Annotated in this window: 50 protein-coding genes and 1 tRNA gene (1 of these 51 running past the window's edge); 37 read left to right on the top strand and 14 right to left on the bottom strand. The window is 43.5% G+C overall.

The genetic code is table 11. From position 1 onward, the window contains the following. Positions 1-484, bottom strand: the 5' portion of a protein-coding gene (locus ACLOAU_RS25265; RefSeq protein WP_427864692.1) for a DUF4197 domain-containing protein. It extends 239 nt beyond the left edge of the window; 484 of the gene's 723 nt are visible here — the first part of the coding sequence; it begins with the start codon at positions 482-484; its stop codon lies beyond the left edge, outside the window. Between the two features lie 30 nt (positions 485-514). After that, positions 515-1,066 carry a YqgE/AlgH family protein gene (locus tag ACLOAU_RS25260; protein ID WP_427864691.1) on the bottom strand — a complete coding sequence of 184 codons (552 nt, stop codon included), beginning with the start codon at positions 1,064-1,066 and terminating at the stop codon, positions 515-517. Positions 1,067-1,189: 123 nt separating this feature from the next. Between ACLOAU_RS25260 and ACLOAU_RS25255 the strand changes: the two genes are divergently transcribed. Then, positions 1,190-2,539 carry a sensor histidine kinase gene (locus ACLOAU_RS25255; protein ID WP_427864690.1) on the top strand — a complete coding sequence of 450 codons (1,350 nt, stop codon included), beginning with the start codon at positions 1,190-1,192 and terminating at the stop codon, positions 2,537-2,539. Here the strand turns inward: ACLOAU_RS25255 and dcd are convergent. Next, positions 2,536-3,117, bottom strand: a complete 582-nt coding sequence (gene dcd / locus ACLOAU_RS25250) for a dCTP deaminase (protein ID WP_427864689.1) — start codon at positions 3,115-3,117, stop codon at positions 2,536-2,538. The two genes, ACLOAU_RS25255 and dcd, sit on opposite strands and share 4 nt — an antisense overlap. A gap of 38 nt (positions 3,118-3,155) precedes the next feature. On the opposite strand from dcd, the gene ACLOAU_RS25245 reads away from it, so the two are divergent. Beyond that, complete coding sequence (locus ACLOAU_RS25245; protein ID WP_427864688.1) at positions 3,156-3,767, top strand: 4'-phosphopantetheinyl transferase family protein; 612 nt, start codon at positions 3,156-3,158, stop codon at positions 3,765-3,767. An 18-nt stretch (positions 3,768-3,785) separates the two neighbouring features. On the opposite strand, the gene ACLOAU_RS25240 is transcribed toward ACLOAU_RS25245, so the two are convergent. The 7 genes from ACLOAU_RS25240 to cobA form a co-directional block, all read right to left on the bottom strand. Continuing rightward, positions 3,786-5,006: a DUF2130 domain-containing protein gene (locus ACLOAU_RS25240; RefSeq protein ID WP_427864687.1), complete on the bottom strand. Its 1,221-nt coding sequence runs from the start codon at positions 5,004-5,006 to the stop codon at positions 3,786-3,788. A gap of 36 nt (positions 5,007-5,042) precedes the next feature. Next, a complete protein-coding gene (locus tag ACLOAU_RS25235) occupies positions 5,043-5,573 on the bottom strand; it encodes a hypothetical protein (RefSeq protein WP_427864686.1) in 531 nt (176 codons plus the stop codon). A gap of 102 nt (positions 5,574-5,675) precedes the next feature. After that, positions 5,676-5,978: a hypothetical protein gene (locus ACLOAU_RS25230; RefSeq protein ID WP_427864685.1), complete on the bottom strand. Its 303-nt coding sequence runs from the start codon at positions 5,976-5,978 to the stop codon at positions 5,676-5,678. Between the two features lie 292 nt (positions 5,979-6,270). After that, on the bottom strand, positions 6,271-6,690 hold the full coding sequence (locus ACLOAU_RS25225; RefSeq protein ID WP_427864684.1) for an SH3 domain-containing protein: 420 nt from the start codon (positions 6,688-6,690) through the stop codon (positions 6,271-6,273). 99 nt (positions 6,691-6,789) lie between these two features. Next, positions 6,790-7,281, bottom strand: coding sequence for a BON domain-containing protein (locus tag ACLOAU_RS25220; protein WP_427864683.1), 492 nt, complete (start codon positions 7,279-7,281; stop codon positions 6,790-6,792). Between the two features lie 107 nt (positions 7,282-7,388). Continuing rightward, entirely contained in the window at positions 7,389-8,018 is a 630-nt protein-coding gene (locus ACLOAU_RS25215) for a Crp/Fnr family transcriptional regulator (RefSeq protein ID WP_427864682.1), read from the bottom strand. Positions 8,019-8,096: 78 nt separating this feature from the next. After that, complete coding sequence (gene cobA, locus ACLOAU_RS25210; protein WP_427864681.1) at positions 8,097-8,861, bottom strand: uroporphyrinogen-III C-methyltransferase; 765 nt, start codon at positions 8,859-8,861, stop codon at positions 8,097-8,099. A gap of 196 nt (positions 8,862-9,057) precedes the next feature. Between cobA and nirB the strand changes: the two genes are divergently transcribed. Genes nirB through ACLOAU_RS25180 form a run of 6 tightly spaced genes read left to right on the top strand, consistent with a single transcriptional unit; the run spans position 9,058 to position 18,921 of the window. Beyond that, positions 9,058-11,553, top strand: a complete 2,496-nt coding sequence (gene nirB / locus ACLOAU_RS25205; protein ID WP_427864680.1) for a nitrite reductase large subunit NirB — start codon at positions 9,058-9,060, stop codon at positions 11,551-11,553. A gap of 58 nt (positions 11,554-11,611) precedes the next feature. Next, the gene (gene nirD / locus ACLOAU_RS25200; RefSeq protein WP_427864679.1) at positions 11,612-12,010 is read left to right on the top strand and encodes a nitrite reductase small subunit NirD; all 399 of its coding nucleotides are present in this window, start codon (positions 11,612-11,614) and stop codon (positions 12,008-12,010) included. A gap of 11 nt (positions 12,011-12,021) precedes the next feature. Continuing rightward, a complete protein-coding gene (locus tag ACLOAU_RS25195; protein ID WP_427864678.1) occupies positions 12,022-12,429 on the top strand; it encodes a hypothetical protein in 408 nt (135 codons plus the stop codon). A gap of 49 nt (positions 12,430-12,478) precedes the next feature. Continuing rightward, positions 12,479-13,777: a NarK family nitrate/nitrite MFS transporter gene (locus ACLOAU_RS25190; RefSeq protein ID WP_427864677.1), complete on the top strand. Its 1,299-nt coding sequence runs from the start codon at positions 12,479-12,481 to the stop codon at positions 13,775-13,777. A 57-nt stretch (positions 13,778-13,834) separates the two neighbouring features. Next, positions 13,835-17,425 carry a molybdopterin-dependent oxidoreductase gene (locus ACLOAU_RS25185; protein WP_427864676.1) on the top strand — a complete coding sequence of 1,197 codons (3,591 nt, stop codon included), beginning with the start codon at positions 13,835-13,837 and terminating at the stop codon, positions 17,423-17,425. Next, complete coding sequence (locus tag ACLOAU_RS25180) at positions 17,425-18,921, top strand: rubredoxin (protein ID WP_427864675.1); 1,497 nt, start codon at positions 17,425-17,427, stop codon at positions 18,919-18,921. The genes ACLOAU_RS25185 and ACLOAU_RS25180 overlap by 1 nt, the downstream gene beginning before the upstream one ends. A 35-nt stretch (positions 18,922-18,956) precedes the next feature. On the opposite strand, the gene mobA is transcribed toward ACLOAU_RS25180, so the two are convergent. Continuing rightward, positions 18,957-19,538 (bottom strand): molybdenum cofactor guanylyltransferase, encoded by a 582-nt coding sequence (gene mobA, locus ACLOAU_RS25175; protein ID WP_427864674.1) that lies wholly within the window; start codon positions 19,536-19,538, stop codon positions 18,957-18,959. A gap of 83 nt (positions 19,539-19,621) precedes the next feature. Here mobA and ACLOAU_RS25170 point away from each other — a divergent pair, with 83 nt between their 5' ends. The 9 genes from ACLOAU_RS25170 to moaCB all read left to right on the top strand — a co-directional run bounded on the left by ACLOAU_RS25170 (position 19,622) and on the right by moaCB (position 26,875). Beyond that, entirely contained in the window at positions 19,622-20,440 is an 819-nt protein-coding gene (locus ACLOAU_RS25170) for an MOSC domain-containing protein (RefSeq protein ID WP_427864673.1), read from the top strand. 2 nt (positions 20,441-20,442) lie between these two features. Then, entirely contained in the window at positions 20,443-21,423 is a 981-nt protein-coding gene (moaA, locus tag ACLOAU_RS25165; RefSeq protein ID WP_427864672.1) for a GTP 3',8-cyclase MoaA, read from the top strand. A gap of 32 nt (positions 21,424-21,455) precedes the next feature. Continuing rightward, positions 21,456-22,634, top strand: coding sequence for a molybdopterin molybdotransferase MoeA (locus tag ACLOAU_RS25160; protein WP_427864671.1), 1,179 nt, complete (start codon positions 21,456-21,458; stop codon positions 22,632-22,634). Positions 22,635-22,642: 8 nt separating this feature from the next. Further along, the gene (locus ACLOAU_RS25155; RefSeq protein ID WP_427864670.1) at positions 22,643-23,374 is read left to right on the top strand and encodes a sulfite exporter TauE/SafE family protein; all 732 of its coding nucleotides are present in this window, start codon (positions 22,643-22,645) and stop codon (positions 23,372-23,374) included. Positions 23,375-23,521: 147 nt separating this feature from the next. After that, positions 23,522-23,908, top strand: a complete 387-nt coding sequence (locus ACLOAU_RS25150) for a molybdopterin-binding protein (protein ID WP_427864669.1) — start codon at positions 23,522-23,524, stop codon at positions 23,906-23,908. Positions 23,909-23,916: 8 nt separating this feature from the next. After that, positions 23,917-24,147: a MoaD/ThiS family protein gene (locus ACLOAU_RS25145; RefSeq protein WP_427864668.1), complete on the top strand. Its 231-nt coding sequence runs from the start codon at positions 23,917-23,919 to the stop codon at positions 24,145-24,147. Positions 24,148-24,149: 2 nt separating this feature from the next. After that, a complete protein-coding gene (locus tag ACLOAU_RS25140; protein ID WP_427864667.1) occupies positions 24,150-25,271 on the top strand; it encodes a ThiF family adenylyltransferase in 1,122 nt (373 codons plus the stop codon). Further along, a complete protein-coding gene (locus ACLOAU_RS25135) occupies positions 25,268-25,711 on the top strand; it encodes a molybdenum cofactor biosynthesis protein MoaE (protein WP_427864666.1) in 444 nt (147 codons plus the stop codon). Before ACLOAU_RS25140 ends, ACLOAU_RS25135 begins: the two co-directional genes overlap by 4 nt. Before the next feature lie 246 nt (positions 25,712-25,957). Further along, positions 25,958-26,875, top strand: a complete 918-nt coding sequence (gene moaCB / locus ACLOAU_RS25130; RefSeq protein WP_427864665.1) for a bifunctional molybdenum cofactor biosynthesis protein MoaC/MoaB — start codon at positions 25,958-25,960, stop codon at positions 26,873-26,875. 2 nt (positions 26,876-26,877) lie between these two features. On the opposite strand, the gene ACLOAU_RS25125 is transcribed toward moaCB, so the two are convergent. After that, positions 26,878-28,851 (bottom strand): ABC-F family ATP-binding cassette domain-containing protein, encoded by a 1,974-nt coding sequence (locus ACLOAU_RS25125; RefSeq protein ID WP_427864664.1) that lies wholly within the window; start codon positions 28,849-28,851, stop codon positions 26,878-26,880. Between the two features lie 173 nt (positions 28,852-29,024). Between ACLOAU_RS25125 and ACLOAU_RS25120 the strand changes: the two genes are divergently transcribed. The 20 genes from ACLOAU_RS25120 (at position 29,025) to ACLOAU_RS25025 (ending at position 53,577) form a co-directional block, all read left to right on the top strand. Beyond that, a complete protein-coding gene (locus ACLOAU_RS25120; RefSeq protein ID WP_427864663.1) occupies positions 29,025-29,648 on the top strand; it encodes a DUF3347 domain-containing protein in 624 nt (207 codons plus the stop codon). A gap of 9 nt (positions 29,649-29,657) precedes the next feature. After that, positions 29,658-29,730 (top strand) — tRNA-Lys (locus ACLOAU_RS25115). 311 nt (positions 29,731-30,041) lie between these two features. Then, positions 30,042-30,557 carry a GNAT family N-acetyltransferase gene (locus ACLOAU_RS25110; RefSeq protein WP_427864662.1) on the top strand — a complete coding sequence of 172 codons (516 nt, stop codon included), beginning with the start codon at positions 30,042-30,044 and terminating at the stop codon, positions 30,555-30,557. Between the two features lie 194 nt (positions 30,558-30,751). Then, positions 30,752-31,429: an aspartyl/asparaginyl beta-hydroxylase domain-containing protein gene (locus ACLOAU_RS25105; protein ID WP_427864661.1), complete on the top strand. Its 678-nt coding sequence runs from the start codon at positions 30,752-30,754 to the stop codon at positions 31,427-31,429. Between the two features lie 297 nt (positions 31,430-31,726). Continuing rightward, positions 31,727-32,851 carry an acyltransferase family protein gene (locus tag ACLOAU_RS25100; protein WP_427864660.1) on the top strand — a complete coding sequence of 375 codons (1,125 nt, stop codon included), beginning with the start codon at positions 31,727-31,729 and terminating at the stop codon, positions 32,849-32,851. An 81-nt stretch (positions 32,852-32,932) separates the two neighbouring features. After that, positions 32,933-34,288: a sigma-54-dependent transcriptional regulator gene (locus ACLOAU_RS25095; RefSeq protein ID WP_427864659.1), complete on the top strand. Its 1,356-nt coding sequence runs from the start codon at positions 32,933-32,935 to the stop codon at positions 34,286-34,288. A gap of 158 nt (positions 34,289-34,446) precedes the next feature. Beyond that, positions 34,447-34,806, top strand: a complete 360-nt coding sequence (locus ACLOAU_RS25090) for a DUF7674 family protein (RefSeq protein WP_427864658.1) — start codon at positions 34,447-34,449, stop codon at positions 34,804-34,806. 32 nt (positions 34,807-34,838) lie between these two features. Further along, positions 34,839-35,432: a GNAT family N-acetyltransferase gene (locus ACLOAU_RS25085; RefSeq protein ID WP_427864657.1), complete on the top strand. Its 594-nt coding sequence runs from the start codon at positions 34,839-34,841 to the stop codon at positions 35,430-35,432. A 353-nt stretch (positions 35,433-35,785) separates the two neighbouring features. Further along, positions 35,786-35,863 carry a potassium-transporting ATPase subunit F gene (locus ACLOAU_RS25080; RefSeq protein ID WP_427864902.1) on the top strand — a complete coding sequence of 26 codons (78 nt, stop codon included), beginning with the start codon at positions 35,786-35,788 and terminating at the stop codon, positions 35,861-35,863. Between the two features lie 57 nt (positions 35,864-35,920). Then, positions 35,921-37,621 (top strand): potassium-transporting ATPase subunit KdpA, encoded by a 1,701-nt coding sequence (kdpA, locus tag ACLOAU_RS25075; RefSeq protein ID WP_427864656.1) that lies wholly within the window; start codon positions 35,921-35,923, stop codon positions 37,619-37,621. Between the two features lie 9 nt (positions 37,622-37,630). Further along, positions 37,631-39,670 (top strand): potassium-transporting ATPase subunit KdpB, encoded by a 2,040-nt coding sequence (kdpB, locus tag ACLOAU_RS25070; protein WP_427864655.1) that lies wholly within the window; start codon positions 37,631-37,633, stop codon positions 39,668-39,670. Between the two features lie 20 nt (positions 39,671-39,690). Next, entirely contained in the window at positions 39,691-40,251 is a 561-nt protein-coding gene (locus ACLOAU_RS25065; RefSeq protein WP_427864654.1) for a K(+)-transporting ATPase subunit C, read from the top strand. A gap of 21 nt (positions 40,252-40,272) precedes the next feature. Then, on the top strand, positions 40,273-41,349 hold the full coding sequence (locus tag ACLOAU_RS25060) for a porin (protein WP_427864653.1): 1,077 nt from the start codon (positions 40,273-40,275) through the stop codon (positions 41,347-41,349). Continuing rightward, the gene (locus tag ACLOAU_RS25055; RefSeq protein WP_427864652.1) at positions 41,349-42,473 is read left to right on the top strand and encodes a sensor protein KdpD; all 1,125 of its coding nucleotides are present in this window, start codon (positions 41,349-41,351) and stop codon (positions 42,471-42,473) included. Before ACLOAU_RS25060 ends, ACLOAU_RS25055 begins: the two co-directional genes overlap by 1 nt. A gap of 50 nt (positions 42,474-42,523) precedes the next feature. Further along, positions 42,524-44,266 carry a sensor histidine kinase gene (locus tag ACLOAU_RS25050; protein WP_427864651.1) on the top strand — a complete coding sequence of 581 codons (1,743 nt, stop codon included), beginning with the start codon at positions 42,524-42,526 and terminating at the stop codon, positions 44,264-44,266. Between the two features lie 669 nt (positions 44,267-44,935). Next, positions 44,936-47,992, top strand: coding sequence for a SusC/RagA family TonB-linked outer membrane protein (locus ACLOAU_RS25045; RefSeq protein ID WP_427864650.1), 3,057 nt, complete (start codon positions 44,936-44,938; stop codon positions 47,990-47,992). Between the two features lie 53 nt (positions 47,993-48,045). Beyond that, positions 48,046-49,521 carry a RagB/SusD family nutrient uptake outer membrane protein gene (locus ACLOAU_RS25040; RefSeq protein ID WP_427864649.1) on the top strand — a complete coding sequence of 492 codons (1,476 nt, stop codon included), beginning with the start codon at positions 48,046-48,048 and terminating at the stop codon, positions 49,519-49,521. A gap of 19 nt (positions 49,522-49,540) precedes the next feature. Next, positions 49,541-50,269, top strand: coding sequence for a rhodanese-like domain-containing protein (locus ACLOAU_RS25035; protein WP_427864648.1), 729 nt, complete (start codon positions 49,541-49,543; stop codon positions 50,267-50,269). Positions 50,270-50,286: 17 nt separating this feature from the next. Further along, a complete protein-coding gene (locus ACLOAU_RS25030; protein ID WP_427864647.1) occupies positions 50,287-51,915 on the top strand; it encodes an arylsulfatase in 1,629 nt (542 codons plus the stop codon). A 30-nt stretch (positions 51,916-51,945) separates the two neighbouring features. Continuing rightward, positions 51,946-53,577 (top strand): arylsulfatase, encoded by a 1,632-nt coding sequence (locus tag ACLOAU_RS25025; protein WP_427864646.1) that lies wholly within the window; start codon positions 51,946-51,948, stop codon positions 53,575-53,577. 157 nt (positions 53,578-53,734) lie between these two features. Here the strand turns inward: ACLOAU_RS25025 and ACLOAU_RS25020 are convergent, their stop codons facing one another. Both ACLOAU_RS25020 and ACLOAU_RS25015 read right to left on the bottom strand, forming a co-directional pair. Then, positions 53,735-54,880 carry a PepSY-associated TM helix domain-containing protein gene (locus tag ACLOAU_RS25020; RefSeq protein ID WP_427864645.1) on the bottom strand — a complete coding sequence of 382 codons (1,146 nt, stop codon included), beginning with the start codon at positions 54,878-54,880 and terminating at the stop codon, positions 53,735-53,737. A 134-nt stretch (positions 54,881-55,014) separates the two neighbouring features. Continuing rightward, on the bottom strand, positions 55,015-57,444 hold the full coding sequence (locus ACLOAU_RS25015) for a TonB-dependent siderophore receptor (RefSeq protein ID WP_427864644.1): 2,430 nt from the start codon (positions 57,442-57,444) through the stop codon (positions 55,015-55,017). Positions 57,445-57,671 lie beyond the last annotated feature (227 nt).

Raw genomic sequence — 57,671 nt, 5'->3', positions numbered from 1 at the left:
CTCCGGTGGTACGGATCGTACTGTCTACGATCGGGCGAAAGGCGGTCATCAGTTGTGGACTCATGGCGCTTTTGAAATATTGGGTAGCTGCGTTTTTGTTTCCGCTTAATAAAATACCTGCAGCGTCTCCTATACTCATGTTCTTTACAGAGTTTAAAAATATCGGCTTGGCTTTTTGTACCGCCAGTGACATGGCATTGGTATACTTTGCCGTAACATTATTCACTACCTGCGTAAGTCCCAGGTCGCGCAAAGTTTTTTCAATTTTTGCTGCCTCGCCCGGGAAAGCAAAACGAACCAATGCATTGCCCTGGTTGGGATTGGCAAATGCCTCAAAGCCGCTAAACAGGCCCTGGGTTAACGCTTCTTTTAAACCCTGTGCTATTTCGAAATTGGAAAGTGTTCCGGCTACATTTTTCAAAGTGTCACAGCCGGAAAAGAAAAAGGTGCTGCTTAGTGCAAAAACAAATAATAGTTTTCTCATGTTTAATCTGTTGTAATTATTCCCGCGAAATTAATTCATTCTCGGGTCCAGAGGGGCATTAATTATCAACTCATATTCTCCGCCCAGGTCTTTAAGCACATCTCTCCACAACTCTTTTTCATTATTAGAGAAAATGAATTTAATAGGGGCGGGGGCTACGATCCATGTTTTCTCTTCCATTTCAACATTCAGCTGGCCGGTGCCCCAGCCGCTATAACCGAGAAAAAATCTTATTTTATTAAGATCAGCGGTACGTGAATTGATCAATTCTATCACTTTGTCGAATTCACCACCCCAAAAAAGTCCTTCTCCTATTTCTTTTCCACCAGGAATGACATCAGGGTACTGATGTAAAAAATGGAGTGTGTTGAGCTCAACAGGGCCTCCTTCAAAAACAGGGATCTTGAAATCACCCAATTCCGGTACCAGCTCATCTATAGAATAATCCAATTTCCGGTTCAATACAAAGCCGAAGCTGCCTTCTTCACTGTGCTCGCAAAGAAATACAACTGTTCTGAGGAAGTTGGGATCGTCTAAATGCGGATTCGCTACTAATAATGTTCCATTGGCGGGCTCTATCATGCAGCCAATATAGGAATTTTTTACTAAATCTTTCAGCAGGTTGGGCCATTTATAAAAAGTTAAATATGCAGTGCTTTTAAGGGATTCATGTTCGGCTTCGCAGCTATTATTATATTTGCTTTTGTGAAAAGATTATTCTCGTCTATAACTGTCTTAATTACGCTGTCTTTAGTCGGTATTATTGTAATGCAGGTTTCCTGGTTGAAAAACCTCATTAAGTTAAAAGAAGACCAGGTTAAGCAGAATATTGATAATGTTTATCAAACGCTTAGCGATGAATTCGGACAAAGAAGAGAGCAGTTTATTAAAGAGGCAAGTCGTGATTACGGTACGCTCTTTTCTCAAAGAGGTTTTTTCGAGCCACTAAAGGCTGTGTCAATCGGGTCAAAAATAAGCAGCAGCGAAATTGAAAAAATCATTAATAATGCCTTGGAGAAAGCAGGTCTGAGTAAGATGAAGTATGAGTATTGTTTCTTTTCGGGCTTATTAACCAACCGAAATCCAACCATAGAAAAGCAATCCCCTCATTTTTGGGAGGCCTCTGAAGATACGGTGCGCAATTATAGTCCGGACTACAAACTGATCAGGGCATTACCTGGTTCTGATTCGGATGGCATTACCAAAGATGAAAACCTGGCTTTGGTAGTATTGAACTGGAAATCTCATGTTAAGCAGGCAATAATCTGGAACGTTGCGCTGGCAATACTGTTTACCCTGGTAATTGTTTCCGCATTCTATCTCACAGTATATACCATGCTGCGACAGAAGAAGCTGGGCGAAATTAAGAATGACTTTATTAATAATATGACCCATGAGTTTAAGACGCCCATTGCTACTATTTCGCTTGCAGTGGATGCGTTGAAGAATGAACGCGTAATGGGAGACAGGGATAAGCTTAATTACTTCAGCGGTATTATTAAGGAAGAAAACCAGCGGATGAATAAGCAGGTAGAAACTATTTTGAAAGCATCGCAGTTTGAAAAGCGCGAAGCTGAAATAGATTTAAAACCACTGCATGTGCATGAAATTATTGAAAATGTTGTTGATAATTTCCAGTTACAGTTGCATGAGAAAAACGGGGATTCTGTTCTGAGTCTGGGAGCTACGAAAGACCTGATCAATGCAGATGAAGTGCATTTTACTAACCTTGTTAATAATCTTATTGATAATGCCGTTAAGTATTCCAAAGATAATGTTCCAATCCAGCTAAAAATATCTACCTCCAATACCTCTAGTGGAATCCTTATCAAATTTGAGGACAATGGCATCGGGATGAGTCGCGAAACACAGAAGCGTATTTTTGAGAAGTTTTATCGTGCCCATACCGGTAACCTTCATAATGTAAAAGGTTTCGGTTTAGGGCTAAACTATGTTAAGTCCGTAGCAGACTCCCACAATGGAACCGTGAAGGTAGACAGTGTACTAGGCAAAGGCTCTGTTTTTTCTGTAGAGTTTCCGCTGTCTAAAAGTTAAAACTTGTTTTTCCACATCATACTTTCCACCGGCTTTTCGGGCTGGCTGCTGTACTTGGCATTTTTTTTCTGGTTGTATTTTATTTCAATATCTCCTTCTACCGGGAAGTAGATCAATTGTCCTACAGGCATGCCTTTATATACCTTTACCGGCTGCTTCACCGAAATTTCCAGGGTCCAATGCCCGCAAAAACCAACATCCCCCTTACCGGCAGTAGCATGGATGTCTATTCCTAACCGTCCTGTTGAGGACTTGCCCTCCAGAAAAGGAACGTGTGCATGTGTTTCTGTGTACTCCAGCGTTACGCCGAGGTAAAATATATGAGGATACAGTACAAAGCCTTCTTCGGGTATTTCGAAGTATTCTATTTCATTGTGCTTTTTTGCATCTAATACATGCTCCCGGTAAGTAGCCAGCCATTTGCCTAAATGGATATCATAGCTATTACTGCCCAGGCATTCGCGGTCATAAGGCTTGATAACGATAGTGCCTTTTTCCATTTCTTCTTGTATCCTGATATCTGAAAGAATCATTTTTTTTGATTGACTGTTGGCTAATGTCCATGGACTCTCGGCCATCGACTATATTTGTGCAATATAAAATTAATAGCTGCACCATGCCTGTTTTTTTTCAACAAGATATTAATGAGCATACACGACTGGGTATCTGGAAGATAGAAGAGGAAGAAGCTTTTTTCAAACAGCTGGTGCCCTTGCATAGAGAGGTAACTCATCCACATAAACGACTGCAGCACCTGGCGGGGCGGTTTTTACTAAAATATCTTTTCCCTGATTTTCCCTCGCAGCAGGTGCAGATAGCGGATACAAGAAAGCCCTTTTTACCTGATGAAGCCTATCATTTTTCTATATCTCATTGCGGCGATTATGCCGCAGCTATTGTAAGCCGGACCAATCGTGTAGGGATTGATATAGAAATACCTACTGATAAGGTTTTGCGGGTAGAGCATAAATTTATAAGCCCCGATGAGCAACAATGGCTTGCCCCGTTAACACTGGAAACGGCTACGCAGGTATGGAGCGCCAAAGAAGCGGTATACAAATGGTATGGTGAGGGATTGGTAGACTTTAAACAGCATATTCAATTGAAAGGTTACAAGAGCTCCAATATATTCAGCTGTTATTTTAGCAAGAGCCACACCTCGATGGATATTCACCTGGCTGTATTGCCACCGCTTTGTCTGAGCTTTATATACTGCGCGTCATCCTGACAAAGCAAGGGGTATAAGTTATAGCGGCTCTTCAAAGTCTAATAGATTGAGATCTACATTTTCCAGGCCGCTGATACCATCAATGGAGCCTCTTATATGTGTAGCGTTGAGCAGTACTTTTTCCAATTGCTTCTCCCTGGCTTTCCACAATCTTTCCATTGCATCTCTTTCTTTCTGAATGCTCATTTTCATACTTAGGAAGCCTTCACGTATCGCTTTCCATTGCTCTGCAAATTCGGGGCTTGTTAAATAGCTATACAACATATTCATCTTATCTCCCTTATTTTCCTGGCTTTTAGAGGCGTTGTAAATTCTGAAAATGCCGTCCCGTAAAACGGAGGCCAGGGCTTTGGCTTCAGAAAAGCTACAGATCCACACACCATCTTTTTCTCCAAAACAATCCATGTCTTTAGGGTAACGACGGGTCACTAAAATGGCCATGTCTGCTCCCATAGATCGCATATCTGCCTTTAGCTTTTCTATCCATTCGCCTCCAAAGTTTTCAGCACGTTTGCTTTCCCAAATGATGCGCCCGCACTCTGCCCCCAGGTTGTTTCGAACTACCTGTATACAGTCGGCACCCCGTACTCCTTTGCCTACTTCTTCAATCCTGTCAAAAGGAAAAGAAGTGCTGAGTAACTCTTCGAGCGCCAGCTCCTGGCTTTCGCCCTGCAATTGCATAGAACCCTGTTCGGCCTTGCGTTTCATTTCATTGGCCAGCTTTTTCTGGTCTTCCAGTTGCTTTTCAAGTTCCCTTAACTTGAGCTGGTACTCTGTTTCTTTTTGGGCCGATTTGTCGGCTTCAATTTTTCGCAGGCTTTCGGCTAATTTTTCTCTTTCTTCCGTCAATTTTTTTTGAAGCGTTAACTCCAGTTCGGCTTCTTTATTTTTTAGTTCCTGCTGTTGTTTCAGAAATTCTGCTTCTCGCTGCCGGGAAAGTTTGAGTTTCTCTTCATTCTCTTCGTTAGCTTTCTGAAGCAGGGAGAGTTTGTTCTCAAAATCCCCGCTCACACTTTTTGTTATTTGCTCTTCAAGTTGTTTTTGCAAAGAGTTTTTTTCTGACTGTAACTTTTGCAGCCACTCAGCCTCTTTTTTTTGAAGTTCAACCTGGTGTTCTTCCGTTTTTTTTCTTTGCCAGTCCGTAACCTTTGCACGAAGCTCCTTTTCCACTTCTTCCCTGATGGCTTCGTTGGGTTCAAATTCGCTGCCGCAGCTGGGGCATTTTATTTTTGTAGACATTAATGCAATTTCAATAAATAAATGGGAATAGAGAAATCAGATTGTCAACTCCTTCCCGGATTTTATATAATCAATGCATGTTTTTTCGAGAAGATAGAAAATTCGACGGTTGACATGTATAATCAATACTGCGACAACAATAAAGAGCACCGGTGCCACAAAAGCAGCAAAATTAGAAGTAGCAGCTCTGATAAATAAATAGATACTTCCAACCACGAGTAAAGGGAGTAGCAGGTATACAGTTTCAAATGAGGGCACCTCGCATAAGGTAAGCTTTACTTCAGTGTCCGATAATTTCTCTATTTGTCCGCGCAGGTGCGCATGCGTGAAGCCTTTACGACTCAAGAAATTACTTTCATAATCAGCTCTGAATTCGTCGGGAAAATAGTGAGTAAGCATCATACCAGATATCCAGGAGGGCTGCTTAATATCAAGGTTGCTTATTTTATATTTACGTTCACTTACCGCATTCAGTTGCCATATCAGCTGATCATAGCTTCTTTTTATGATGTATACAGTGGTTTTGTGTTGATAGAGGTGCCGGATATTGGTTAATATCTTTTTCATGGAGTAAAGATAGTACCCTTGTATATAAGGTGCCGCCGGATGATAAAACAATAGCCATCCCGTTGAGGATGGCTATTGCAACTAGCTAAACAGTGGTACTGATTAAGCTTCGTTTTCTTCTTCCGTTTTTAAATCATACTGCTTTGCATTCAACAACTCTTTATTAGTAGCTGCATAAAATGTATTTACATATCTGCCTACTGTGCTTGCCAGCGATGCTGCTGATTCTATATTTGTTTTAGATACTGTTGTTGTGTCTTTAGGAACGCTTGTGGTATCTGTCGGAGTAGGTGTTTCCGTTGTATCAGGTACAGGCGTTTTCGTTGTATCTGTTTGAGCCATGGCTGTTCCTAAAATAAAAGTAGAAGCTGCTACCAGTACAAATTTTGTTGCAATTTTTTTCATGATATAAAGGTTTTAAGTTTAATAATAATCACCTGGTCTATCTGGTAAGAGGAGCAAGTGTCTGTTATAAAAACGCAGTATTGCCTCCATTATATACAAAGGTTTAGTTAATAGAAACTATAATATTTCTAAAAAAGAGGTCGTTCTGTTAGAAATATTAAATACAGTCTTTAAATCATGTTTTATATTTTCTAAAATAGCAGTTTATGTATTACTGATTTTTTCTTTATACAAAGGACGGAAATAAAAAAGCCTCACATTTTATTGTGAGGCTTTGACTAATGATAATTTCTTATGCAACCGGCTCCAGATATTGAGCATACGCATATCCTTCTTCTCCGTCGTTAGTGCGAACAGACCACCAAAGCTCGTTAGCTTTACTTACCAAAGTGATGATTTCATCTTTTGCCGCTTTACCAACAATAGGTTGGTCGGTGCCCGGGCCTTTCCTGATGTTCAGGTTGGACTCTTGTGTGATTACCCGTACCTGGCTGCCGGCTTCTGCTTTAGCATTTACGTTTAATACTAAATCGCCGCTTGCATAGTTAGGGTCAATTTGATTGTAAACGTCCCAAAGCTGGTCCTTTACTGCTCCGCTTGGAGCATCACCGTCAATATATAAAACGCCGTCCTGCTCCCTAACAGCCAGGTTGCTTACACCTGCTGCGTTAGCAGCGTCAACTAATGCCTGATATTTGTCCTGAAGTGCCATAATATTTTTTTTAAGATGTTATGATTTTAGTTCAATAAGTAAATAATCTATAGTAATGAGTATAAAGAATGGCTTGGTGCAATCTTTACCTGCAAGCTACTATTTTACTGTTAAGCTTTTGCTTTCAACTTTTTTAGGCTTAGTGGACTGAACTTTTTGCATCAAAGTTTTTAAATCGTTTTTAGCGATCTCGCCGGTAAGTGTTACTACGCCGTCAGTTACAGATGCCTGTACGGTAGGGTGGTCTTTAATAGCATCGGTTACAGCTGTTTTTAAAGAATCGTCAGCTGTGATAACTACCGGGGCAGCAGGAGGAGGTGGAGGTGCAACAGACGTTTGGTTTTGTACGCTTTTAATTCCTTCAACGCCTTTAACGGCAGATTCTGCAGCAGCCTGGGCAGCCGGATCTTTCAATTCACCAGAGATCGTTGCAACACCATCTTTTACTTCTACCGTAGCGCCTGTTAAATCAGGATTCGCACTAATGGCGGCTTCAGCAGCAGTTTTCAGATCGGCATCGCTTTTACCTTTGCAAGAGGGCAGGGCAAACGAGAATGCAACAACAGCAATAATGGCCAGAATTCTTTTCATTTTCATTGAGATTTTAGTAGTTATTAAAAAAAAATGCTAAGCGAATATAATCGAAATCGATGCCAATTTTCAATCACCGGGGCTATATTTTTATTATTATTGTAATATTAACACACGGCATTCTTTAAGGCTTCTTTGTCCGTTAAAGCAATTGCTTTGGCATTTGTTTTTATATAGCCTAATTCGATAAATTCATTCATGTTCTTATATACCGTTTCATAAGCAGTTCCTACATAGGCGGCTATGTCCTGCCGGCTGGCGATAAAAGATATGAATCCTTTCTCGTTGGTCCCGAATTTATTTTCTAATGCCAGCAGTGCGTTAGCTAGCCTTGCCCTCACCGTCATATGGGCCAGGTTGCGCATCCTGATTTCAGAAAGCATCAGCTCATCGGCCATGAACATCATAAACTGGTAAGCGAAGATGTGATTGGTTTTGAAAGTGGCTTCGAAAAAATCGAGTGTGATATATATTAGTGTTACAGGAGTGAGCGCTGTGGCGGTAATGGGGTACTGGTTAGTAGAGCTGCTCAGCCCCCGGTGCCCGAGTATATCCTGGTTGTGGGCAAAGCGGAGGATGAGTTCTTTTTCCTGGTCCCATAATTTATGCACTTTGGCAACACCGCTTAGCATAAAATAAATACCGGTTACAGGGGTGCCTTCCGTAAAAATTGTTTCGCCTTTTTTGTATTGATGCACCTGTGTATGAGTGTCAAGCGCAGGCCACCATTCTTTCATACAATATTTATGTAGAAAAGACTGCTCGGTCTCAACGGTTTTTTTTATACGCATAATCCATAAAGATAGCCATCTTCTTTATTTATTAGCATGGTTCAGGAGCTGATGTACCTGTTGCCGAAAGGATAATTCTGTAGCCAGGCTTACTACCTCGCCGATAATAATAATAGCAGGGTTCTGCAGTCCGGCATGTTGTGATCTGAAACAGATGTCTTTTACCTGGCCTGTTACTATCTTTTGATCGGGTAATGTGCCGTTTTGTATAATAGCAACCGGTGTTTCACTTTTCCCGTGGGCGGAAAAGATCTCTGTGATTTGTTCCAGCTTGCTCATTGCCATTAGTATAATGACAGTTGCGCTAGACTGAGCAGCTAGTTGAATGTCTGTTGAAAGACCTCCGCTTTTGGTAGTACCCGTAACCACCCAAAAGCTTTCGTTGGTGCCCCTTGCTGTTACTGGTATCATCTGTGAAGCTGGCACTGCCAGGGCGCTGGAAATGCCCGGAACTACTTCAATCTCCATCCCCGCGCTTTGGGCCGCTTCTATCTCTTCCCAGGCCCGTCCAAATACAAAGGGGTCACCTCCCTTCAATCTTACCACACATTTTAATTTTTGTGCATATTCCAGTATGAGGTGGTTGATCTCCGATTGGCTCAGCGTGTGGCAGCCATATCGTTTTCCGACAAATTGTTGGATACAACCTGGTTTACTATAAGATAGTAGTTCATCATTTGCCAGGGCGTCATACAATATTACGTCTGCCTCATGTAGCTTTTTTATGGCTTTTACTGTAATTAAGTCCGGATCTCCCGGCCCGGCGCCAATTAAAATTAACTTACTCATAATGCATTATAAATAAATATATGTAATATTATTTGATTAAAATTACAAAATGTAAACTGTATTTTATTATATTTGATATATAATATTATTAACTATTTATTCTTTTTTGAGCTTAATTCGTAGAAATAGTTTATATAGTATAAATTTTAATATAATAATTGCCTGCCATTTTTCTTTAAATCAAAAAACGACATTTATGAAAGTTGTTGTTATTGGTAATGGCATGGTAGGCCAGAAATGCTGCGAAAAGCTGCTCTCTAAAGGAATCCCGGATTTACAACTAACTGTTTTTGGTGAGGAAACCCTTGCTGCTTACGACCGCGTACATCTCAGTTCTTACTTCGCCGGGAAAACGGTAGAGGATCTGACACTTCAACCCGTCAAATGGTATGAAGAAAACGGGATAGACCTGAGGCTGGGCGACCCGGTGCAGGAGGTGGATCGTTTGAATAAGACAGTGACGTCGTTTGAAGGGCTGACCCTTGCGTATGATTACCTGGTATTTGCTACCGGTTCTTCTGCGTTTGTACCTCCCATTCCCGGGGTGGACAAACATGGTGTATTTGTGTATCGGACTATAGAAGATCTGAATATGATCTGGCGGCATGCCGCAACTGCAAAAACAGCAGTGGTGATAGGAGGCGGTTTGCTGGGTCTTGAAGCGGCAAAAGCCTGCCTGGATCTCGGTATTAAAGATACCCATGTAATAGAATTCGCGCCCCGCCTGATGCCGCGTCAAATTGATGAAGCAGGCTCCGAAATATTGATCCAGAAGTTAAAGGAGCTGGATATTACCACCCACACCGGGAAAAATACAGCGGCTATCCTGGGTAATGAAACTATTAAAGGAATGATCTTTACAGACGGTACTATTTTAAGTACCGATATGCTGGTTATATCAGCGGGTATAAAGCCCAGAGATGAGCTGGCCCGTGCCTGTGGGCTGACTGTTGGCCCCAGAGGTGGCATTGTAGTGAATGATCATATGACGACCAATGATGAACACATTTTTGCTATAGGAGAATGTGCTTTACATAATTCGATGATCTATGGCCTGGTAGCACCCGGTTATGAAATGGCGGATGTAGTGGCTACGCAACTGGCCGGCGCAGCCAGGCAATTCCCGGGATTTGATATGAGTACCAAACTTAAGCTGATTGGTATTGATGTAGCCAGCTTTGGTGATCCTTTTATTTCGGGCGACGAAGCCAGAACCATTGTTTTCCGGGATAATCACAGGGGTATTTATAAAAGGATCAACTTTTCGAATGATGGCAAAGAGTTATTAGGGGGCATTCTGGTAGGAGATGCGGATGCTTATAATATGCTATTACAGATCTGTAAGAACAAAATGGCATTGCCCCCCGATCCGATGGATCTGATTATTAAGGCAAAAGAAGTAGGCGCGGATGCAGGAGCGGGGGTAGTAGCCTTACCCGACGATGCCCTGATCTGTAGCTGCGAAGGGGTAACCAAGTTGGACATTTGCAATGCGGTTACCGAACAGGGTTGCGAGACGGTTGATGCCATCAAAAAGTGTACGAAAGCTGCTACTGGTTGCGGAGGTTGCGCACCAATGGTGAAGGATATTATGGTGCACACTATGAAGCAGCAGGGTAAGTTGGTGCGTAATGTACTTTGCGAACATTTTGGCTACTCCAGGCAGGAATTATACGATCTGGTGAAATTGAAAGACCTGCATAGTTTCGATGAAGTGCTGGATACTTTGGGTGAAGGTGACGGTTGTGAGACCTGTCGCCCGGCCGTAAGCTCTATATTAGCCAGCTTATGGAATGAGCTGATCGTCAAAAAAGAGAGTGCTACTTCTCAGGATACCAATGACCGTTTCCTGGCGAATATTCAAAAAGGTGGTACTTACTCCGTTGTGCCTCGTATTCCTGGTGGAGAAATAACTCCTGACAAGTTATTGGTCATTGCACAGGTAGCAAAGAAATATAATTTATATACCAAAATAACTGGTGGTCAGCGTATTGATATGTTCGGCGCCCATTTAAATGATCTGCCTTCCATCTGGGAAGAGCTGATTGAAGCGGGCTTTGAAAGCGGTCATGCTTATGGGAAATCATTGCGTACGGTGAAGAGTTGTGTAGGCAGCACCTGGTGCCGGTTTGGCTTGCATGATAGTGTAAGCTATGCCATACGCATTGAAGAACGTTATCGTGGCCTTCGCTCTCCTCATAAATTAAAGTCGGCCGTATCTGGTTGTATAAGAGAATGTGCAGAAGCGCAATCAAAAGACTTCGGCATTATTGCTACTGAAAAGGGATGGAATCTATATGTATGCGGCAACGGTGGTTCCAAACCTCAACATGCCTTATTACTGGCAACCGACCTTGATTCAGAAACCTGCATTCAATACATCGATCGCTTTCTGATGTTTTATATTAAAACGGCTGATCCTTTAACCCGTACTGCAACCTGGCTGAACAAGATGGAGGGAGGTATCGACTACCTGCGTAATGTGGTCGTGCATGATAGCCTTGGAATAGCGGCCGAGCTCGAAAGGGAAATGCAGCTATTGGTAGATGCCTATCAATGCGAATGGAAAAATGTGGTGGAAACACCAGAGCTCAGAAGTCAGTTTACTCATTTCATAAATGCTCCCAAAGAAAAGGATCCGACCGTACAATTTGAAACGATGCGGGATCAGAAAAAAGCCGCCACCTGGTAAGCCCTATCGGAGCAGGACTTCTTTAATCACTAACAACGATCTCAAAAACTATTCATCTATGTCAAATCAAAATTGGTTTCACGTATGTAGTGTGCAGGATATGCCGCATAACGGTGGGGTATGTGTAAAATATGGCGATCAGCAGATAGCATTGTATTATTTCACACACCGTAACGAGTGGTACGCCTCTCAAAACCTTTGCCCTCATAAACAACAAATGGCATTAAGCCGAGGTATGTTAGGCTCCCAGCAGGGCGAACCCAAAGTGGCTTGTCCTTTTCATAAAAAAACCTTTTCCTTAAAAGACGGGCACTGCCTTAATGATGAGGCTTGCAACAGCATTAATATCTACGATGTGCGGATTGAAGACGGGGAAGTATATATTGATGTAAAGGATATAGATCAGCAGGCAATGGCGAATGCATCTAAGCACGAAACAGTTTCTCCCAATATCTAAACCCAAAGCAAATGAGAAAATTATTGAAACCACTAACAGCACTGGCAGTTACCCTGAGTTTTTCCAACGCCGGTTGGTCGCAAACTCCTGCTCCCAAACCCGTACTGGCAGCCTGGGATGGAATGGTAATCGCCGGCTATGTTGATAAAGGAGCATTTGTCAACTTCGGAGGGCCTTGTATCAAATTTACCAGCAAACCTTATGTTATAACACTGGGTATGTTGCCCTCGCTCCGCATCAAGGAAGATAAAGTGGCTGCCGGAGCAAAAAAAAATTCGCCGGTTACGCCCAATTTGGGTGCGGGTGTAAGTTTTGCTTATAAGCACCTGGCTTTACAGGTTCCTGTATATTATAATGCTAAAACAGCTGCCGCCGATGGCCGATGGAATGTCGGTATAGGCGCTGGTTACCGTTTCTGAAATAAAGACCTCTTAACGCTATTCTATTTAATTAATAAACCGATTGATTATGAGCTCAGTTAATACAAAGCCCCTCAGTAAGTTGAATGTGTTTTCTTTTAAGGGAATACAGATGCGTACCTTCCATATTACCTGGTTTACTTTTTTTGTTTGCTTTTTCGGATGGTTTGGCCTGGCACCTTTAATGCCGACGATTAAAGAAAATTTGCAACTCGATAAATCGCAGATTGGTAATATTGTTATTGCGTCTGTTTCGGGGACCATAGTTGCCCGTTTATTGATTGGTCGCTTATGCGATACCTGGGGTCCAAGGAAAACATACACCGCCTTATTGTTGATTGGTGCGATACCAGTAATGGGTGTAGGGTTAGCTGAAAGCTATACCAGCTTCCTGTTGTTTCGCCTGGCTATAAGCGTTATAGGCGCCTCCTTTGTGATCACACAGTTTCATACATCCATGATGTTTGCGCCTAATATTAAAGGAACGGCTAATGCAGTTGCCGGTGGCTGGGGTAACCTGGGTGGAGGAGTAACCAATATTGTAATGCCGTTAATATTTGCGGCCATTGTAGGTGCCGGTTATACCGGCAATGAAGCGTGGCGCCAGGCTATGATCTTTCCCGGGCTGATGATGTTGATTGCGGCCTTTCTTTATTTTAAGTATACCAAAGATACTCCTGCGGGCAACTTTGATGAAATCGAAAGGGTAAAAGAAAAAGGGAAAACTGACTATAGCGTATTGAAAGACTGGAGGATTTGGGCATTGACATTGGCCTATGCCATGTGCTTCGGTATGGAGATTACATTTGATAACGTAGCCGCATTACATTTTGTGCAGGAATATAAACTGGATCAAAGCTCAGCTGGTCTTTGGGCAGGTGTATTCGGATTGATGAATTTATTTGCACGGGCCCTGGGAGGCATATTTGCCGACAGGATTGGTAAATCTTACGGTATGCGTGGAAAAGGTATACTGCTGGCAGGTGTTTTATTGCTGGAGGGAATTGGATTGATACTATTTGCCCGGGCAGGTTCATTGCCTTTAGCGATCATATCCATGTTGTCTTTTGCCTTGTTTCTCAAAATGGCCAACGGTGCCACTTATGCGATCACGCCCTTTATCAATGAAAAAAATGTAGGATTTGTAAGCGGTGTAGTAGGAGCAGGCGGAAATTTGGGCGGCATGCTGTTTGGCTTTTTGTTTAAAAGTCCTTCCATAACCTATGGCGAGGCCTTCAGTTATATCGGTGTTATAGTAGTGCTGGTGTCCTTCATTGTTTTGCTGACCCGCTTTGCAAAAGTGAAACCTGCTGCCGAGCCGGTGACTGTATTGGAGCCGGTGGCTTAACGTAACTATGATATGACAGATCTCTGACTATTGCTGCCTTTAAAACTGACAAACGTAATGAGCAACCTTACCCTTCATTCTTCTGCAGGAAATAGCAACGGTACCACTACTACCTGTTGCTATTGTGGAGTAGGCTGTGGAATAGAAGTGGCAAAGGATAAGCTGGGTAGATTAACCGTAAAGGGAAACGAAAATCATCCCGTAAATAAGGGCATGTTATGCAGTAAGGGTATGAACCTGCATTATACAGTAAATGATACCGACGACCGGTTGCTTTACCCTGAAATGAGATACGGTCGTAATCAGCCCCGGCAGCGGGTTTCATGGGATGCCGCCCTGGAACGTACAGCCGCCGTTTTTAAAACTTTTATAGAAAAGTATGGCCCTGATTCAGTCGCCTTCTATGCTTCGGGTCAGTGCCTTACGGAGGAGTATTACGTAGTTAATAAACTTATCAAAGGATTTATTGGCAGTAATAATATGGATACCAATTCCAGGTTATGCATGAGCAGTGCTGTGGTGGGGTATAAAATGAGCCTGGGTGAGGATAGTGTGCCGGTGAGCTATGATGACCTGGAGATAGCAGATGTTATTTTTGTGGCGGGAGCCAACCCTGCATGGTGCCATCCGATATTATGGCGCAGGGTTGAAGCTGCCCGTGAAAAAAATCCACAGCTTAAAATTATTGTAAGCGATCCGCGTAAAACACAAACCTGTTCGGGGGCTGATGTACATCTTCAGCTCAACCCGGGAACTGATATTACATTGCATCATGCCATTGGCAGGGCTTTGATCGAAAATGACGATATCGATTCTGTTTTTGTTAAAAAACATACAGAGGGGTTTGAAAAATACCGCGATATTGTTTTTGAAAGAACGGTTGCGGAGGCTGCAGCTATCTGTGGTATAGAAGAGTCGTTGATATGGGAGGCGGCTTCTTATATCGGCAATGCAAAAGGTTTTATTACCATGTGGACCATGGGACTAAACCAGAGTGTTGTGGGTGTTAACAAGAATCTTTCGTTGATCAATTTAAATCTTATTACCGGCCATATCGGGAAACCGGGTTCGGGCCCCTTGTCGCTTACCGGTCAGCCCAACGCAATGGGAGGAAGAGAGGTTGGTGGATTATCTAATCTGTTACCGGCGCACCGCGATCTCACCAATGAGCAACATAGAGCAGAAGTGGAAGCATTTTGGGGCGTGCCTAAAGGCAGGATACCTGCCAAACCGGGTCTTACGGCTACTGAAATGTTTGACGCCCTTGAAGAGGGAAGGCTAAAAGCAATATGGATACTATGCACCAATCCATTGGTCAGCCTGCCTGACGTAAGACGGGCAGAAGCGGCATTAAAGAAAGCAAAGTTTGTAGTAGTGCAGGAAGTGAGCAACAAACCGGAAACATTGCAGTATGCAGATGTAATATTACCGGCTGCTGCATGGACTGAAAAGGAGGGCACCATGACCAATGCCGAGCGCAGGGTGAGTTACCTGAATAAAATTACAGAGGCGCCGGGCGAAACCTTGCCTGATGCTGAGATTATTTGCCGGTTTGCTCAAAAAATGGGATTTGCGGGTTTTAATTATAATAATACTGCGGAGATATTTGCGGAACATGCGGCATTGACCCAAGGGACCAATGTAGACATGAGTGCGCTGAACTACGAAATACTGAAAGAAAAGCTAACTGTGCAATGGCCTTACACAGCTGCTCATGCAAATGCAGAGAAGGGTGATGACGCTTTCCTGGGAACAAAGAGACTGTTTGCTGATCGGCAGTTTTATACTGCCAGTAAAAAAGCGATCATTCACTCTTTTGATGATGTAAATAATTCTGAGGCCTTAAGCGCCGATTATCCCTTGATCCTTACTACAGGCCGCATCCGTGATCAGTGGCATACCATGAGCAAGACCGGGAAGGTAAATAAGCTGAAACAGCATATATCATCTGCTTTCCTGGAAATACATCCGGAAGATGCCTTGCAGAGAGGGATACAGGAAAATGTACTGGTGGTTATTAAAAGCAGTCGTGGTGAAGTGCAGGTGAAAGCAAAACTTTCAGAGGATATTAAGAAAGGAGTGGTGTTCCTGCCCATGCACTGGGGTAAGGTGTTGAACAGCGATCTCAACCGGGCTAATAATGTTACCAATAACCTGCTTGATCCAAAGAGTAAAGAGCCGGATTTTAAATTTACGGCAGTTGAGGTCAGTCTTTATAAAAAGCCCAAACAAAAAATAATTGTAGTAGGTGCCGGGGCAGGAGCCTGCGGGTTTGTAAAGTCTTATCGGAATATCAATACCGAAGACGAAATAGAAGTTTTTAGTAAAGAAGCTTTTCCCTTTTATAACCGGGTGCTATTGCCCGATTATATAACCGGAACCTTACAGTGGGATAACCTCGTAAAAATGACCGATGCGGAGGAATATGCTTACCAGGTAAAACTACATCGTGGCGTCAGCATCATATCCATTGACAGGGAAAATAAAACAGTTGCAGATAGTGATGGATGGGTGCATGCTTACGACATATTGATCCTGGCAACCGGTAGCCGTTCTGCTATGTTGCGTGATGTGCCCGATATGAAAGGCATTTTCACGATGCGCAATCGTTACGATGCGGATCGCTTTTTAGAACACACTAAGGAGTCTCCGGGAAGAGTAGTGATTGTAGGTGGCGGACTGCTGGGGATAGAGTTGGCGGCATCTTTAAGGGAGATCAATTTAGCATCAACAGTAATTCAACGTACTTCCCGTTTAATGAACCGGCAGTTAGACCCATTGGGTAGCCAGCTATTGCATGAGGAGTTAGCAGATAAGGGTGTGGATGTTTATTATAATGACGAAATTGAGCGATTTCTGGGCACAACAGCTGTTACAGGACTTAAGCTTAAAAGTGGTTTGACGATTCATTGCACCACCGTGGTAATTGCTATTGGTACTACGCCCAATATAGAAATAGCCCGGGAAAGCGGCTTGCGTTGTAAACGCGGAGTGGTGGTGAATGAGTATTTGCAAACCATCGATCCGTCTGTTTTTGCGATAGGAGAGATCGCGGAGTTTAAAGGCGCTTTATATGGCATTACCGCAGCAGCAGAGCAGCAGGCAGAGATAGTAGCCCGCTATATGAATGGTGATATAGCACAGTTGTACCAGGGGTCTTTGCTGATGAATATCCTGAAAATTCACGGAACAGATCTCTGCTCTTTGGGCGAGGTGGAATGCCCCGATGATCCTGCTTATGAAGAAGTGGTGTTTATTGATAAAGCAAAGCGGTACTATAAAAAGTGTATTATTCATAATGACCGTTTGATAGGAGCTATATTAATTGGAGATAAAAACGAGTTCCTGGAATACCTGAGTTTGATTGAAAATCGAATAGAACTGAGTGAAAAGCGACTGCAGCTGCTTCGTTCCGGTAAAGCCGCTGAACCGGTTATTGGTAAGCTGGTATGTAGTTGCAATAATGTAGGTGAGGGCAACCTGGTTAATAAAATTAAAGAGGGCTGTAAAGATCATTTGCAATTATGCCAGTTGAGTGGTGCAGGCATGGGATGTGGTAGCTGCCGGCCGGAAGTAAAAGCGATTCTTGAAAGAACACTCAACCTGGTACCTGCAGAGAATAAGGAGATTCAACCAATAAGCGCATAATGAAAGGCTATCATACTATAAAGATCAATTGCAAGGGAGGTATTGTATCTCCCGGCGAGCTGCTGGATATTTTGAATGTCGCCTCAACGGCGGCTGTAAAGCAGGTGGGATTTGGTTTGAGGCAGCAATTGCTGATCGATGTGGAAGAAAACCTGGCTGGTAAGCTGGCAGAAGGATTGAAGCTTTTGGATATAGCTTACGAAGTGGATAAAGATGAGTATCCTAATATCGTAAGCTCTTACCCTGCTGAAGAGGTTTTTATTAACAATAGCTGGTTGAGCGAAGGGGTGTATAAAGATATATTGGACGAGCTAGACCACCGGCCACGGCTAAAGATCAATGTGTCAGATAGTAATCAAAGTTTTACACCCTTACTTACAGGTAATATCAACTGGGTGGCTTCTCCGCGTAATCCCCACTTCTGGCACCTGTTCATTCGCTTTCCTAAAACCAATAGTGTATTTGAGTGGAATGAAATAGTGTATACGAATGATGTTGCCAGGATATCACGTGATATTGAAAAGATTATTTATAGCGACACGGCAGCATTTATTCAGAACCAGTCTGTTGATGGAGAGGCGCTGTTTGCTATTATTAAAAAAGGTACCTACATAACGCGCACAGCAAGTGAACGGATGGTGTTGCCATCTTTTAATCTTCCCTATTACGAAGGGTTTAACCGGCATAATAACAAGTATTGGTTGGGTGTATATAGGCGAAACGAAATGTTTACGGTATCATTTTTAAAGGAACTCTGTGAGCTGTGCTTGAGCACCAAACTGGGGCAGCTTTGTTCAACACCCTGGAAATCGATCATTATAAAAGGGATCGAAGAAAAGGATAAGCAATGGTGGAGCAGCCTGTTGGATCAGCATGAGATCAATATGCGACACGCCGCTAATGAATTGAATTTCCAGGTGGAGGATAATGACTATGGTGCTAAAAGACTAAAGACCTGGCTGGTACGAAAGTTGAATGCGATGGATGCCCGCACTTTTGGCATCTGTATAGGAATAAAAACTCGCAAGGGAAGTGAGATATTCAGCAGTATTCTGATTAAACGAAAACCGTTGATAAAAGTTTTTGGGAAAGGGTTCTTCCATGTGTACGATATTTTATGTTCAAAAGATTTTAATCCTAATGAACGTACAGAAACGGTGTTCATTAGTAATATTACCCGTTGGCATTTGGCACCGGAGTTACAGAACGCGGTTTTATGGTATTATAAGAAGAAGACCGAGCGGCGGGCAATGCCACCCGAACCGCTCGCCGCTGCAGTTAAGCCTGCAAAAGAACCAAGGGAATTGCCCTATCAATGTACACACTGTTTAAGTATTTATGATAGCGTGTACGGAGATCAGGAGCAGGGAGTTGAGGCAGGCACGTTATTCCGGCAATTACCGGATAGCTATTGCTGCCCTATCTGCGAAGCGCCAAAAAAAGATTTTAAGCGGATTTTATTGGAGGTAGTGGAAGGAGTAGTGAATGGTAAATAGTGAATGGGCAATGAATGTGTACTATGAGCCATAAGCTACAACTCATTCAAATCAGCATGTGTGTTGAAGTTCTGAAAATATTTTTTTTGCTCCTCTTTAAGAGGTAAAGTGGCGAGCTGCAGATGATCCAGTGCGAATTTCATGCTGTACTTTTTTAGTTGCCCTTTCCGCAACATGGTCATTATTTTCTGGAGGGCGGCGGAAGTATATATAGCACACAAAGGCTCGGCTTCTCCATCGTTGGTAAAAAGAAAGGCGTCAGCCTCCTGCTTCTGGTACAGGGTATACAGTTCTTTGAGTAAAAATGTCTCCATCAGGGGCATATCGCAGGCTAGTACAAACAAGTCCTCTGTGGGATTGGCGACATGAGCACTTAGAAGCCCGAGTAAGGGGCCTTTTACAGGAAGGGTAGTATTATCGGTTATCAATTCAACACCCGGCAGGCCGCGGGCATAACTGCTTTCCTGTAAAGTGTTGATGGAGGCTTTCACCAATATACCGAGGTCTTGTAATTTCCTGGCCGCATCGGTGGCCCAGTTGGCGGCCTCTGTTTGTAGTAGTCCCTTATCGCTGCCCATCCGGGAGCTCAGGCCTCCGCAAAGGATAATTCCTGTCATAGACGCTTAAATGATATTTTATAAAATTAATCATTCTTTTAAACAAAGCTTATGTGTAAACAAGAAAAGTGTACTTTCATAGTATGCTATCAGTAAGTCATTTATATGTATATCCAATCAAATCTTTAGGCGGAATTTTGCTGGATCAGGTGAAGTTATCCGACCGTGGATTCGAGCATGACAGGAGATTTGTATTAATTGATGATAATAGCCGCTTTATTTCCCAGCGGGAAGTACCAAGAATGGCCTTACTGCAGACTGCTATATGCGGTAGCCGATTGATCGTTTTCGAGAAAGGAAATGGTGGGGATGCAAAGGATTTGGATTTAAATCCTGTTGTCGGAGACGGAGTAAAAGTGAAGCTTTTTAAAGATGAGAGTGAAGGTATACTTTTAGATCAGGCTACAAATGACTGGTTTTCAAAAAAGCTGGATTTAAATTGCAGGTTGGTATATATGCCGGATACTGTGAAAAGAGTTGTGGATCCCCTGTATGCGCATGATGGTGAGATAACGGCGTTCTCTGATGGGTTCCCTTTATTGCTGATTGGCCAGTCGTCTTTGCACGACTTAAATAACCGGCTGGATCAATGGTTGCCCATGAACCGATTCAGGCCCAATATTGTTTTTACAGGTGGTGTAGCTTTTGAGGAGGATACGATGAAAGAAGTAGTTATCAATAATGTCGGTTTTTCGGCGGTAAAGCCCTGTGCAAGATGTGTGGTGACCACTATAGATCAGGAAACAGGTCTTAAAGGGAAGGAGCCTTTGCGAACACTGAATAAATACAGGCAACTCAATAACAAGCTTTATTTTGGACAGAATATTTTATATAAGGGTGAAGGAATTTTAAGAATAGGAGATGCGCTGAAAGTAATGCAGCGACAACCGTATTTATTGTAACAATGCTTATTGATCGATACAATCGCGTTCATAATTATCTGCGTATTTCACTTACAGATAATTGCAATTTGAGGTGCTTTTATTGTATGCCTGAAGAAGATTATGCCTTTTCGCCGAGAGAAACCTTAATGCAGGCAGGCGAAATAGAGCAAATCGCGCAAACCTTTGTCAGGTTGGGTGTGAAGAAGATCCGTTTAACCGGCGGTGAACCGCTGATCAGGAAGGATGCCGATGGGATCATCAGATCCTTAGCCCGCCTGCCTGTACAATTGGCGCTTACTACCAATGGCGTAAGGCTGCACGACTTTGCAGCAACTTTTAAAGAAGCCGGACTTGGTTCTGTTAATATTAGCCTTGATACCTTACAGGCAGAGAAATTTCAAATGATCACCCGGAGAGATAGCTTTCGCCGCGTGATGAGCAATATAGGATTGATGCTGGATAGTGGTGTGCATGTGAAGATCAATGCAGTGGTAATGGCGGGTTTGAATGATAATGAACTGCTTGATTTTGTGGCATGGACAAAAGATGTACCCGTGCATGTAAGATTTATTGAGTTCATGCCCTTTGCCGGCAATCGTTGGAGCAGTAATAAAGTGTTCACCTGGCAACAAATGCTGGAACGCATTTCTGAGGGATATTCTTTTCTCCCTTTAAAGGCAGATGCGCATGAAACGGCAAAAGCATATATCGTCCCCGGACATGCGGGAACATTCTCTGTGATCAGTACCATGAGTGCTCCGTTTTGCAGTAGCTGTAATCGTATCAGACTGACGGCTGATGGTAAATTGAAAAATTGCCTGTTTGCCCCGGACGAAACCGATATTTTATCTGCACTGCGGAATGGCGAAGATATTGAAGTGCTCATCAAACAAAATATTGCCACCAAAGCTCCTGAGTTGGGCGGCCAGCTGAATAAAAATTTTGAAGCCCTGAAAGCCGATGAGGTTTTCAACAGGAGTATGATCGCCATAGGCGGCTGATCCTGGTTTTGAATACTCTATAAATAGATGTGATGATTAGTGTAGCAACTGCCAGACAGTTGGTGGCAGAAAATACGGATCGTATGGCTCCCCAGGTCATTTTATTAAAAAATGCATTGGGAAAAATGTTGGCCGGCGATATCCGGGCTGAAGCGGATGTGCCAGCCTTTCCGCAATCTGCAATGGATGGCTATGCGTTTTCTTTTGATGATTGGCATAAAGGAGGTGCGCTGAAGATAAGCGGAGAAATGGCTGCGGGCGCCGGTAAGGAACAGTTTGTTGTAAAAGGTGAAGCAATTCGCATCTTCACGGGTGCGCCGGTTCCTTCATCTGTTAATACGGTGGTAATGCAGGAAAAGACCCGTATGGTTGCAGACGGATTGTTGATTGAAGACGAACAGCTTACCAGGGCAGCCAACATAAGGCCGGCAGGATCTGAAATTAAAAAAGGAGAATTAGCCTTAAAGGCGGGCGCCCGGTTAACGCCTGCCGCTATCGGTTTTTTAGCAGGTATAGGCATTAGCCAGGTAGTGGTTTATCCTGATCCTGTGATCACGATCATCATTACGGGAGATGAATTGCAGGAGCCGGGTGAGGCCTTGAAGTATGGCCAGGTGTATGAATCGAACTCCTATACGCTATCAGCCGCATTAGCCAACGTGGGGTTATCCAAAGTGCAGGTAGTGAAGGTAAAAGACAATCCGCAGGACTTAACATCAGCAATGAAACGTGCATTGGAAGGGTCTGACCTGGTGCTGCTCACCGGTGGTGTAAGTGTAGGAGATTATGATTTCGTTATAAAGGCAGCGGAAGACTGTAAGGTGCAAACGATATTTCATAAAATAAAACAAAGACCTGGTAAGCCCCTGTTCTTTGGTAAAAAAGAACCTGCAATCCTATTCGGTCTGCCCGGTAATCCATCTTCGGTATTGACCTGTTTTTATATGTACGTGCTGTCTGCTTTGGAGCTGCTTACACAACGGCCTCTCAGTTTAAAAACGCTTCAGGTGCCACTAATTAATAGCTATACCAAGCAACATACACTTACCCATTTTTTAAAAGGTTGGTATAATGGAGCCGGAGTGAGCATATTAGATGCGCAGGAGTCTTACCGGTTAAGCTCCTTTGCGCAGGCTAATTGCCTGGTAGAGCTGGATATTGATGCACGCCTGTACGGGGAAGGGGAGAAGGTGGTCATTCATTTGTTATAATCATTTGCATGGACTTAATGTATTTGTTTTATCTGAGTTTGTTTATAGTGGCGTTTTTATACGCTTCTATAGGACATGGTGGCGCCAGCGGCTACCTGGCGCTAATGGCTATATTCGGTGTGGCAGCCGAGGTAATGAAGCCCACGGCCTTGCTTCTTAATCTTTTTGTATCGCTGGTGTCTTTTATACAGTTTTACAGGGGTGGTTATTTTAAAATGAAGTTATTTATGCCATTGGCGTTTGCTTCTATACCTTTTGCTTTTTTAGGAGGGTTGATCACTGTGGATGCTTCTTTCTACAAAAAAATATTGGGTCTTTTATTACTGATTCCCGTTGCCCGGTTTCTTTTTTTCAGTAATCTGAAGTTGGAAGCCACCAGGAAACATGAGTTAGGGCTGGCTATACTGATTGGAGCCGCTATAGGATTCTTATCAGGTCTTATTGGTATTGGTGGTGGCATTATATTGTCCCCGGTTTTATTATTACTTCGTTGGGCCAATATGAAAGAATCGGCTGCCATCAGCGCTATCTTCATTTTTGTTAATTCAGTTGCCGGCCTGGCAGGACAAATAACTAAAGGCATACAATTTACAGCAGATATGTACGGGTATGTAATTGTAGCTTTCGCCGGTGGCTTGCTGGGCGCTTATTTTGGGTCATTGAAGTTCAGACAGGATGCATTGAAGTACATACTTTCTCTTGTTTTGTTAATGGCAGCATTGAAGTTGTTTTTCGTATAATAAAATAAATTGGGTTGATGCGTTTACTCCTATTATGTTTTTTATCAGTATTGATCGTTAGTCAGGCTTTTTCGCAAAAGAGCATTACGCCTACTGATCAGTTGGTGATTGAAGGAGAGGTGGAACAGAAACTACCCGGTTTCCTTAATGGATTTGAGCAGGTACAGGACCTACACCAGAGACAGCTTTCGCATTACGAATCACCTGAAAGAGGCCCGGTCGTTAATGAGAGATTTGAAACTTGTTTTGTTGAAAAATGTTTTAGCTGAAGTTAAGATCAAAGCACCCGGACCTAAACAGTTAAGTGAATACTATTTTATTGCTGAAGCCAGTGATGGATACAAAGTGGTGTTTTCCTGGAATGAACTGTGTAATACCCAAATAGAAGATGAGGTTTATCTGATAGTGGGTTATGATCACCAGGCAGGTGTACAAATGCCGAACAGGATTGCATTGCTATCTGCGGGGGATGAAGCAACGGGTAGAAGATATGTAAAAGGATTAAAGAAAATGATCATTAAGAGGGTTCATTAAATTTGCTTATGGCGATACAGGTTTTATTTTTTGGTCAGCTTACGGAGATTGCCGGAAACGCGGTAGGGGTGCCCACGGCTGAAACCCTGCGAGGGTTGGAACGGGAACTTTGGGAGCAGTTTCCCTTACTCAAAGAAAAGAAATATGCGTTATCTGTTAATCAGAAAATTGTGGCAGGAGATATGTTATTAACTGAAGGGGATATTGTCGCCCTTTTACCTCCTTTTTCCGGCGGATAATTATGAGTCAACAGGAGTTTCATACGAGATATCGACGGCAGCTCATTCTAAGAGACTTTGGAATGCAGGCCCAGCAAAAGCTACAGGCGGCGCGTGTATTGGTGGTGGGTGCCGGTGGATTGGGTTGTCCCGTATTACAATACCTGTGTGGCGCAGGTGTCGGAATGATTGGTGTTATTGATGATGATCTGGTATCCCTTTCAAATTTACACCGGCAGGTGTTATACCGTACAAGCGATGTCGGCAAAGCAAAGGTAAAAGTAGTAGCAGCGTGTTTACAGGAACTAAATCCCGATATCATTATTAAAGCCTACAAAGAGCGACTATCTAATGCAAATGCCCCCGATATTATTTCAGATTATGATATTGTCGTGGATGGCTCTGATAATTTTCCTACCCGTTACCTGGTGAACGATGCCTGCGTGTTACTGGGAAAATCTTTGGTATATGGCGCTATTGCCCAATACCAGGGGCAGGTTTCTGTTTTTAACTGTCAGGTTGCAGAAGGCAGTAACCGGCCGCTGCATTACCGTGATCTTTTTCCCGAGCCGCCGGGTAAAGATGAAGTGCTTAATTGCAGCGAAGCAGGTGTGCTGGGTATGTTACCCGGGATGATTGGGACAATGATGGCTGCTGAAGTGGTGAAAATAATTACAGGTGTCGGCAGGGTAAGTGCCAATGAGTTGATTACTTATGACATGCGCGATCACCAGGTGTATAGAGTTCTGATGACACCCAATCCCGATAAAATTCAGATGCCGGCAACCATAGCTGCATTGCGGAGCTTTGTGTATGATGAGCAATGTGTTGCGGCTGATCCTCTGGAAGTAATGGCGGAGCTTTTCACAGAATGGACACAACGTAATGATGTGATCTTCGTTGATGTGCGTGACGCTCATGAACAACCGCTGGTAAAAGACTTTCCACACGTTAATATTCCTTTGTCTGAATTGGAAGAAAGAGCAGGTGAGCTAAAGCAGCGCAATATTGTGTTATTTTGTGCCTCGGGTAAGCGAAGCCTGGCTGCTGCCCGCCTGCTGTTGCAATGGAATGATCAATTAAACGTATACAGCCTGAAGGATGGTATTCATAATTGGCTGCAAACCCAGTCTTCTTTATTATGAGCGAAAAGAAATTGAAGAATATTTTTGTAGAAGGGGCCATCAGCGCCGCTTTTATAGCAGATAGTATTCAAAGGCATACCGTTAAGACCAGTATTGGCGCACATGATATTTTTTTAGGACAGGTTAGGGCCGATGTTGTCAATGGCCATGCTGTAGCAGGCATCGAGTACACGACTTACGAAGAAATGGCCCTGCAAAAAATGCATGAAATCCGGGAAACTATTTTTGATAAATATGCGATTACCTGTATGCATGTACACCATAGCCTGGGCAGGGTAAATGCCGGTGAATTATGCCTCTTTGTATTTACATCGGCTCCGCACCGACGGGCGGCTATAGACGCCTGTGCCGAACTGGTAGAGCTGATCAAGAATGAATTACCTGTTTGGGGAAAGGAACTTTTCGAAGATGAAACACATCAGTGGAAAGTGAATAAGTAAAGAAGAAGTTGATAGTTGACAGATGGGAGTTGGCAGGACATAGAAGAAACAACGGTGCGACTTCGATTGCAGTCTTCATCAATCGGAATATTTTTGCGTTCGAATACCACGTATCATATGTAAATGGATACTTAAAAGTTTTCTAACGCTGCTTTGCGTTTCCTTCGCGTCCTCGTTTCTTTGCGGTGAAAAACATAAAATGCAAAGAACTTTATACGCCCGTAAATTTGAGATCTAATTTTTAATATGGTTGATATAACTTTTAAGTCAAGCAGTTTAAGGAAAGCTGTAGCAGTAGCTACCCTGACGGTGTCGAAACAGGAAACTATTGACGCCATTAACAACAGAACAATTCCCAAGGGGGATGTTTTTGAATTCTCCCGTGCTGCCGGTTTACTGGCTATAAAAAAAACCAGCGATGTTATTCCGGATTGTCATCCTTTGCCGGTAGAATATGCAGCCATCAGCCATGAAGTAGAAGGCCTGGATATTATCATAAGTGTTACTGTGCATACCATTTATAAAACAGGCGTAGAGGTGGAGGCGATGCATGGCGCGGCTATTACAGCGCTGACGATGTATGACATGCTGAAGCCGGTTGATAAAGAAGTGTCGATTTCAAATATCCGGTTGGAAGAGAAAAAAGGTGGAAAGTCAGATTTTAAAGATGATGCAGGTTTTATAAAATGTGCGGTGGTGGTTTGCTCTGATAGCGTAGCTTCAGGTGATAAAGAAGACCGCAGTGGAAGGGCCATATTGAAAAAGCTGCAACAGCATCTTATCACGGCAGCCGCTTACGAGATCATTGCCGATGAAAAGGAAGTTATAGCACAGAGAGCTAAAGCACTGGCCGGAGAAGGTTATCAGCTGATATTGTTCACAGGAGGTACAGGGCTAAGTCCGAGGGATGTAACACCAGATGCGATACAGCCCTTATTGGACCGGGAAATACCTGGTATCATGGAAGCAGCGCGTAACTATGGTCAGCAAAGAACGCCTTATGCCATGCTGTCGAGAGGGGTGGCTGGATTTATCGACGATTCACTAGTAATTACCTTACCGGGCTCTACCCGTGGCGCAGAAGAAACCATGGATGCCTTATTCCCCTATGTATTGCACCTGTTTAAAATAGCAAAGGGTATGCGGCACGACCAGGCAGGGTGATATTACCCCGCCTGCTCTTCCAGTTCCATTAATAAAGTAAATACTTCTTCGTATTTTTTCTCCAGTTGTTTATTTTCTTCTGCTGCTTTTTTGTATCCCTGCTCTGCTTCAAGAAACCTGTCTTTATCTGCATATATAGCGGGGTCGGCCAGTTGCGCTTCCAGCGTTTTTAATAAGGCTTTGTTTTTATTCAATGCCTCTTCTGCCTGCTGAAATTGGCGCTGTTGCTTCTGCAATTCCTTTTTCTGCTCTTTGTTAATGGCCTGGTTTTTCGGAGCGGCCTCTACCGGCTTTTCTTTTACAACAGGAGCAGGGGCAGGTGCTGCATTGGCTTTTTGCTCTTCTTTTTTCGAGGAAGCTACCTGCTTTGCCTGTGCAGCCATTCTTTCGTTCCATGCCACCCATTCATCATATCCTCCTTTAAATTCTTTGATCTGGTGATCAACAATCTCCCAGATCTTATTTGCTGTTTTAGAGATAAAATGACGATCGTGGCTTACGATCACCAGGCTGCCCTCGTACTTTTTTAAAGCGTCGATCAGCAGGTCGCAGCTATGCATATCCAGGTGGTTGGTAGGCTCATCCAGCATCAGGAAGTTGGCCTTACTAACAATAGTTTTAGCCAGTGCTACCCTCGCTTTTTCTCCACCGCTCAATACCTTTATTTTTTTATCAGCATCATCACCACTAAATAGGAAACAACCCAGGAGGGTTCTTAATTCCGCATCGGTCATTTGTGCGCCACAGCTGCGCATTTCATCCAGTATCGTATTATTAAGATTTAAAGACTCCAGCTGATGTTGCGCATAAAAGCTTTCATCTACATTATGGCCCCACTTGCGTTCTCCTTCTATGGGCTCTATACCGGCAATAATTCTTAATAGGGTTGATTTTCCCTTTCCGTTCGCTCCAATCAAAGCGATCTTATCACCCCGTTCAATTTCTGCCTTGGCATGATCCAGTATAACCTGCTCTCCAAACGATTTGGAGATATTATCCAGTTCCACCAATACCTTTCCGGGTGTTTTATCCACCCTGAAATTGATCCGGATATTGGGTCTTTCAACGCTTACGTCTTCTATCCTGTCAAGTTTGTCCAGCTTTTTCATGATACTCTGAGCCATGGCGGCCTTGCTGGCTTTAGCGCGGAATCGTTCCACCAGGCGTTCGTTCTGCCGGATATAATCCTGCTGATTTTCAAAAGCCTTTTGCTGCATTTCTATACGTATTTCTTTCTCCGTTTCATAAAACTCGTAGTTGCCGTTATATACATGCAGCTCTTTCTGATACAGTTCGATGATCTTGGTAACCATCCGGTTCAGGAAGTATTTATCGTGACTCACAATTACAACCGCACCCTGGTAATGTTGCAGGTATTTCTCCAGCCATTCAATAGAAGGTAAGTCAAGGTGGTTGGTAGGCTCATCCAGCAATAATAAATCAGGCTTCGCCAATATCATTTTCGCCAGCAGTACACGCATACGCCATCCCCCGCTGAACTCTTTGTAAGGCCGGTGTAAATCAGCATTGGAAAATCCCAGCCCTTGTAATACTTCTTCGGTGGTGTGATGAATATTATAGCCGTCCAGCGTATCCATCTCGTGCAGCTTATCAGAATACTCATGCAATGTTTTTTCATCGCCCGTACGCTCCAGCTCTTTACCCAGTTCTTCAATTTCTTTTTCCAGTTGTATAACCCGCTCAAAAGCGCCTAATGCCACTTGTAAGATAGACTCATTGGTGTCAAAACTTAACAGGTCCTGGTGCAGGTAACCAATGGTGGTCTCCCTGCTTTTTTCAACAGTACCCTTAGAAGGGCTAAAGCCGCCCGTGAGTAATTTCAGCAGGGTAGACTTTCCTGTTCCATTATACCCGATTAACCCGATTCTTTCATTGGGTTGAATGTGCCAGGTAGCATCTTTCACAATAACTCTTGCGCCAAATTCAAACGTCACATTTTGTAAGCCTGCCAGCATAATCTATTATTTTTACTATTTTTGATGAATTGAGCCTGCAAAATTAGCAAATGCAGGCAGTAACTTAAGCCTTATCATGAAATAAACATAAAAATTATTGAGCTAATTTATTTCACAGCGATGATAATTTTTATCGTTTATACTATGTGGCCAAAAGCAATAAAGAATCCTACATGAAAAAACTATTTTTGATCGTTTTAGTGCTGGTAGCAGCTTTTTTGGTGTATAAATATGCTTTTAAGAAGGATGAACCGAAAAAAGAAATGCCTAAGTCCCTGTCGGTAAGTGCACATAGCGATATTTTTAATCAGTCGGTAACAGCTGTTTTAAATAATTATTATACAATGTCCGATGCTTTTGTAAACTGGGATTCAGCTGCAGTGAACAAGGCCGCCGCTGATTTGCAAACAACTATTGGTAATTTTAAAGTGGAAGAGCTGAAAAAGGATTCCAGTATCTACGAAACAGCCTTATTTCCGCTCGATAATAGCAAGAATAGTTTAACGGCAATTCAGCAGGGGACTAGCTGGGAGGAGAAGAGAAGAGCTTTGCAGGATCTTTCTGAAAACCTGCGCATGTTGCTGATCACTGTAAAATACGACCAGGGGGTGGTATATTGGCAGGAATGTCCCATGGCTTTTGGAGAAAATACTATTGGCAACTGGTTAAGTGCGGAAGAAAAAGTGATCAATCCTTACCTGGGCGCCAAAGATCCTAAATACGGCGCTACCATGTTGAATTGTGGCGAAACCAAAGAAAAAATTAATTTTTCGGTACCTGATACGGCTGTTAAATAATTATACACTGACTCCGTAGCTCAGTTGGTAGAGCTACTGACTCTTAATCAGTAGGTCCAGGGTTCGAGTCCCTGCGGGGTCACCGGGCGGCTTCAGGCCGCTTTTTCTATGCATTGGCTCAAATGATCCGGACCAGGTTACAGAAATTTCGATTTTATCACGGTGGCTTTTTTATTTAAATTCCTTTTCAGGATGATGTCCGTCCATTATAACGGCACTATCACGTTTTTCTTTACTTTCGGGTGGGATTCCACTTCCCTTCAATTTGATCGTATGATAGATATTGTATTATAGTAGTTACTACCAGGTAGTACATCTTTAAAGGATCTTTTAATAAAATCTTCTGTGTCTTCGCGCAGGGGGAGCATCCTTATTATTTAATTCTATCAAATAATGCACAAACACAATTATACGATCAGAAGGGAAAAGCCTTCTGACATAGAGGCTATCGATCAGGTAACAAAGACTGCCTTTGCCTCTGCAGCATACAGTAGCGGAACAGAATCATTTATTATACATGCCTTGCGCACCAATGGCCAATTGACCGTTTCTCTGGTGGCAGAGGAGGAGGGGATATTGATAGGGCATATTGCTATATCACCTGTAAAAATTTCTTCAGGAAGTAAAGGCTGGTTCGGATTGGGCCCCGTATCGGTGATCCCTTCCCGGCAGGGATCTGGCGTGGGGTCCGGACTGATCGGGGCGTCTATCGATGCGTTGAGAGAAATGCAGGCTGCCGGCTGTGTGGTACTGGGCGAACCTTCCTACTATGGCCGGTTCGGATTTAAAACCGATGCCCGTTTGCTGTACCCGCATGCTCCGGCAGCGTACTTCCAGGTACAGTCTTTTACAGGTAAGATACCTGAGGGAACTGTCGAGTATGATGATAGTTTCAACGTCACCGGTTGAATATAATCAGGAGTAAATGAAGAGGCTGTCCCAAAAAAGAGGCAGCCTCTTTTGTAGGTTCCCTTTTCCTAATCAATGTAGCCTGGCCTGACGAAATGTATGACCGATTTTGGTCTTGGGCCAGGCAGAACGGTGATAATGTCCTTGACACACACGCTATCCTCTTGTCCACAGAAAAACGTAAATTCGTTTGAATGATCTGTTTCGCCCAAATACCGCTTATGTCTCCCGGCTCCATAGCAGCAGAATTGGCCAGCTATTCGTCCGACTGGAAGGCACATTTCAATACCTCGCATTACCAGGGAGAATGGACTGTATTGCCGCTGCGCGCACCAGGCGGAAAGTATCATATTGTGCCAGATCTCATGATGGAGCAAAACTATGCCGATACAGCCCACATGAAATATTTTCCATCTGTAAACTCTTTGCTCCGCTCTTTTGGTTGCCCGGTGCAATCGGTTCGTTTTTTAAATTTGAAAGCAGGCGCCTGCATTAAGCCCCACCGCGATCGTGAGCTGGCATTTGAAATGGGTGAAGCGCGGCTCCACTTTCCAATAATCACCAATCCTGATGTTGCTTTCTTTGTGGAAGATAATCGCCTGAATATGCAAGCGGGAGAATGTTGGTACATCAATGCCAACCTCACACACCAGGTACACAACAACGGGAACACGGACCGGGTGCACCTGGTAGTTGATTGCCTTGTAAACGATTGGCTACGCGAACTTTTCAGCCACGCGGATAAACATACAAAAGCCGATATAGTTAATATTGAAGAACAAAAACAAATAATTGAAGCATTGCGGTTGCAAAACACCCCCACTGCAACGCAACTCGCGAACCAATTGGAGCGTGAGCTTGGCGCTTTATAGGTCTTATCAATAAAATGAGGATTTCTCTATTCAAGTAAACTCTCGCCAGCGCGCTTACTCCATTTGATTGTTCTTAATGAATACATTTCATATTTAATGTAAGCGATGCTTCAACATCGGATGCCCGCTCGGTTACTTCGAAAAATGAGACAATCTGACTCCATTTTGGTACGTTTTGATCAAGCCATAATCAGTTATCTGCTTATTTTCATCCCTTCATTAAAATGATAGTGAAACGGTCATAAATCGAATGCTGCATTGGTTCCATCATTTTATTATTTCAATCCTATGTGCTATATGACAAGATCGATGAGTAATAACCCCCTTTCTGCAAAGCCGCATTATCCTATACTCGATGGCTTACGCGGTGTTGCCGCCGTTATCGTGGTTACCTTTCACCTGGCAGAGCCGTTAGGAACCAGCCATCTCGATATCCTGGTAAACCATGGCTACCTGGCTGTGGACTTTTTCTTTCTGTTATCTGGCTTTGTGATTGGCTATGCCTACGATGATCGTTGGAATAAAATGACTATTGGCTCTTTCCTGAAACGCCGCATTGAAAGACTTCAGCCCATGGTGATATTGGGCATGACATTGGGAGCGATAGGATTCTACTTTACCGATTCAACAATCTGGCCGGACATTCATAATGTTCCGCTCTGGAAAATGTTAGTGGTGATGTTGATCGGCTATACTATTTTACCCATTCCTTTATCAATGGATATCAGGGGATGGCAGGAAATGCACCCGCTGAATAGCGTGGGCTGGTCGTTATTCTTCGAGTATATTGCCAATATCCTATATGCTATCGGCATCAGGAAGTTTTCGAATAAAGCACTGGGCATTTTGGTGTTGATCGCGGCAGCGGCGCTGGCACATTTGGCTATCACCAGCCCTAATGGAGATCTGAGCGGTGGATGGACACTCAACAACGAGCACATGCGCATCGGTATTACCCGTACTATCTATCCTTTCTTCGCAGGTTTATTACTTTCAAGGATCGCCAAGCCTAAGCGTATTAAAAATGCTTTTCTATGGTGTAGCCTGCTGGTTGCTATTATCCTGTATATGCCACGTATTGGAGGTGCTGATCATTTATGGATGAACGGGATTTATGAATCAGTATGCATCATTTTTATTTTCCCATTGATTGTTTACATGGGTGCCAGCGGTGTAATTCATAGCACGCGGGAACGCAATATATGCAAATTCCTGGGCGATATATCCTATCCGCTTTACCTGGTGCATTATCCCATCGTTTATTTTTATGTAGCCTGGATCAACGACAATAAGGGTACTTCCCTTGCCCAAGCCTGGCCTTATGCCCTGCTCATTTTAACAGGCAGCATCATCTTAGCCTATGCCAGTTTGAAATGGTATGACGAGCCGGTTCGCAAATGGCTAAGAAAAAAATGGGGTTAAGTAGCAGCCTGGTATATATGGGCGAAATGAAACTTGTGTGAGATAGCCATCAGTTCCTGAACTATATTTGTGATCTTTATTATGTCCAGCAAAGTATTGATCATAGATGACGAAGAGAAACTTCGTACGCTTTTAGCCCGCATTATAAGTATTGAAGGTTTTGAAGTGCTGCAGGCACCCAATGCCAAAACCGGCTTAAAGAAGCTGGAGACAGATGGCATTGACATTGTGATCAGCGATGTAAAATTACCGGATGCTCATGGTGTAGATCTGGTGCAAACCATCAAAGAAAAATATAAGACCGTTGAAGTGATACTGCTAACCGCCTATGGCAATATTCCGGATGGGGTGCAGGCCATTAAGAACGGAGCGTTTGATTATATTACCAAAGGAGACGATAATAATAAGATATTGCCCATGCTCAGCAGGGCTGCTGAAAAAGTGGCTTTAACAAAAAGGGTGCTGCAACTGGAAAAGCAACTGGAGAAAAAATATTCCTTTGATACCATTTACGGTAAATCCAAATCGATACTGACAGCGGTGGACGCGGCCAGGAAAGTGGCTGCTACCGATGCTACCGTATTGCTTACCGGCGAAACCGGTACCGGTAAAGAGGTTTTTGCACAGGCTATTCATAATGGTAGTACCCGTGTAAAATTTCCTTTTATCGCCGTTAACTGTTCTGCCTTTAGCAAAGAATTATTGGAGAACGAATTGTTTGGGCATAAAGCTGGTGCTTTTACAGGCGCCATAAAAGATACTAAAGGTATTTTTGAAGAAGCTAATAACGGAACGGTGTTTCTCGACGAAATTGGTGAAATGCCTTTAGACTTGCAGGCCAAGCTGCTACGGGTATTAGAGGCTGGTGAATTTTTAAAAGTGGGTGACAGTAAAACAACAAAGATCAATGTGCGGGTGATTGCCGCCACTAACCGCGATTTGCAAAAAGAAATTGAAGAGGGCCGCTTCAGGGAAGACCTGTTTTATCGGATCGCTGTATTTAATATTGCATTGCCTGCCCTAAGGGAAAGAGTTACAGATATAGAAATGCTGGCGCAGTTCTTCCTTCAAATGTTTGCAAAGAAGATCGGCAAAAAGATAGCTGCCCTATCTGCTGATTATATTGCCGCTTTAAAGCAGCATGGCTGGAAGGGTAATATACGCGAGCTGAGGAATGTAATTGAAAGAAGCGTGATACTGACTGATGGTAATGAATTGAACACCGATAGTCTGCCGGCTGAGTTTCAAATGTCAGTGGGCGCTGCCGCTATGGATGGTAAGAAAACCTTGTCTGCATTCGATCTGGCAACTGCTGAGCAATTGCATATCCGTAAAGTGATGAACTATGCCAACGGTAATAAAACAGAAGCTGCCCGGCTTTTAAATATAGCCCTTACTACACTGTATCGCAAACTGGATGAATACCAGATCAGGTAGCCTATCAAAATGATAGTACACCCACTTTCAAAACGCCATGCTTTGATCTATGATTTTTGATAGGCTTATAATGAATTTGTTGAGCATCAGTCAATAACGCCAAGGGATGATGAGCGGCATATAATTGGCCGGTTGGTATTCAACCAATCATTACAATTATGAATCAATATGAAGCGGCAGACGAAATCGCGATGATCGTTCCCGGGGCCACTCCCGACCTATGCGAGGCTATGAAAACAAAAAATCCTTTCAAAACCATCAGGATATTCAGCCGGCATTTTAAAACTATAATAGATGCGCACAACCTGCCAATGGCTGAAAAATGTCTCCGTGTGATCGGCAAAATTTATGATAAAGGAGATGCCGTTGTAAAGAGCGCAGTAGAGACTGTTTTTATATTCTCGCTGGATTTACTAACAACTTCCTGCTCTGTAGCCGAACGTAACCAGATCATGAGTAAACTACCTATCCAGGTATTTACCGCGTATTACCGCCAGGTATATAAAACTGCCTTGTAAATTCATTTTTTCAATTTAATAAATAGATAAATATGGACGATCTCGTCATAGTCAGGTCGGCAACTATACATGACCTGCATTTCGCATCCGCTATTATTGCGGAGATAGCATCATCAGCTAAAGCCAGGGGGAGTGGTATTGCCAAAAGAAGCGAAGCTTATATACATGAAAAGATGCTGGACGGAAAGGCCGTTATAGCAGTAACGCAGGCAAACGAATGGGTGGGTTTTATTTATATGGATATATGGGATAACGGCGCTTATATATCGCACTGTGGTTTAATCGTTGCGCCTCCATTCAGAAGATTGGGTGTAGCTACCCGGTTAAAAGAAAAAATATTTGAGCTATCCCGGACCCGGTTTCCCGATGCAAAAATATTTGGCATTACAACAACATTGGCTACTATGCGTATCAACTCTAAACTGGGTTTACAGCCCGTTACCTTTTCCGAAATAGTGCAGGAGGAGGAGTTCTGGAATAAATGTAAAAGTTGCGTGCACTATGCAGATCTACACAAAGCGGGGTTCAAAAACTGTTTCTGCACAGCGATGATGTTTGATCCCCGTTACAATGATCTTGTAGCTGAGCAGGATAAAAGCGCCTTGCTTATTACCGAAGTACTCTAATCTCATGCTAATTGATATGAATCCTGAACCTTATCAAAATGATAAAGACCCTTTCAAAATGAAAGGGTCTTTTAGTAAGGTGAAAGAAGGTGTTCTGTTTTAATGATTTGTTTACCAATATGTTAATTCATTTTTTATAAAATTGGAATACGAATTGACTTTAGGTTGGCATAATAAATATTCAAAAATGGATCGTAGTCATCAACATTCAGTCAAAGCACCTCCCGGTGCCTTTTTACCCCAGCTCTTAATAATCCAACACCTAAATCCTACCGTATGACAGCTCTTTTAATCCTGGCAGGCCTTGCCCTGTTTGCATTGTTTTTTGCTTTCATCAAATACTTAGAAAAGATATGATCACCTTATTTATGGTAGCCATTGCAGTGTTTATATACATCTGTTATGTGCTGGTAAAGCCCGAAAAATTTTAAAAGCAAACAGGAGTCTCCTGTTCGTTCCAGTCAATCAAAAATTATCAAAAAATCAAAATGAATACAGAAATCTCCGGAGTCATCCTGATGTATGCCCTGGTGATCGTGATCGCGATCCCGTTGGGGAAGTATATCGGTAAAGTTTTCAGTAATGAGTCCACCTGGCCCGACCGGCTGTTCAATCCTATCGACCGGGCATTTTATAAACTGGCAGGGGTTGACCCGTCCAGGCAGATGACCTGGAAGCAGCACCTGCTTTCTTTGTTAACCATTAACCTGGTATGGTTTATCCTGGGTATGTTCATTTTAATGAACATGAGCTGGCTGCCACTCAACCCGGATGGCAATCCATCGATGGGGGCCGACCTTGCCTTTAATACCGTTACCAGTTTTATTTGTAATACGAACCTGCAACACTATTCAGGTGAAACAGGCATGTCGTACCTGGGGCAGCTGGTATTGATGTTGTTCCAGTTTATCAGTGCTGCCAGCGGTATCTCAATAGCTGCAGTGTTATTTACGGCAATGAAGGAACGCACCACTACCCAACTGGGCAATGCTTACTTCCTGTTTGTTCGTACCTGTACGCGCATTCTTTTTCCGGTAGCATTAATCACGGCATTTCTATTATTGCTGAATGGTACACCGATGACTTTCAGGGGCAAGGATACTATTACCAGTTTACAGGGAGATACTGTGCAGGTAAGCCGCGGACCTGTAGCTGCTTTTGTACCTATTAAACATCTCGGCACCAATGGAGGTGGTTTTTTCGGACCCAATTCTACACATCCGCTGGAGAATCCTAACTATATCACCGACATCATAGAGATGGTGGCGCAGATGATCATCCCCGTTGCGTTGATCTTCACTTTGGGTTGTATACTAAAGAGGAGAAGGTTTGCCTGGATGATCTTTGGTGTGATGACGATCGGTTTCCTGCTCCTGGTCATCCCCGCTATTATCAATGAAGTGAATGGCAATCCTGCCATAAGCCGGATGGGTATTGCCCAGCCATTGGGTAATATGGAAGGAAAGGAAGTCCGTTTCGGGCCTGCGGCTTCGGCTTACTGGAGCATTGCCACCACCGTAATATCTACCGGGAGCATCAATTCCATGCACGACAGCTTTATGCCTCTAAGTGGTATGAACCAGCTGTTGGGAATGATGGTAAACTGTTTCTACGGAGGTGTTGGTGTAGGATTAATGAACTTTTACATCTTTATCATACTGGCCGTATTTATAAGCGGATTAATGGTGGGTAGAACACCCGAGTTTATGGGTAAGAAAATTGAAGCAAGAGAAATGAAAATAGCCATGATCATAGCCTTGCTTCACCCACTGTTAATACTGGCAGGCACTGCTATTGCCAGTCATTTGTATGCTGGCAATCCTGAAGCGTATGCGGGTTGGTTAAACAACCCCGGCTATCATGGTTTTAGTGAAATGCTTTATGAATTTACCTCTTCGAGCGCCAACAATGGAAGCGGCTTTGAGGGACTGGGCGATAATACGCCTTTCTGGAATATTGCCTGTGGTATTGTAATGATGATGGCCCGCTATCTGCCAATCATTGGGCCTATAGCCATTGCCGGTAGCCTGGCTGCTAAAAAGTATATACCTGAAAGCGCAGGTACATTAAAGACAGATACGTCCACCTTTGGCCTGATGATATTTGCTGTGATCGCAATCGTTGCGGCCTTATCCTTTTTTCCTGCATTGGCTTTAGGACCTATTGCAGAATATTTCTCACTCTATTAAGTCAATAAAATGAAAACCAATAATAAACTGTTTCAGGCCAGCCTGGTGAAAGAAGCGCTGAAACAGTCCCTGATCAAATTAAGCCCGGCAAAGATGTTTCGCAATCCGGTGATGTTTACCGTATGGGTGGGTACACTCGTTATGGCCGGTGTGTGTATATGGATCGCAACCGGTGAGCAAAGCCAGGGAAGCCTGACCTATAATATAGTTGTTACCGCCGTACTGTTGGTGACGCTTCTGTTTGCCAATTTCGCTGAAGCGATTGCAGAAGCAAGAGGTAAGGCCCAGGCCGATAGTTTGCGTAAGACCCGTGAAGAAACACCTGCACGCCTGATACAGCCGGTGGGAGAAATGTATGTGAATGAGATAAAAATAATTTCCTCCTCACAGCTTAAAAAAGGTGATGTGTTTCTTTGCGAAGCAGGAGACATTATCCCATCAGATGGAGAGATTATCGAAGGGTTGGCTACTATTGATGAAAGCGCCATTACGGGCGAAAGTGCACCTGTAATAAGAGAAGCGGGTGGCGATAAAAGCAGCGTTACAGGCGGTACTAAAGTTTTGTCGGATAAGATAAAGGTAAAAGTGACTACCGAGGCGGGCGAAAGTTTTCTCGACAAAATGATCGCCCTGGTAGAGGGCGCCAGCAGGCAGAAGACACCTAATGAGATTGCTTTGACTATCTTACTGGCGGGCTTTACGCTGGTGTTTATTATCGTAACGGTTACCTTGAAACCGTTTGGCGATTACGCACAAACGCCTATCACTATAGCAGCTTTTATTTCTCTCTTTGTATGTTTGATTCCTACCACCATTGGTGGCTTATTGTCTGCCATTGGTATTGCCGGTATGGACAGGGCCTTAAGAGCTAACGTGATCACCAAGAGTGGTAAGGCGGTAGAAACCGCGGGCGATATTGATGTACTGCTGCTGGATAAAACAGGTACCATTACCATTGGTAACAGGAAAGCTACACATTTTCATCCGGTTGATGGTGTAACAAAGGAGCAGTTTATAAAAGCAGTTGTATTGAGCTCCGTGGCTGATGAAACACCCGAAGGTAAGTCGATTATTGAACTGGCGGGTGTTGATGTGAAAGCCTACCTGGTTCCTGATGCACAGTATATACAGTTTACTGCAGAAACGAGAAGTTCTGGAATTAATTATGACGGAAACCAGATCCGCAAAGGCGCTGCAGATGCGATCCGTAAACTGGTAGAAAAAGCTGGCAATTCATTTCCCGGCGACGCGGTAAAAAATGTACAGATGATATCGAGTAACGGAGGAACACCATTGGTGGTTGCTGAGAATAACCGTGTAATGGGTGTGGTAGAGTTGCAGGATATCATTAAGCCAGGTATACAGGAGCGTTTTGAACGTTTACGTAAAATGGGTATTAAAACTGTAATGGTAACCGGTGATAATCCGTTAACAGCAAAGTATATTGCTGAAAAGGCAGGGGTTGATGATTTCATAGCAGAAGCGAAGCCGGAGGATAAAATGAATTATATCCGCAAAGAGCAGTCGGAAGGACGGTTGGTGGCCATGATGGGCGACGGAACCAATGATGCGCCTGCACTGGCACAGGCAGATGTAGGCGTGGCGATGAACAGCGGTACCCAGGCGGCAAAGGAAGCCGGTAATATGGTGGACCTGGATAATGATCCTACCAAACTGATCGAAGTAGTTGAAATAGGAAAGCAGCTTTTAATGACAAGAGGCACATTGACAACCTTTAGTATTGCCAACGATGTAGCCAAGTACTTTGCTATTGTCCCTGCGTTGTTTATTGCCTCCATCCCGGCATTGCAGGGTTTAAATATCATGAACCTGCACTCGCCTGAGACTGCGATACTTTCAGCGGTGATCTTTAATGCTATTATTATTCCGCTGTTGATACCATTAGCTTTGAGGGGAGTTGCTTATAAACCTATCGGAGCGAGCGCCCTGCTTAGAAGAAACCTGCTGGTATATGGCCTGGGCGGCATCGTTGTTCCTTTTATAGGCATTAAACTGATCGATATGGTCGTGTCTCTCTTTATTCAATAATTCTTTAAATAAGTATAAAAATGAAAGAAAATATAATGCCTGCTATCAGGCTTACGCTGGTGTGTCTTGTTTTTTTCTGCGGCATTTATACATTGATTGTTTTAGGGCTTGCGCAGGTTACGCCAGGTAAGGGCGGTGGGGAAACGATTAATGAAAATGGTAAAAAATATTATGCCAATGTGGGACAAAAATTTACGGAAGATCAGTACTTCTGGTCAAGACCCTCTGCTGTTGACTACAACGCAGCAGGTGCGGCGGGAAGCAATAAAGGTCCCTCCAATCCTGACTATTTGAAAACCGTTCAGCAACGGATCGATACTTTTCTTGTACACAATCCCGGAATTCAGAAAGAAGATATACCCTCAGACCTGGTTACTGCCAGCGGGAGTGGTCTTGATCCGCATATTTCTGTGCAGGCTGCCCGGATACAGATAAAAAGGATTGCTGCAATACGTGGGATCAATGAAAGCAGGGTGCAACAGCTGGTAATACAAAGTATTGAAAAGCCCCTGCTGGGTTTATTGGGAACGGAAAGAATCAATGTGTTAAAGCTGAATATAGCATTAGATCAATTAAAATAGTAAACAGGAAAGCGATATCAAATGAAAAAGATTTTAATGGCAGGAATGCTGTTGGCTGGTATGGATGGATTCGCACAGGAAGATAGCACCCGGTCTGCATTAACGGTTAGCGGATACCTGGAGGGTTATTATACATACGACCTGGCGCGCCCGTCCAATCACAACAGGCCATCGTTTATATATTCGCATAACCGCCACAATGAAGTTAATCTTAACCTGGGTTTAATTAAAGCAGCCTATCAAAACAGCAATGTAAGAGCGAACCTCGCTTTAGCAACCGGTACCTATATGAATGCCAATTACTCGGCCGAGCCGGGTGTATTGAAAAATATTTACGAAGCCAACGCCGGTGTTAAAATATCCAGGCATAAAGAACTATGGATAGATGCAGGCGTATTCTCATCGCATCTGGGTTTTGAAAGTGCTATAGGAAAGGATAACTGGACTTTAACAAGAAGTCTTTTTGCGGAAAACTCGCCTTATTTTGAAACTGGTGCGAAACTATCCTATACTACTGATAATGGGAAGTGGCTGATAAGCGGATTGGTATTGAACGGCTGGCAACGGATACAAAGGGTAGACGGTAATAATACCCTGGCGTTCGGACACCAGCTGACTTACAAACCCAATAGCAGGGTTACTTTTAACAGCAGTTCTTTTATCGGTAACGACAAGCCGGATAGTATCAGACAGATGCGGTACTTCCATAATCTTTATGGTGTATTCCAGCTAACAGATCAATTAGGGATTACCGCTGGTTTAGATATAGGGGCTGAACAAAAAGCAAAAGGGAGTAGAAGTTATAATACCTGGTATACTCCTGTCATGGTCATTAAGCTAAGCCCGGCGCCCAGGCATAGTATTTCGGCCAGGGGAGAATATTACCAGGATAAAAACGGTGTGATCATTGCAACTGGTACACCTGAGGGTTTTAAAACCTGGGGCTATTCGCTCAACTATGATTTCCTGGTGTTACCTAATGCGATGTGGCGGGTAGAAGCGCGCGGTTTTTCATCAAAGGATAAGATCTTTGTAAAGGAGAATGAGCCTTCTTACCATAATTATTTTATCACCACTTCAATAGCTGTTGCTTTTTAATGGCAGATAGTAATCATACCGCTCAACATTTTCTCGATCTCATCAGGAAGTCGAAGAGGGGAAAGTTTAAAGTATATATTGGCATGAGTGCCGGTGTAGGCAAAACTTACCGGATGCTGCAGGAGGCCCATGCCCTGTTGAGAAACGGCGTGGATGTTCAGATAGGGTATATTGAAACCCATAACCGGAAGGAGACACATGCCTTGCTGGACGGACTACCTGTCATTCCCAGGCGAAAGCTTTTTTATAAGGGTAAGGAGTTGGAGGAGTTGGATATGCAGGCTGTAATCAATCTCAGGCCGGAAGTGGTAATTATAGATGAGCTGGCACACACCAATATAGAGGGCAGCAAAAATAGCAAGCGCTGGCAGGATGTAATGGATATACTGGAAGCTGGAATCAATGTGATCAGCGCTGTAAATATCCAGCATATAGAGAGCCTGAATGACGAAATAAAGGAAATTACCAAAGTAGAGGTAAAAGAGCGGATACCCGATAGCGTATTGAATAAAGCTGATGAAGTGGTTAACATCGATTTGACCGCCGATGAGTTGATAACCCGGCTAAAAGAGGGTAAGATATATGAAGCGACTAAGATTGATGCGGCATTGAATAACTTTTTCAAAGGCGATCATATTTTACAGTTAAGAGAACTGGCGCTGAAAGAAGTGGCATCGCATGTAGAGCATAAGGTAGAAAGTGAAGTAACTAAAGTGAACGCCTTGCGGCATGAGCGCTTTATGGCCTGTATTGGAACCAATGAAAAAACGGCCCGCCTGGTAATCCGTAAAACAGCCCGCCTGGCCAATTACTATCACAGTAAATGGTTCCTGTTGTATGTACAAACGCCCCGCGAGAACGCTGACAGAATTGCGTTAGATAAACAACGGCACCTGATCAATAATTTTAAGCTGGCCACCGAGTTAGGTGCTGAAATCATCAAGGTAGAAGCAAGTAACGTGGCAAGGGCTATTATGGAACAGTGTGAAGAACGACAGATCACAACAGTTTGTATCGGTAAACCTCATTTCTCTTTGTTTGGTATTATCATTTCCACAGGTACTTTCCAGGCGCTGTTAAATAAGTTGTCCTGCAACAATATCGATCTTGTAATTTTATCATAATATGAGTGCTGAAGCATTCATCAAACAAGATGAGCATAAAATAAATACGGATGAGAATCAAGGCCAAATTGACAATCGGTGTGGGGCTATTATTCCTGATGATCTTGCTGCTGGCATTGATCAGTGGCAGATATGTGTACCAGTTAAAGGCAGATACGGCCAATATATTGAAGGCCAATTACAATACATTGGAGTATGGTCGTAATATGCTGTTGGCACTGGAGGATGTAGGCACGGATACCACTGCCCTGGTAGCTTTTGGCCGTAACCTGCAGGATCAGCAAAAAAATGTAACCGAGCCGGGTGAAAAAGAAACGACATTGCGCATTGCTGATCATTTTACGCAATTACAAAAAAATACCGCTGAAGAAGGCTTGAAGTCTTTTATCCGAAAAGATATTTCGGAGCTGATGCGGTTGAATATGGAAGCCATAGAGCATAAAAGCGAACTGGCTACGACCACGTCAGAAAATGCGATTCTCGTTATTTCGGTAGTGGGAACTCTTTGTTTTATTGTTGCTTTTGTTTTATTAATCAATCTGCCTTCAAGTATAGCTAATCCCATCAAACAGCTCACTTCCAGTATAAGACAGATCGCCAATCAAAACTATAACCAGCGGGTGCATTTTGATAAAGCCAATGAGTTTGGAGAACTGGCTCAGTCGTTTAATGTAATGGCTGAAAAACTACAGGAATATTCAGATAGTAAGATCGACAAAATATTGAAAGGAAAGAAACGGATCGAAACGTTGATCAATAACATGCATGATGCGGTGATCGGTATTAATGAAAAAAGAAAAGTGCTGTTCGCCAACGATGAAGCGCTTATATTAACCGGGCTGAAACGGGAGGACCTGGTGGGGAAGAATATACAGGATGTGGCGATTCAAAACGACCTGGTGAGGTTGATAGCCCAGGCTATCCTGCAACCTGGAACAGCTGGAGATAGTACACCGCCGATTAAAATCTATGCCGATCAAAAAGAAAGTTATTTCGAAAAGGAAATTGTTGATATCAATATTACGCCTACCGGCGAAGACGAGCCCCAGTTTATCGGGCAGGTGATCATCTTAAAAAACATCACTCCTTTTAAGGAGCTGGATATTGCTAAAACCAATTTCATTGCAACAGTATCTCACGAGTTAAAAACACCTATAGCATCTATTAAAATGGGGCTGCAGCTATTAGGCAATGCGCAGGTTGGCGTGCTAAATGATGAGCAACAATCGTTGGTGAATGGTATTAGTGAGGATGCCGGCCGGCTGTTAAAGATAACAGGGGAGCTGTTGAATTTAACGCAGGTTGAAAGTGGTATGATACAAATGACAATGATGCCTACACCAGTCTACGAAATTGCCCAATATGCTTTACGGGCAACTAAAGCTGCAGCCGATCAAAAGCAGGTGACAATAGAAACCATATTTGCAGCCGACCTGCCAGTGGTTATGGCCGATGGCGAAAAGGCGGCTTGGGTATTAACCAACTTATTGTCTAATGCAATTCGTTATACAAAGGATAGCGACCCAATCGAGTTGAGTATTCAGCAGAAAGATCAACAAATAGTCTTTTCAGTGAGGGATCGTGGACCAGGAATAGCTCCTGAGTTTTTAGAGAAAATATTTGACCGTTACTTTCGTATGCCGAACGAAAAAACAGAAGGTACCGGTCTGGGCCTGACTATTTGCAAAGAGTTTATTGAGGCACAGGGAGGAGTTCTTTCGGTAAGCAGCGAACCGGGACTTGGAAGTTGCTTTTCATTTACATTAAACATAACCGGGGCAAAGCAAGCGTAATTGATTTTCAATCCCGCTGTCACTCATAACAAACCGCATCAATTTTATTGAAAAATGCATCCGACTGGCTTGTGAGACCCAAACCTCAGCATAGCCCTGGCCAGTGCCTCCACTGGCTGGAAGGGAAAGGTAAACTATATGTAATAATAATTTTGATACCTGTTTATTATCAGGCCTTATTTATGTATGTCTGCTAAACCTTGTTTTACAGAAACAAAAAAAATATACCGAATATGTTAACCGTAATATAAAACGCTGTATATTTGTCTACCTAAATTATAGACTAGTAGCTGTTAACCACCGGCAGCTGTATATCTAAACTAAAATATAATGACTAAGCTAGTAAACCTTGTGACCAGCTCACAAAACGGCCATGTCTTTGGCCGGGTGGTGTGTTCAAGTAAAATAAAAAGCATGTTTTGTTGCTGTTGTTAAGCAACACATCAGTTAGCTATATCATTCCGATATTCAAATCTTGCTGCAATCAGCAAAAGGCACCTCTTTACCTGTCACTATAATCGGTGGTTGGTTATGGAGGCGGTGCGGAGGGCCTTTTGCTGATTATTTTCAATCATTTTATACTCCCTTTATTCACCCCTTCGAATGATCGATCAGGGCTGGTTGGCTTGTTATGTCCATAAGCCTTCCGGCATATAAATTTAAAACACAATGTACCGAAGAGTAAACCAGTTTTTAACGTATATAATAACCGGATGGATACTACTAACTATAGCGTTACCCGCGCAGGCGCAAACTCCTGCTACTATTAATTCGGTTCTTGAAGGTACTATAGTTGACGAAACAACGAATCTTCCTTTGGATGGGGCCAATATCAATATTGAAGGCACTACCAATCAAACGACAACCAATGAAAAAGGTCAATTTGTATTACGTACAGGCCAGAAATTTCCTTATAATATTATTATAACTTTTATAGGGTACGATAAGAAAATTGTGCTTGCTGGCGGATCGCCTGTATCGGTAAGGTTAAAGCCTGCCAGTAACGAGCTGGAAGATGTTGTAGTGGTGGGTTACGGTACACAGAAGAAAACAGATCTCACCGGTGCCGTTAGTTCTGTTTCGCAAACCGCAATCAGGCAGCCCCTGAGCTCTATTGACCAGGCACTAAAAGGTGCTTCGTCGGGTGTACAGGTTACGCAAACTTCCGGCCAGCCAGGTGGTGGTGTAAGTATTCGGATAAGAGGCGGATCGTCAGTGCAGGGCGGAAATGAGCCGCTGTATGTAATTGATGGTTTTCCTGTTTACAACAACAGTAATACTACCGGCGTAACAAGAGGTGCGAGCGTCAATCCACTGGCTGGTATTAACCCATCGGATATTGATCGTATTGATATACTTAAAGATGCAGCAGCAACAGCAATTTACGGATCGAGAGGAGCTAATGGTGTTGTTATTATCACCACTAAAAAAGGTAGTCCGAGAAAGGGGGCCATCAGCTATGAGGGATCATTCGGGATTCAGAATGTGCAAAAGAAAATAGATGTACTTAATGCAAAGGAGTTTGCGGTACTGAGAAATGAAGTGTTGTTTGACAGCCGGCCTGCAGGAGGGCAGTTTCAGTATCTGACCCAACAGCAAATTGATGCGTTAGGAGAAGGGACCAACTGGCAGAACGAGGCTTTTCAGCAGGCCCCTATGCAGAATCATCAGATCTCAGTTTCAGGTGGAAGTAATAATACCCAGTATTTCCTGTCTGGAAATTACAACTTTCAGGAAGGGATTTTGAAGCATACCGATTTTTCCAGAATTGCTATCCGCGCTAACGTTAATGCGAAGCCAATCAGTAAGCTTACTATCAGCGCCAATATTACCGCCAGTAAGGCAGATGCTAATGTTGCGCCACCTGGTATCATCGGGTCGTTATTAATTATGCCTCCTACCGCTACCATATATGAACCCAATGGAAGTTACACTTTACGAAATCCTTTTGAAAACATTTTTGCCAATCCCATTGCTGCGCTTAACGAAACGCAGAATAAGCTTTCCACTATCCGGTTCCTGGGAACGGGTTATGCAGAATATGAGGTCATAAAAGGGCTGAAGGCAAAAGTGCTTTTAGGAACAGATGTGAATAACGATAAAGAGAAATATTATATTCCTTCTACTATTTACGAAGGGGCTACTACCGGTGGGCAGGCCTCGTTAGGCAACGCTACTACCTACTCGTGGTTAAATGAAAATACACTTACCTATTCGAAGGAATTTGGTAAGAGTTCATTAACAGCCCTGGTTGGTTTTACACAACAGGAGTCGGCTAATGAAAGATTCACTGCAGGTAGCCAGGCATTTGTTACTGATGATCTTAGTTATAATAACCTGGAAAGCGGTTCTGTATTAATAAGACCTACTTCAAACACTTTTGATTGGGTATTACACTCATACCTGTCGCGTGTAAGTTATAGCTATGACGGTCTTTATTATCTTACGGCAAGTATACGGCGGGATGGTTCATCCAGGTTTGGCCGGAATAATAAATGGGGTAATTTCCCTTCCCTGTCTGCTGCCTGGAACATTAGTAATGAAAGTTTTTTTGAAAGACTGCAAAGTGCCATCAGCGATCTTAAGTTCAGGGCAAGCTTCGGAACAACTGGTAATCTTGAAATAGGACAGTACCAGTCGCTGGCAACGCTTTATACACTCAATTATCTTTTAGGGGGTAATATCATCAACGGGTTTGCTCCTCAACGGATCGCCAATGATAACCTGGGATGGGAAAAAACATACCAGTATAATGCGGGGCTGGATCTGGGGATCTGGCACAACAGGCTTAGCTTTTCTATTGATGCTTACTATAAAAAGACAACCGACCTGCTCCTGAATGTTGAGATACCCTGGACAACCGGTTATGCCAGTTCATTGCAGAACTTCGGGTCGGTTGAAAACAGGGGATTGGAATTAGGGCTGAAGAGTAAAAATATTGCCGGACATTTTGTTTGGAACAGTGACTTCAATATTTCTTTTAACCGTAACAGCGTAACTAAAATCGGCAATAATGCGCAATCATATGTGTCTGGTAATTACATCATACAGGTAGGCAAGCCATTGGGCACTTTTTATGGAACCGTAACTGATGGTATTCTTCAAACCGGGGAAGAAACCGAAAAAGGTAAGTTTACCGGTAATGCCACCCCCAAGGCCGGCGACCGTTTATATAAGGATATCAATGGAGACGGCACTTTTACAACAGCGGCCGATCGGGCTATAATTGGTAATGCTCAACCTGATTTTATTTTTGGATTTATTAATACTTTTTCCTGGAAGGGCTTCGATCTGTCCTTATTCCTGCAGGGAACTTATGGAAATAAAATTATCAATAGCAACCGGCAAACCCTGGAGATGTTTACCGGACAACAGAATGCATCTACCGCCGCGTTGCAAAGATGGACACCCCAAAATCCTTCTACAACCATGCCCCGTGCCAAGCTGGATCCCGCCCCCATTTTTTCTGACCGGTTTGTTGAAGATGGCTCCTTTCTGCGTGTGAAAGATATCACCTTAAGCTATGCACTTCCCGCTTCCCTGCTGGATCGGATCCGTATATCATCTGTAAGTTTTTATGTTACAGGACAAAACCTGCATACGTTTACGCGATACACCGGGTTTGATCCGGAAGTTACTTCCGGCAATAATGTTTCTCCCGGCACCGATTCAGGAATCTATCCATTAGCTAAAAGTGTAGTCGCCGGACTAAGAATAACTCTTTAATACTATTAAACCCAGGGGTGGCTGGAACACAGTTGTCCTATAAAAATATGATGATGAAACGTATATATCTGTTTTTGCTGCTATTGGTAAGCATGCAATGGGCCTGCTCTAAACTGGATGAAGTGCCGCAGTCATTTGTGGTTGCTGACCAGTTTTACAGAAATGAAGGAGAGGCAACGGCAGCTGTTACTGCCGTATATAGAAAATTGTACGAAAGCGGGCAGTCTATCTATAACAGCCTGTTTCAAATAGGAGTAGAAATGGCCACTGATGACTATGAGGCAGGACCCAGGGCCCGCAATGCCCATGTACGTGCTATTTCCGGCTTAACGCATGATGCATCTAACGATCGTATGCAGGAATTGTGGAGGCAAAGCTATAGTGCCATCAATGCGTCTAATGTGGCCATAGATAAAATAGGAGCTATGGATGCGGGCAGGATTAATGAAACGGTTCGCCAGCGACTAATTAATGAGGCTAAATTTTTACGTGCACTTCATTATTTTAATTTGGTGAGATGGTTTGGAGGTGTTCCCATTGTCATAAAAGAAACGCCCTCTTTATCAGAAGATGCATTGTATGTAGCCAAGGCTACAGAAGACGAAGTATATAATCAGATTATTGAAGACCTTAAAAACGCAGAGCAGCTTCCGGCCTGGAAGTCTTATGGGGCCGCAGATATTGGAAGGGCTACTTCGGGCGCTGCAAAAAGCCTTTTGGCAAAAGTATACCTTACTAAAAAAGACTGGCCCAATGCTGTTCAGAAAAGTAAAGAAGTGATTGACTCGGAAGGCTATGATCTTTTTCCCGAATTTGCCGATGTATTTTCAGTTGCTAAAAAGAATGGAATAGAGCACATTTTTTCGGCTCAGTTTTTAGGTAATGCCGGTTACCAGGGAAACAGCCTGGCCAGCAGGTCAGCCCCGGCTGATATACCGGGCATTAATGGAGATTACGCTGATGCCCTGCACTGGGAAGGTAATTTGTACCAAAGCTTTACAGCTAACGACGCCCGGCGCCAGGTGACTTTTGTAAGCCAGATGGTGAGCCCGGTTGATGGGAAATTGTATACCTTGACAAGGCCTCAGTTTCATAAGTATTATGATGAAGCCGTGGTAGGGAACCAGGGCCAGTCTTCAAAAAATTTGCCGATTATAAGATATGCCGAAGTTTTGCTTATATATGCGGAAGCGCTAAACGAGCAAAACGGGGCTCCCAATACCCAGGCCTATTGGGCCATTGACAAAGTAAGGGCACGTGCCCGGATCGCGACATTGCAGTCTGTCGCACCGTCTTTAAACCAGGCGCAATTCAGAGACTCTGTATTCCAGGAACGAAGAAAGGAACTGGTGTTTGAATACCAGCGCTGGTTTGATCTTTCCAGGCGCGGGGCAGAGTATTATGTAAGTACCCTAAAAGCTGCGGGTAAGACCCAGGCCGCGCCGCGCCATATTCATTTCCCCACACCGCAACGGGAGCTTGACTTGAATCCGAAGCTAAAACAACATCCGGATTGGATCAACTATTAATAACGATAAAATTACTATTATGGGTAGTTACTTAGATTCTTCAAAAAAAATAATACTTTACCTGTTCTGTGTTTTCTTTACCGTGAAAACATCGGCACAGCAGCCGGATACCGGCTTACTGGTGTCTCCGGCAAAGTATATTGATTTTTCAACTAATGCTGATACCTCCTTCATATTTGATGTTCGAACAAAAGAAGAATATAATAAAACGCATATCCGGGATGCGGTCTTAATAGATTCGGTATTGCCTGAAAAGGTTTTGAAGCTGTCTAAAAGCGGCAATGCCGTAATCCTGCTTTATTCCATTGCTAATGGGCGAAGTGTTCAGCTGGCCCGAAAGCTGAAAAGGGAAGGCTATGCCCGCGTGTACGCGCTGGATGGCGGTATCGCTTCATGGATATCCGCAGGGCTCCCGTTTTATTCGGGTGGTGAAGCCGCCAATGTTGCTTTATTTAAACAAAACCTCGCAACCGACTCTGTTGTAGTTGTAGACGTGGCTTCGGCCTATTGTCCGCCTTGTATCAAAGTCTCCCGCATTATCGATTCCTTTTCCACCAGGCATCCTGAATATAAGATCATTAAGCTTGATATAGACCGGGATGCCCCGCTGCTGGCACAATTAAAAATAGCAGAAGCATTGCCGGCTGTGGTTTTATATAAAAGTGGCAGGGAGTTGTGGAGAAATAAAAGAGGCGAAAACTGGTCGCTGCTACCTGACACATTTTTGAAATATCAAAGTAAAAAATAACGACAAACAACATCGAAATGAGAACATTTAAGTATTATCTGAAAAGAGGTATAGTATACTTTCTAACTGTTGGCTTTTACGTTACATCATTTGCGCAACAAAAGCCCAAACCCAATATTGTACTCATCCTGGTAGATGATCTGGGATTCTCCGATATTGAACCTTACGGAGGACTGGATCTGAAAACGCCTAACATCAGCAGGCTGGCGAAAGAAGGGACCATTTTTAAAGAGTTTTATAATAATTCAATTTGTGCACCAACCAGGGCCTCGTTGCTCACAGGGCAATACCCTCATAAAGCAGGAGTGGGTTACTTTAATGTAAACCTGGGCTTACCGGCTTACCAGGGTTTTTTGAATAAAGAATCTCTTACCCTCGCCGAAGTATTGCAGCAGGGAGGATACAGTACTATTTTATCGGGCAAGTGGCATGTGGGTGATGATAAAGATCAATGGCCGGCCCAGCGCGGGTTTGAACGTTCTTTTGGGTTTATAGGGGGCGCCAGCAACTATTATGAAATAAATGATTCAGTTAATGCCGATGTACAGTTATACCGTAATAACCAACCTTATTACCTGCCCAGGGATAAATATCTTACCGATGCGATTACTGATAATGCGTTAGGATTCCTGGATGAGCAGTCGGCAGAGAAAAAGCCGTTTTTCCTATACCTTGCTTTTAACGCGCCACACTGGCCTTTACAGGCTGTTCCCGCAGACATTGCGGCCTATAAAGATGTGTATAAGGATGGATGGGATAGCCTGCGCGTTCGCCGTTACAGGCAGGCGATTGCTAAAGGTGTGATGGATCGGGACCAGGCTTTGGCGGCACGTGATACTGTGCTGCAGCCATGGAATAAGCTTACCTATGACGAACAGCAATACTGGCAGTACCGGCAGGAAGTGTACGCTGCTATGATTGATCACGTAGATCAGAGTATTGGCAGACTGTTAGACAAGTTAAAAGAATTGAAAAAGGATCAGAACACTTTAATTGTTTTCTTATCTGATAACGGCGCCCAGGGCGGCAATAATTTAAGATTGTACACGCAACGTACCTCGGGTCCGGTGGGGTCTGCAGGCTCTTATGAGGTGCAAAACAGTAACTGGTCTCAAACAGGTAACTCGCCATTGCGCAATTATAAGGGTACGCCATACGAGGGTGGCATCAGCGCGCCTTTCATTGCCTGGTGGCCGGGTTCTGTTCGGGCAGATAAGATTGTTAAAGGTACCGGTCATTTAATTGATATCGGCCCAACCCTGTATGAAGTAGCCGGTGTAAAATATCCTGTTGCTTATCATGGTTTGAAGGTAAATGCATTGCCGGGACAGAGTTTAGTGCCGGTACTATCAGGTAAAGCAGATACCGTAAGCAGAAAGGATGCGATATACTGGGAGCGGGGAGGGAATCTTGCCGTACGGTGGGGAAAATGGAAGCTGGTTCAACTGGCCAATACTCCCCGGAAGTATGAGCTGTACGACCTGTCTGCCGATCGTGCCGAAAATAAGGATCTCTCGAAACTTCATCCAGCTGTAGTAGAGCGACTAAAACATTTATATAATGAATGGGCTTTGAAAAATGACGTTGTTGATTATTCCCGTTTACGGCCTCAAAGCAATTTAGGAGGTGGCGAAAGACGCCTGTAAATACTTTATTTCCATATCAAACACAAACAAATGAAAAAATACTTTTCAATTTTTATACTACTATCAATAACTGGCCAGCTGTTCGCGCAGCAAAAAGGAAGCCGCCCCAATATCGTTCTTATTGTTGCTGATGATCTCGGATACGCTGACCTGGGATCTTATGGCTCTGAAATTCAAACTCCTAATCTGGATAAGCTGGCATTTGAAGGAATACGTCTTCAGGAATTTTATAATAATTCCATCTGCGCACCAACCAGGGCTTCGCTGCTTACAGGTCAATACCAGCATAAAGCCGGAGTAGGCTATTTTTCTAATGACCTGGGATTGCCCGCCTACCAGGGGTATATCAATGACCAGTCTCTTACATTAGCCGAAGTATTAAAGGATAATGGCTATACAACTATCACTTCCGGTAAATGGCATGTGTCTGGCAAAGGCAAAAGTTTACCCTGGCAGCGGGGCTTTCAATATACTTATCCGAGAAATGAACAATCAGCTAATTCGGGAGCTCCGGGTGTAAGAGAGGTGAAAACAGATGCAGAAGGGTATCCGTTAGCCGAAAATTTTCAGACGAATCTGATCACCAGGAATGCGCTGAATTTCCTGGATACAGCAGCGCAGCAAAACAAACCATTCTTCCTTTATTTGGCTTATACAGCGCCCCACTGGCCATTAGTAGCATTGCAAAAAGACATTGAAAAGTACAAAGGGAAATATGCACAGGGCTGGGATGCATTACGTTTGCAGCGCTTTAAAAAGCAAAAGGAGTTGGGTATAGTGCCCGGAGACGCGCAGCTTTCAAAAAAGGATGAAGATATTTATGACTGGGATAAATTATCTTTCGATCAACGGCAACTGTGGGCTAAAAAAATGGAGGTTTTCGCTGCTATGGTAGATGAGCTGGATCAGGGTGTAGGAGAGGTGACGAAAAAACTGGATCAGTTGAAAAAGCTCGACAATACGATTATTATCTTCATTTCTGATAATGGCGCACCGGCAGAAGACCTGGTACGCTGGTATCATGGAGCTACAAAAAATACGAGAACAGTGGGTACTACAGGATCTAACGAATCTCAAAGTAAAAACTGGTCTTACCTGTCCAATACACCACTAAGAGGGTTTAAAGATTATTTGTTTGAAGGAGGAATTAATTCTCCGTTTATAGCCTGGTATCCGGGTAAAATCAAACAGGGGCGTATTGCCCGGGGAACAGGACATATCATCGACATTGCGCCAACCTTATACCAGCTTGCCGGGGCAAAGTACCCCAAACAATATAATAATGTCCAGTCCTTTGAGCTGCCGGGCGTCAGCCTGCTGCCGGTTTTATTCGACAACAAAAACGCAGCTGACCGAAACGAACCTCTTTTTTGGGAACGTGCGGGTAACAGAGCTGTAAGGTGGGGACAATGGAAACTGGTATCACACTGGCCCTCTTATACCTGGGAGCTATACGATCTTACAAAAGATAAGGCGGAATCGGAAAATGTTGCCAGGAACAATCACGAGATAGTTAGCCGGCTTTCTACTGCCTATTTTCAATGGGCAAAAAACAACGGTGTTGTAGACTTTGCACAGCTTGAGGATAAGGAGCCGCCCTCCATGAAAGAATTCCGCAAGAGCAAGGTTCAGGAACCTGTAGGAAGAGGCGGATTCTTTTAGTGTTTAGGGATAAATATATTTAATAATAAACCGACATCAATTTTATTGACATGCGTCCAGCTGATTTGTGGAGACACAAACCTCAGCATAGTCGCGGTCAGTGTTTCAGATAAGTACATTTAATTGGTCGGGGTCTGCTTTTTGAGCAGGCCCTTTCTTATGAAGCTGGCTTGATTACTGGACGCCGCTTCTTTTGATTTTTCTTTCTGCCCCGCCATACCAGAAAACCGGTAATGGGCATGCTGGTGGCTATTAAGCTGGCGAAGAAAGCCAGTAGTTTACCAGGTAAACCCAACACAGCGCCTACATGTATATCATAATTCATACGCGCTATTTTATCAGATAGCGGAGCTGATGCAAATGTACCTGCATACACACCATGAGTTGGTAGCTCCTTCCCGGTATACTGGTCATAGTGATAAAAATCTGCATTGAAATAGCTGTCCAGGTTGTGATTGACATAGCCTTCCAGCGCATCAGCATGATCGTGGGGAAATACAATACCTACTTTGTTGTCACTCTTCTTTTGCTTCATCAAATCCAGCCAAACGGTGTTGACCATCTTCTGTTTGTCTACCGATCCTGCGAGTGTGCTGTCAGAAAGAGGGTGTACATGTTCGGGCATGGTTTTGCCGCCTGAAGTAACAAAGTATACCGATTTGGAAAACCATTCAAACCCCATCACCAGGCCGGTTATAGCCAGGAATATTGCAACCCAGGTCATATAAAAGCCCAGTACATTATGGACATCGTAATTTTTCCGGCGCCATTTGGTGGTAGGCTTCCATTTAAACCGGAAACGCTGATTGGCTGCTGCTTTATTTTTGGGCCACCAGAGTATGATACCGGTGATCATCATGATCAGAAAAATGAGCGTTGCAACAGATATGATCATCCGGCCCGTTTGCCCCAGCCAAAGTTCGTAGTGCCCCATAGTGATAACCCTGAAGAAATCGCTGCTCATATCTTTTACCTTTTGCACGCAGCCGGTGTAGGGGTTTACGAATATCTGGTAATAAACCTTCTCGTCGTAATAATAAGCCAGTGCTGCATCTTTGGTGCCCAGGTATTCGATGGATACAGTTTCTTTGCCGTCCAGGTATTTATCTACAGAGTCTTTTAATACAGTGGGAGGGAGATAAGAATTGCCCGGCCGATCGATAAAGCGGTAGGCCTGCGTAGCATGACTGATCTCTCTTTCAAAAGCGAGGATGCAGCCGGTAATGCCGAGCCATACAACTACAATGCCTGAGGCAAGACCCAGCCACAAGTGTAGCTTTCCAATAGTTTTCTTAAACGTCATATAGTTTCCTTAAACAAGACTGAGGCTGTCCGGCGGTAGACAGCCTCAATTACAATGATTGATATTAATTACACCTGTCTGCTCCCGTCATTCTGAAGATTGCCTCTTCAAATTTAAACGTATTAACCGGATGGTTAAAAAGAATAGGTAATCGACAGTCTTACATTTCTTGGAGGCTCTGCCTGGTAATAATAAGCTTCAGCAGATGTGCTCCAGTCTCCGGGCACGGTAGGGCTGGCCGAGTAAGAACCAGAGAACAGGTATTTATCCAGTATGTTGAACACATTTAGTGTTACTTTGTATTTATTCCTTGAATAAAAAATACCTCCATCCACTTTGAAATAATCAGGCAGCTGCTGACCTTCGGTAGACCAGCCTGTATAACGATCGATTAAAGAAGTAAAACCTCCGTTAATACCCAGGCCTTGTAAACCTCCTTTTTGAATTTCATAAGATAACCATGCATTTGTAGTGTGCTTTGCATAGCCGGGAAGCAGCTGTCCTTCCGTGTAACCCACGGCTCCCTCGGAAACTTTGGTAACCTCTGCATCTGTAAAGGCGTAGTTGGCAATAGCCGTAAACCCGGGAACAATGGTGCCCCTGGCATCAAATTCAACCCCTCTGGCTACCTTCTCACCTAAAACCATGCTGTAGCCCTGGCTGGGGGAACTGTGTACCGGATCGCCGGTTAATTCGTTTTGTTTTAAGATGCGATATACCGATAAGGTGGTTGACCATCTGTCCTCAAACCAATTCTTTTTTAAACCTAGCTCCCAATTATTTCCGGTGATGGGTTTTATCTTTCCACCATTAAACAGTCGTCCCGCCTGTGGCGTAAAGGCCTGGTCGTACAATGCATAAGCCGAAAATGATTTATTGATGGAGTAGCTTAAGCCCACTCTTGGCGTGAAGCGTTTTGCCTTAGAGTATTCAACATCCACGCCATATACCTGGCTTACATCTGTGTAGCGGCCTGCAAGTGTTAAGCGAAGTTTTTCCTCGAAGAATGCAATTTCATCCTGCACATAAATGCTTGAGTATCGCTGCTTTTGAATACCTCCTGCCGCAACGGCCCGTTCTTCAATCGGCTGGGTACGGTCAAAAACAGGATAGCCATTTACCGGGGTGCCGTAAGTGGGATTATAAGGATCGAACAGGGCACCAATGGTATCCAGGTCATGGCTTTGTCCCCAGTCGGCATAATAGTTCTTATTGGCTGCATCGATACCGGCCAAAACGCGATGTCTTATAGAGCCGGTGTTGAATGTGCCGTTTAAAAATACCTGGCCCATGGCCATGGTACTTTTTGCATCCCATATACCTATATTTCTGATCAGGCTGTCACCGGAAGGCGCCAGGTAAGAAGGCCATGAGCTCATTCCTTTTTGATCATAACCAAAATAAGAGCCTTGTGCCGTGAGTTTCCAGTTGTCTGAAAAGTTATGTTCAAATGTGAGGTAGCCACTATGATCATTAATTTTTGTTGGTGGAAGTCCTGGATTGGTATAAGTAAAATGCGCAGGAAAAGTGCCGTAGCCCTTCCTGGAAAAAACATAATAGGAGCCTACTTCTGTCATACGGGCAAACTGGCCGTTATATTCAAGTGTCAGTTTTGATTTGTCATCAAGCTGGTAAGAAATGACAGGCGCTATTACGAAGCGGTTATTGTATTCGTAGTCACGCTGAGAGCCCCTGTTCTGAGCCGCTACATTCAACCGGTATAATAATTTTTTGTCTTTACTCAGCGCTCCGTCCAGGTCGAGGCTTCCTCTGTACAAATCAAAGCTTCCCAAAGTAAAGTTAACTTCACCTTTGGTTGCTCCAGTAGGTTTTTTGGTGACCACATTATACAAGCCACTCGGATCTCCGTTGGCTAGCATAAAGCCGGCAGGGCCTTTTACAAATTCGATCCTGTCTACAAAACTCATGTCTTCGGTTAATGGACCCCAGTAGGAAGCTACTACGTTCATGCCATTTCTAAATGCCTGGATCTGAGAACCTCTTGAAACGATATTGGTATACAGGTCTCCCCAATGTTCCGAACGCGCAGTACCGCTTACATTGCGGATCAATCCGTCGCTCATGCTGATGATTTGCTGGTCAGCCAATACTTTGGAGGTTACTACCTGTACATTTTGCGACAACTCTATCAGCGGGGTTTGCACACGTAATGAGTTGGACGCAGTATTAACGTTGATGCCGTTTTTATGTCCAACAACAACAACTTCATTCAGGTTGGTAGCACTGATGCTCAGCTGTAAATCTATTTGGCTGGTTTGTCCTGCTGTAACAGTCACTTGTCTTTCTGTATCATCGTGACCTATCAGTGAAATACGAACAGTGTAGTTACCCGGCGCCAGTTTATTAAAACTGAAATATCCCGATTCATTAGTAATCGTGGACTGCCGTTTACCGGTTAACTCTACGGTAACTCCCTGCGCCTCATTATTATCGCTGGTGGTTATTTTTCCCGTGATTTTGCCCGTGCCTTGTTGGGCCAGGGCTGCGGTGACGCTTATAAGCAACAAGGCTATTACTCCTAAAAATGATTTAATCGCTGTCATAATAAAAATTTCGACCGCGAAGCTAAAAGGCCTGTGGAGGAATTGTTTTCGAGATACGGAATTTTTTTACAGAAAGCGGAAGATTTTTGGATAGTAGGTTTGCCACGGAAGGTATTGCTATTGAAACTGACTGGTTTAACAATAAAAAGGGACATAACGTTTTTTGTTTATCCCCGGATGTTCGGTTGAGCTATGTAGCCGGGAGTGCCCGGCAAAATAATAAGTTG

Source organism: Paraniabella aurantiaca (genome assembly GCF_050309965.1).
Lineage (GTDB): Bacteria > Bacteroidota > Bacteroidia > Chitinophagales > Chitinophagaceae > Niabella.
This window is presented reverse-complemented; position numbering and strand designations above follow the sequence as displayed.

What these genes read in the sequence shown, in the direction of transcription:
- ACLOAU_RS25260 (WP_427864691.1), bottom strand. Translation starts at nt 1,066, where the DNA reads ATGATAGAGCCCGCCAATGGAACATTATTAGTAGCGAATCCGCATTTA.
- dcd (WP_427864689.1), bottom strand. Translation starts at nt 3,117, where the DNA reads ATGGCCGAGAGTCCATGGACATTAGCCAACAGTCAATCAAAAAAAATG.
- ACLOAU_RS25245 (WP_427864688.1), top strand. Translation starts at nt 3,156, where the DNA reads ATGCCTGTTTTTTTTCAACAAGATATTAATGAGCATACACGACTGGGT.
- ACLOAU_RS25240 (WP_427864687.1), bottom strand. Translation starts at nt 5,006, where the DNA reads ATGTCTACAAAAATAAAATGCCCCAGCTGCGGCAGCGAATTTGAACCC.
- ACLOAU_RS25235 (WP_427864686.1), bottom strand. Translation starts at nt 5,573, where the DNA reads ATGAAAAAGATATTAACCAATATCCGGCACCTCTATCAACACAAAACC.
- ACLOAU_RS25230 (WP_427864685.1), bottom strand. Translation starts at nt 5,978, where the DNA reads ATGAAAAAAATTGCAACAAAATTTGTACTGGTAGCAGCTTCTACTTTT.
- ACLOAU_RS25225 (WP_427864684.1), bottom strand. Translation starts at nt 6,690, where the DNA reads ATGGCACTTCAGGACAAATATCAGGCATTAGTTGACGCTGCTAACGCA.
- ACLOAU_RS25220 (WP_427864683.1), bottom strand. Translation starts at nt 7,281, where the DNA reads ATGAAAAGAATTCTGGCCATTATTGCTGTTGTTGCATTCTCGTTTGCC.
- ACLOAU_RS25215 (WP_427864682.1), bottom strand. Translation starts at nt 8,018, where the DNA reads ATGAAAGAATGGTGGCCTGCGCTTGACACTCATACACAGGTGCATCAA.
- cobA (WP_427864681.1), bottom strand. Translation starts at nt 8,861, where the DNA reads ATGAGTAAGTTAATTTTAATTGGCGCCGGGCCGGGAGATCCGGACTTA.
- nirB (WP_427864680.1), top strand. Translation starts at nt 9,058, where the DNA reads ATGAAAGTTGTTGTTATTGGTAATGGCATGGTAGGCCAGAAATGCTGC.
- nirD (WP_427864679.1), top strand. Translation starts at nt 11,612, where the DNA reads ATGTCAAATCAAAATTGGTTTCACGTATGTAGTGTGCAGGATATGCCG.
- ACLOAU_RS25195 (WP_427864678.1), top strand. Translation starts at nt 12,022, where the DNA reads ATGAGAAAATTATTGAAACCACTAACAGCACTGGCAGTTACCCTGAGT.
- ACLOAU_RS25190 (WP_427864677.1), top strand. Translation starts at nt 12,479, where the DNA reads ATGAGCTCAGTTAATACAAAGCCCCTCAGTAAGTTGAATGTGTTTTCT.
- ACLOAU_RS25185 (WP_427864676.1), top strand. Translation starts at nt 13,835, where the DNA reads ATGAGCAACCTTACCCTTCATTCTTCTGCAGGAAATAGCAACGGTACC.
- ACLOAU_RS25180 (WP_427864675.1), top strand. Translation starts at nt 17,425, where the DNA reads ATGAAAGGCTATCATACTATAAAGATCAATTGCAAGGGAGGTATTGTA.
- mobA (WP_427864674.1), bottom strand. Translation starts at nt 19,538, where the DNA reads ATGACAGGAATTATCCTTTGCGGAGGCCTGAGCTCCCGGATGGGCAGC.
- ACLOAU_RS25170 (WP_427864673.1), top strand. Translation starts at nt 19,622, where the DNA reads ATGCTATCAGTAAGTCATTTATATGTATATCCAATCAAATCTTTAGGC.
- moaA (WP_427864672.1), top strand. Translation starts at nt 20,443, where the DNA reads ATGCTTATTGATCGATACAATCGCGTTCATAATTATCTGCGTATTTCA.
- ACLOAU_RS25160 (WP_427864671.1), top strand. Translation starts at nt 21,456, where the DNA reads ATGATTAGTGTAGCAACTGCCAGACAGTTGGTGGCAGAAAATACGGAT.
- ACLOAU_RS25155 (WP_427864670.1), top strand. Translation starts at nt 22,643, where the DNA reads ATGGACTTAATGTATTTGTTTTATCTGAGTTTGTTTATAGTGGCGTTT.
- ACLOAU_RS25150 (WP_427864669.1), top strand. Translation starts at nt 23,522, where the DNA reads ATGGATTTGAGCAGGTACAGGACCTACACCAGAGACAGCTTTCGCATT.
- ACLOAU_RS25145 (WP_427864668.1), top strand. Translation starts at nt 23,917, where the DNA reads ATGGCGATACAGGTTTTATTTTTTGGTCAGCTTACGGAGATTGCCGGA.
- ACLOAU_RS25140 (WP_427864667.1), top strand. Translation starts at nt 24,150, where the DNA reads ATGAGTCAACAGGAGTTTCATACGAGATATCGACGGCAGCTCATTCTA.
- ACLOAU_RS25135 (WP_427864666.1), top strand. Translation starts at nt 25,268, where the DNA reads ATGAGCGAAAAGAAATTGAAGAATATTTTTGTAGAAGGGGCCATCAGC.
- moaCB (WP_427864665.1), top strand. Translation starts at nt 25,958, where the DNA reads ATGGTTGATATAACTTTTAAGTCAAGCAGTTTAAGGAAAGCTGTAGCA.
- ACLOAU_RS25125 (WP_427864664.1), bottom strand. Translation starts at nt 28,851, where the DNA reads ATGCTGGCAGGCTTACAAAATGTGACGTTTGAATTTGGCGCAAGAGTT.
- ACLOAU_RS25120 (WP_427864663.1), top strand. Translation starts at nt 29,025, where the DNA reads ATGAAAAAACTATTTTTGATCGTTTTAGTGCTGGTAGCAGCTTTTTTG.
- ACLOAU_RS25110 (WP_427864662.1), top strand. Translation starts at nt 30,042, where the DNA reads ATGCACAAACACAATTATACGATCAGAAGGGAAAAGCCTTCTGACATA.
- ACLOAU_RS25105 (WP_427864661.1), top strand. Translation starts at nt 30,752, where the DNA reads ATGATCTGTTTCGCCCAAATACCGCTTATGTCTCCCGGCTCCATAGCA.
- ACLOAU_RS25100 (WP_427864660.1), top strand. Translation starts at nt 31,727, where the DNA reads ATGACAAGATCGATGAGTAATAACCCCCTTTCTGCAAAGCCGCATTAT.
- ACLOAU_RS25095 (WP_427864659.1), top strand. Translation starts at nt 32,933, where the DNA reads ATGTCCAGCAAAGTATTGATCATAGATGACGAAGAGAAACTTCGTACG.
- ACLOAU_RS25090 (WP_427864658.1), top strand. Translation starts at nt 34,447, where the DNA reads ATGAATCAATATGAAGCGGCAGACGAAATCGCGATGATCGTTCCCGGG.
- ACLOAU_RS25085 (WP_427864657.1), top strand. Translation starts at nt 34,839, where the DNA reads ATGGACGATCTCGTCATAGTCAGGTCGGCAACTATACATGACCTGCAT.
- ACLOAU_RS25080 (WP_427864902.1), top strand. Translation starts at nt 35,786, where the DNA reads ATGATCACCTTATTTATGGTAGCCATTGCAGTGTTTATATACATCTGT.
- kdpA (WP_427864656.1), top strand. Translation starts at nt 35,921, where the DNA reads ATGAATACAGAAATCTCCGGAGTCATCCTGATGTATGCCCTGGTGATC.
- kdpB (WP_427864655.1), top strand. Translation starts at nt 37,631, where the DNA reads ATGAAAACCAATAATAAACTGTTTCAGGCCAGCCTGGTGAAAGAAGCG.
- ACLOAU_RS25065 (WP_427864654.1), top strand. Translation starts at nt 39,691, where the DNA reads ATGAAAGAAAATATAATGCCTGCTATCAGGCTTACGCTGGTGTGTCTT.
- ACLOAU_RS25060 (WP_427864653.1), top strand. Translation starts at nt 40,273, where the DNA reads ATGAAAAAGATTTTAATGGCAGGAATGCTGTTGGCTGGTATGGATGGA.
- ACLOAU_RS25055 (WP_427864652.1), top strand. Translation starts at nt 41,349, where the DNA reads ATGGCAGATAGTAATCATACCGCTCAACATTTTCTCGATCTCATCAGG.
- ACLOAU_RS25050 (WP_427864651.1), top strand. Translation starts at nt 42,524, where the DNA reads ATGAGAATCAAGGCCAAATTGACAATCGGTGTGGGGCTATTATTCCTG.
- ACLOAU_RS25045 (WP_427864650.1), top strand. Translation starts at nt 44,936, where the DNA reads ATGTACCGAAGAGTAAACCAGTTTTTAACGTATATAATAACCGGATGG.
- ACLOAU_RS25040 (WP_427864649.1), top strand. Translation starts at nt 48,046, where the DNA reads ATGAAACGTATATATCTGTTTTTGCTGCTATTGGTAAGCATGCAATGG.
- ACLOAU_RS25035 (WP_427864648.1), top strand. Translation starts at nt 49,541, where the DNA reads ATGGGTAGTTACTTAGATTCTTCAAAAAAAATAATACTTTACCTGTTC.
- ACLOAU_RS25030 (WP_427864647.1), top strand. Translation starts at nt 50,287, where the DNA reads ATGAGAACATTTAAGTATTATCTGAAAAGAGGTATAGTATACTTTCTA.
- ACLOAU_RS25025 (WP_427864646.1), top strand. Translation starts at nt 51,946, where the DNA reads ATGAAAAAATACTTTTCAATTTTTATACTACTATCAATAACTGGCCAG.
- ACLOAU_RS25020 (WP_427864645.1), bottom strand. Translation starts at nt 54,880, where the DNA reads ATGACGTTTAAGAAAACTATTGGAAAGCTACACTTGTGGCTGGGTCTT.
- ACLOAU_RS25015 (WP_427864644.1), bottom strand. Translation starts at nt 57,444, where the DNA reads ATGACAGCGATTAAATCATTTTTAGGAGTAATAGCCTTGTTGCTTATA.